Here is a 56,959-nt window from a genome sequence, read left to right as displayed (position 1 = left end):
TGCTCTTTGAGCAGGACGGCTACATCGAGAAGGTCGCTGACATCCAGAAGATGGTCGATGCCGGCCTTAAGAAGGTCAAGCTTCGCGCACTGCTCACCTGCCGCTCCAAGTACGGCGTGTGCCAGAAGTGCTACGGCTGGGATCTTTCCACCCGTCGTCCGGTCGCCATCGGTACTGCCGTCGGCATTATTGCCGCCCAGTCCATCGGCGAGCCCGGTACGCAGCTTACGATGCGTACCATTCACTCCGGCGGCGTCGCTGGCGTCGACGATATTACGCAGGGTCTGCCTACGGTCAGCCGTATGTTCGATATCGTCGGCAACGTCAACGAGAAGATTCTGGGTCGCGAGGCCGAGCTGGCTCCGTACTCCGGCCACCTCTCGATTAAGCCCGAGAAGTCCGAGTACGTGCTGACGCTCACCGACTCCGAGGACCACACCCGTGTCCTCGACGAGCGTCGCGTCCCCGCTTCGGTGCGCTTTATGCCCGAGATCGAGGACGGCTGCGAGGTTCGCGCCGGTGACCAGATCACCAAGGGCTTCGTCAACTTCCGCAACCTGCGCAAGCTGACCGACATCGAGTCGACGATGCACACCTTCGTCGAGAGCGTTAAGGACGTCTACACCAGCCAGGGCGTCGACCTGAACGACAAGCACATCGAGGTGCTCGCACGTCAGATGCTGCGTCGCGTTCAGATCACCAACCCCGGCGACTCCAAGTACCTGCTTGGTCAGTACGTTGACCGCTACGAGTTCGCCGACGAGGTTGAGCGCGTTGCCCGTCTGGGCGGTCAGGCTCCCGTGGCCGAGCCCGTCATCCTGGGTACGCTCAAGGTCGCGTCCAACATCGACTCCTGGCTGTCGAGCGCTTCGTTCATCCGTACCGCTGGCGTCCTTACCGAGGCTGCCATTGAGGGCAAGGTCGACCACCTGCTCGACCTTAAGTCCAACGTCATCGTCGGTAAGAAGATCCCGGCTGGTACCGGCCTCAAGCCGTACGCCAACGCCAAGCTGACGTATCGTACGGCCGACGGCTACGTGGACATCGACGGCCCGGCTTCGCCCAACGCCAAGTCGCTGCCCGAGTGGGCTCCGGTTGAGCTCAAGGACCTGGACGAGCAGCTCCCGCAGCAGCTCGACTGGGCCGGCTACGACGAGTTCGGCGGTGCTGACGGTTCGTTCACCCGCAACGGCCACACCATCTCCGCCGAGAAGGCTCGCCTGTACCTGTTCGACGACCTGGGCGTGTCACAGCGCTGGACCAACAAGTTCAGCGAGGTCGGCATCGAGACGGTCGGCGACCTGGTCGGCAAGTCCGAGGAGGATCTGCTGCGCATCGATGGTATCGGTGCCAAGGCGATCGAGGAGCTCCGTGACGGCCTGGAGGCCCACGACCTGCTCTACATCCTCGAGAACAACGACGACGTTGCCGACGAGGAAGACCTCTCGCAGCTGCTGCAGATGGTCTTTAGCCCCGACGGTCCGGACGACATCCTGCTGGGCACCTCCGCCACGCCGACGCATCACGCCGACGCCGACGAGGAGCTCCTGGGCGCCCCGATCGACGACAAGAAGGCTCCCGCCAACGGTGCCATCAACGAGGACATGGCTTCCCTCGACGAGCTACTCAACCAGCTCGTAGACACCGACGACGCCGAAGAGGCCAAGGACAACGACGAGGAGTAACTTCCAAGTACGTTAACCGCCCTTCCAAAGACCCGTTTCCCAACAGGGAAGCGGGTCTTTTTTGCTGAAGAAAACCTGCCAAAAAGGGACAGGTTTATTTTGGTAGGTTTTTCCTGCTTGAATTTGAAACATTCCGTTCGGTCAAAGCGTATCTATGGTGAGGGCCTCATCGAGAACCATTAACGTCACCGGGAGGTGATTATGGAAGAACAAGCTTTTAGACAGGCAGTCGAAGATCACCGGGATGTCGTGTTTCGAATCGCATTGACGTATCTGCGCGATCGTGCTGACGCCGATGATGTCGCTCAAGATGTCTTTCTTAAGTTGCTCAAAAGCGATGCGCAATTTGAAAGCTGGGAACATCTTCGTCGATGGCTTATCCGGGTCACGATCAATGAATGCAAATCGCTCTTTCGAAAGCCATGGAGGCGTGTGGAGGATATTGAGAATCTGGCCGATTCGCTTTCGACGGCGCAGGAGGAGACCAAGGCGGTCCTGTCAGACGTTATGCGACTTCCTGAGCGATTCCGTATTCCTATCGTGCTCTATTACTATCTGGGCTTCTCGACTTCAGAAATTGCCGAGTTACTGCATGTGCCAGCCGCGACCGTTCGAACGCGTTTAGCTCGCGGCAGATCGAAGCTCAAGTTCATCCTAGAGGAGGGCGACCGTGAAATCCAACCAGATCAAGCAGGCCTTCGAGTCCGTCCAAGCCGATAGCGATCTTGCTGACCGTGTTCTTTATGCCGCTGCTGGCGAGCCGCTTCGCCGAAAGGGTCACGCGAAGCCTCTGTATGTTGCCGTAATCGGATGTCTTGCCGGAGTGCTGGCGACCGGAGGGGTCGCCTACGCTGTTGTCAATTCCAGTTATTTTGCCTCTGCCTGGGGAAACCATGGCAACGGAGAGTCCGTTACCTGGACTCAAGGTGGCTCGTCGGGGACTAAATATACCTACACCAGAGAGTTTGGTGATGGTATCGCGCCCCAAAGCTTGGAGGGTTCAGTACAGAAGGTCAATCTGTCCGTCGAGGGCAACGGCTATACACTCGACATTCATGATATGGCTATCGACCAAAACGGCTGCGGTGCTGTGACGTTTACGCTGTCCAATCCAAATGGTGTTAACTACTACAAGCCGGCAGCAGAGACAGGCGAACTTGTTCTCTATGGTGAAGAAGAACAAGGCATCGGTACACCCAGCATGAACTTCGGCGAGGAATGGGCTGATACACGCTGCACCATTGATAAGGACACATCAAGCGATACTGTCATTAATGGCACGATGTACTTTGCTTCTATGGATCGCGAGCGAGGTTTTCAACATGCGGTCACCTGGAATATCTCGTGGACCGAGGGCGAAGGAGAGGATGCGAAGCCGTTCGAGGCATCGACACCCGAGTTTAGCGTTGGAGCGTACGTCGATACTAAGGAACTCCGCTCCGATGACACGCCTCTCGAGATCAGCCCGTTTTCCATCCAGACGCACATCGATGATCTGGGCATTGACGCAGTCACGAAGAAGTTGACGGTTACCTACAAGGATGGATCGGAGCAGATTATCGAAGATGACGACGCAGGGGCGTTCAACTTATATTTTTCTTATACGCGCAATAGCGGAGAGAACATCTGGGTGCCAACGAAGTTGATTGATGTCGACCAAGTGGTCTCAGTAACGCTTGAGGGCACACGCTGCACTTCAACAGGGGGCGCCGAAACGTCGGAACCCTTTACCATCGTCTATTCGTAAGATTTGGGGCCGCTTCCTATTAGGGGAGGCGGCCCATTTTGCATTAAATGGACGGTTAGACCGAGCGATATACTTCCGAAAACGCCGATTACCCCATGACAGATGAGAGCAGATCACCGCTCGAGCGCGATGTTTCCCCAGATGAAACCTGCCAAAATAAACCTGTCCCTTTTTGGCAGGTAACGTTGCCCCGACGAGCGCGTCGGATTCCCGGTCCGGGCGGCCCGCTGTTTAAGTTTGTCGCGAGTTCCGCACGCAAAGGAAAGCACTTAATGTGCTTTCCGTCTTGCGCAGGACTGTAGAGCAGCAAACTTAAACAGCGGGCCGCCCGGACCGGGAATCCGCCCTCACGCACAGGAGGGAATTCCTTTTGTGTAGGGTTTGCGGAAATATGGCTATTTAAGGATACGCCCGGCGGCGTGGTCTGTTGACGGCACAGCTAACGCCACGTATCCTATCGAACTGCGTGTTTCGTAGGGGGATGCTGACCCCTCGATTCAAGCCGTTGCACTTTACAGAAAGCTGGAATCATTCGAGAAGGAGTACGCTTTGCCTACTATTAACCAGCTGGTTCGCCAGGGCCGTCGTTCCGTGCCCAAGAAGTCCAAGAACGCTGCTCTGCAGCACAACTCCCAGAAGCGCGGCGTGTGCACCCGCGTCTTCACCACGAGCCCCAAGAAGCCGAACTCGGCTCTTCGTAAGGTTGCCCGTGTTCGCCTTGTCAACGGCATCGAAGTTACTGCTTACATCCCGGGTGAGGGCCACAACCTGCAGGAGCACTCCATCGTGCTCGTCCGCGGCGGTCGTGTCCGTGACCTCCCTGGTGTCCGTTATCACGTCATCCGTGGCGCCTACGACGCTGCTCCGGTCCAGAACCGTATGCAGGCCCGTTCCAAGTACGGTGCTAAGCGCCCCAAGGCCAAATAAGCCAGATAACGTTTTGATACTTTCGCCGTGTGCCGCTTAAGCGCCGCACGGTAGACACTTAAGGAGATTTCACATGCCGCGTCGTGCAGCAGCTAATCGTCGTGAGGTTCAGCCTGACGCCGTTTACAACAACCGCCTGGTGACTCAGCTCATCAACAAGGTCCTTCTTGACGGCAAGAAGGCCACCGCTGAGCGCATCGTTTACACCGCTTTCGAGATCGTTGCCGAGAAGTCCGAGGGTGGCGACGCTCTCGCTACCTTCAAGAAGGCTATGGACAACGTCAAGCCCACGCTCGAGGTTAAGCCCAAGCGTGTCGGTGGCGCTACCTATCAGGTCCCGATGGAGGTCAACTCCCGTCGTTCCACCGCTCTGGGCATCCGCTGGATCGTCAACTTCTCCCGCGCTCGCAAGGAGAAGACCATGGCCGAGCGTCTCGCCAACGAGATCCTCGACGCCTCCAACGGCCTGGGCGCTTCCGTCAAGAAGCGTGAGGACGTCTTCAAGATGGCCGAGGCCAACCGCGCGTTCTCTCACTATCGTTGGTAAGTTAAGGTAAGGAACTAACATGGCTAAGCCTAAGTACAAGCTTTCCGATACCCGTAACATCGGCATCATGGCTCACATCGATGCCGGTAAGACCACCACGACCGAGCGTATTCTTTACTACACCGGTAAGACCCACAAGATCGGTGAGGTCCATGAGGGCGCTGCCACCATGGACTGGATGGTTCAGGAGCAGGAGCGCGGCGTAACCATTACCTCCGCTGCTACCACGTGCTTCTGGAACAAGGACGGTAAGGATTACCGCATCCAGATCATCGACACCCCGGGCCACGTTGACTTCACCGCCGAGGTCGAGCGCTGCCTGCGCGTCCTCGATGGCGCTGTCGCCGTCTTCGACGCCGTTGCCGGCGTTCAGCCCCAGTCTGAGACCGTTTGGCGTCAGGCTTCTACCTTCAACGTCCCCCGCATCGCCTTCATCAACAAGTATGACCGCGTGGGCGCTGACTTCTTCAATGCTATCGAGACCATGAAGGATCGTCTCGACGCCAACGCCGTGGCCGCTCAGGTCCCGATGGGCGCCGAGGACAACTTCTGGGGCGTCATCGACCTCGTCACCATGACTGCTTGGGACTTCAAGGCCGACGAGAAGGGCATGACCTACCCCGAGCCGATGGACGAGATCCCGGCTGAGTTCGCTGACATCGCTGCCACCAAGCGCGAGGAGCTCCTCGACGCTGCTGCCAGCTTTGATGACGAGCTCATGGAGAAGATCCTCATGGAGGGGGACTTCACCGTCGAGGAGCTCAAGGCTGCTCTGCGCAAGGGTGTTCTGGCCAACGAGCTTAACCTCGTCTTCGTGGGCTCCGCCTACAAGAACAAGGGCGTCCAGGAGCTGCTCGACGCTGTCGTCGACTACCTGCCCAGCCCGCTCGACGTTGAGGCCGTCACCGGTACCGATCCGGACACCGGCGAGGAGATCCAGCGTCATCCTTCCTTCGACGAGCCCTTCTCCGGCCTGGTCTTCAAGATCATGACCGACCCGTTCGTCGGTAAGCTCACCTACGTCCGCGTTTACTCCGGCCGCGCTGAGTCCGGCTCCTACGTGGTCAACGCTTCCAACGGTCAGCGCGAGCGCCTCGGCCGCATTCTCGAGATGAACGCCGCCGAGCGTATCGACCGTGACGACGCTGCCGCCGGCGACATCGTCGCTTGCGTCGGCTTCAAGAACTCCACCACCGGTGACACCCTGTGCGCCGAGGGCAAGGAGATCGTCCTCGAGAAGATCGAGTTCGCTAAGCCCGTTATCGACGTTGCCATTGAGCCCAAGACCAAGGCCGAGCAGGACAAGATGTCCCTGGCTCTGACCAAGCTCGCCGAGGAGGACCCGACCTTCCAGGTGTCCACCAACCACGAGACCGGCCAGACCATCATCGCCGGCATGGGCGAGCTGCACCTCGAGATCATCGTCGACCGTCTGCTCCGTGAGTTCAAGGTTGACGCTAACGTTGGTAAGCCCCAGGTTGCCTACCGCGAGACCGCTGGTCACGACGTCGAGAAGGCTGAGGGCAAGTTCGTCCGTCAGTCCGGTGGTCGCGGTCAGTACGGCCACGCCGTCATCAAGCTCGAGAAGATGGAGGAGGGCTTCGGCTACGAGTTCGTCAACGCTATCGTCGGCGGCGTCGTGCCCAAGGAGTACATCCCGTCCATCGACAAGGGCATCCAGGAGGCCCTGAACACCGGTGTTATCGCCGGCTTCCCGGTCCTCGACGTCAAGGTCACCCTGTTCGACGGTTCTTACCACGAGGTCGACTCCTCCGAGGCCGCCTTCAAGATCGCCGGTTCCATGGCTATCAAGGACGCCCTCAAGAAGTCCGACCCGCAGCTGCTCGAGCCGATCATGGCTGTCGAGGTCGAGACCCCCGAGCAGTACATGGGCGACGTTATGGGCAACCTCTCCGGTCGCCGCGGCAAGATCGAGGGCATGGAGGATCGCAAGAACAGCAAGCTCATCCGTGCCAAGGTGCCGCTGGGCGAGATGTTCGGTTACGCTACCGACCTTCGCTCCCAGACCCAGGGCCGTGCATCCTACACGATGCAGTTCGACTCTTATGAGCCCGCGCCCAAGTCCATCGTGGACGAGGTCATGAGCAAGAACGCCTAAGTTCGAGCTCCCTGTTACGTAATCCGCGAGAACATCTCTCGCACTCTTTGGAGGTTTAAGTTGGCTACCCAGAAGATCCGCATTCGCCTCAAGGGCTATGATCACGAGGTCGTCGATCAGTCCGCGAAGCTCATCGTCGAGACCGCTCAGAAGACCGGTGCTCGCGTTTCCGGTCCTGTCCCCCTGCCCACCGAGCGCAACCTGTACACGGTTATCCGCTCGCCGCACGTGAACAAGGACTCCCGTGAGCAGTTCGAGATGCGCACCCACAAGCGCCTCATCGACATCCTCGACCCCACCTCGGGCACCGTTGATTCGCTTATGCGTCTCGACCTCCCCGCTGGCGTCGACATCGACATCAAGCTCTAAGCGATATCGCTCATAGCTTAAAGGGCCCCGCTGCCGTTACGGTAGCGGGGCCCTTTTGTTTTGCATGATGGGTTTGGATCGCCGGGTAAGGCTGCCGAGCGGCTGGCTGTGGCGACCTACTCACTCAAGGGGCGCAATGACGCTTCCTCAAAATGGAAGGATCGCAAGCCGTCTTCTGTTTCGATGCACGCACGACCAAAGCCATCGACCGTTTTAAAGATGCCTCGCGCCAGCTCGTCACCGGCAGGGGAGCGGGCGATAACGTGCTTTCCAATCCAATTGAGGTGAGCGACATATTCGCCGTGGACGGGCGCGAGCGGTCCGGTGTTTTCTTCCATGGCGTTGAGGCGTTCTGCCCAGGCATCTATAGCGTCTATAACTGCGTGATAGACCTCATCGAGGAGCATGTCGACAGCTGGAACGTTCTCGTTAAGGTCCGAGAGACCGATTGCCGGCAGGCCGCCATCGGGCACCTCTTGGGGCGCATAGTTCACATTGACACCAATGCCACAGACGGCGAAAGGTTTGCCTTCGTTATCGCGTGCGGCCTCGACCAGAATGCCGCCGAGTTTGCGTCCACGCGCGACCAGGTCGTTGGGCCATTTGAGGCCAATCTCGTTTGCAAGACCCTGTTTTTCGAGCGCCTCGAGCACCGCTAGGCCGCTGACGGCAGCAAGACCAGAGTACTTCGCAGGATTAACGCATGGACGCAGGACAATCGAAAGCAATAGGTTGCCGGCGGTTGAATCCCACTTGTGGCCGCGCCGGCCGCGTCCTGCTGTCTGAGCCCGGGCGGCAAGTCCTGTTCCGTGCGGCGCTCCCTGTTTTCCTGCTTCGAGCAGGTCATCGTTGGTCGATCCGGTTACGTCGACTATCGTTAATTTGGCATCCATAACGGCTGCTACCTCCTTAATGAATAAGTGAATAACGCAATGGTGTCGAGAGAGACACAATGTGAAGCCTTTGTCGCATTTGGACAATTTAATGTTAACACGTTAACAACGACTGAAATGCGCTATCCTCTCTTGGTCGATGTAAACGCATCAACAACTCAAAGGAGGTTAGTGATGGGTTTCACGATTCTTGGAACAGGCTCGGCGCTTCCCAAGCGCAGTGTTTCCAATGACGAGCTGTCCGAGTTCCTCGATACCTCGGATGAGTGGATTTTTACCCGCACAGGTATTAAGAGTCGCCACGTCTGCACCACCGAGTCACTTGACGACCTTGCCGTAGCGGCGAGCGAGCGGGCACTTCAGGTGTCCGGAATCGACGCGAGCCAGTTGGATCTGATCGTCTGCTCGACGACGACGGGTGACCACCTTGTTCCCGCCGAGGCGTGTGCCGTTGCTGAGCGACTGGGCGCGACGTGCCCTGCCTTCGATGTCTCGGCTGCCTGCGCCGGCTTCGTATTTGCGCTCGATGTTGCCGAGGGCTATATCGCCCGAGGACGAGCCAAGCATGTGCTTGTCGTTGCCGCCGAGCAGATGACGCGCGCGCTCGACTGGACCGACCGCGCCACCTGTGTGCTCTTTGGCGATGGGGCAGGCGCCGCGGTGATTGAGGCTGGGGGAGACAGCCCCCTTGCCGTTGAGCTTTCGACGGCGCCCGACGTCGAGACGTTGTGCGTTCCCGGTCTGGTCGGCACCTCGCCGTTTAAGGCCTCCGCAGATAGCGAGAGCGTGCTGTCCATGAATGGCCGCCGCGTGTTCAAGTTCGGCGTCAACGCGATTTGCGACACGGTCCATAAGCTTGCGAGCGATGCGGGCATTTCGGTCGAGGACATCGACCATTTTGTATTCCATCAGGCTAACGAACGAATCCTGAGTCAGGCGGTCAAGCGCCTCGGTGTGCCAGACAAGCGCGTGGTTCGAACGCTGCGCGAGACCGGCAACATTTCGAGCGCATGCATTCCGCTTGCCCTCGACCGGCTGGCAAACGCCGGTGCACTTCACACGGGCGACACCATCGCCCTCGTTGGATTTGGCGCCGGTCTGGATATAGGTGGCTATCTACTTCGTTGGAAGTAGTCGCACATAGGAAATAAAAACGCCCCTAGGGCACAAACAAAGGAGAACTACCATGGCAGATCAGAAGACCTTCGAGCGCGTTTGCGATGTTATCCGCGAGACCGCCGGTCTTGACGACGTCGAGATGAAGCCCGAGTCCACGCTCGAGGAGATTGGTCTCGACAGTCTGGGCACCGTCGAGATCCTCGTCGCCGTTGAGGACGAGTTTGGCATCCAGCTCGATACCGAGGAGAACCCCAAGACGGTCGGCGAGTTCGCCGATACGGTCGAGGCGGCATTGGAGAAGTAGAGATGCTCAAGACTCCTCTCTGCGATCTGCTCGGCATCGAAAAGCCCGTGTTCCAGGGCGGTATGGCCTGGATCGCCGACGCCTCGCTGGCGTCCGCAGTGTCCGAGGCGGGCGGCTTAGGGATTATCGCGGCCATGAACGCCGACGCCAACTGGCTGCGCGACCAGATTCATGAGCTGCGCGCCAGGACGGATAAGCCCTTTGGCGTCAACGTCATGCTCATGAGCCCGTTTGCCGACGAGGTCGCGCGGGTCGTGATTGACGAGCGGGTGCCGGTCGTCGTGACGGGTGCCGGCAATCCCACCAAGTACATGAAGGCGTGGAACGAGGCGGGCATCAAGGTCATCCCGGTCGTTGCCTCGGTGGCGCTGGCGCGCCTCGTGGCGCGTCGTGGAGCCACTGCCGTGGTTGCCGAGGGTACCGAATCAGGCGGCCATATTGGCGAGACCTCGACGATGGCACTGGTGCCGCAGGTTGTCGATGCGGTCGATATTCCCGTGGTTGCGGCTGGCGGTATCGCCGATGGCCGCGGCGTGGCGGCCGCCTTTATGCTGGGCGCCGCCGGCGTGCAGGTGGGTACGCGCTTTCTGATCGCAGATGAGTGCACCGTATCGGAGCAGTACAAGGAGATGGTCCTGAAGGCCAACGACACCTCGACGCGTGCGACCGGCCGCTCGACGGGACACCCGGTGCGTGCCCTCAAGAGCCCCTTCACCAACGCCTACGCCAAGAGCGAGGCGGCGGGCGTAAGCGTCGAGGAGCTCGGGGCCATGGGCACGGGCGCCCTTCGCAAGGCCGCCAAGGACGGCAATTACGAAGAGGGCTCGTTTTTGTGTGGACAGATTGCCGGCATGGTCAACGAGCGCCAAAGTGCACGTGAAATCGTTGACGACCTGGTCGATGGCGCCGAGCACGTCCTGAAGGGTGCGTGCGCATGGGTGGCGTAGCGTTTCTGTTTGCCGGCCAGGGCGCCCAGCACCCCGCGATGGGCGTCGACCTGATCGAGGCATCGCCGGCCGCCGCCGAGGTGTTCGCCATTGCCGACGAGGTGCGCCCGGGGACCAGTGAGCAGTGCCGAAGCGCCTACAAGGAGGAACTCTCGCAGACCGAGAACACGCAGCCGTGCGTGTTCGTTCACGATCTGGCAGCGGCTGTCGCCCTGCGTGAGCGCGGCGTGGTACCTGCCGCCTGTGCGGGTTTTTCGCTTGGCGAGGTCGCCGCGCTCACCTTTGCGGGGGCGTTCGATACGCGAGCGGGCTTTGAGCTCGTGTGCGAGCGCGCGGCGCTGATGGCCGCGGCTGCCGAGCGCCATCCGGGCGGCATGCGCGCCGTCATCAAGCTCGATGCGGCGCAAGTCGAGAACCTGGCAAAACAGGCCGGCGAGGACTGCTGGCCGGTCAACTACAACAGTCCGCAGCAGACGGTTGTTGCCGGAGCGCCCGAGGCGCTGCAGGAGCTCGACGTCCTAGTAAAAGAGGCTGGCGGCCGCGCTATGAAAGTCGCGGTGTCGGGCGCATTTCATAGCCCCTATATGGCCGAGGCGACCTGTGGCCTTGCTGCATATATCGAGGCCGGTCACGCGCCGTCCCCGCTGCTGATTCCTGTTATGGCAAATATGACAGCGGCGCCCTATCCGGCCGACCCGCAGGCGGCAGCGGAGATGCTGGCCAACCAGGTGAGTCATGCCGTGCGCTGGGTCGACACGCTGCATGCTCTGCAGGATCAAGGCATCGATACGTTTATTGAGGTCGGCCCTGGCAAAACGCTGTCCGGCTTGGTCAAGCGTACGTTGAGCGACGTTCGCGTGTATTCGTGCGAAACGGCAGAACAGGTCGCAGCTATTGCCAACGAGCTCGCATAGCCCATAGGGCTGTAACCCGAAAGGAATGACATGGGCAACTTGAACAACGGCGCGCTCGAGCGCATCGACTCGCGTCGCGTGGCGCTGGTCACGGGCGCCTCGCGCGGTATCGGTCGCGCTTGTGCCGTGGGCCTGGCGGAGGACGGCTTTGATATCGCCGTCATCTATGCCGGCGGCGTCGATGCGGCGCGTGAGACGTGCGAAGCCTGCGAGGCGGCTGGCGCCACGGCGCGCGCATATCAATGTGACGTGGCCGAGCCCGATGCCGTCAACGCGTGCGTGGAGACGGTCCTCAACGACTTTGGCTCCATTTGGGCGCTTGTCAACAACGCCGGCATCACCCGCGATGGCCTGCTCATGCGTATGGGCGACGATGCCTTCGACCGCGTGCTCGATGTCAATCTCAAGGGCACGTTCAACACGACGCGCGCGCTCACCAAGACCTTTATGCGTCAGCGCGGCGGTTGCGTCATCAACATGAGCTCGGTCGTGGGCCTAATGGGCAATGCCGGGCAAGCCAACTACGCTGCCTCCAAGGCGGGCGTGATAGGGCTTACCAAGGCGGTGGCACGCGAGCTTGCGCCCCGCGGCGTGAGGGTTAATGCGGTCGCTCCCGGGTTTGTCGAGACAGATATGACGGCAAAGCTCTCGGAGAAGGTGCGTGCGGCAACCGAGGAACAGATTCCCCTTAAGCGCATGGCACGCCCCGAGGAAGTGGCCGGCGTGGTGCGCTTTTTGGCGAGTGATGCGGCTGCCTACATTACGGGTGAGGTCGTGCGCGTCGACGGCGGAATGGCGATGTAGAAACCAGGGCCGAAGAACGGCTTGGATGAGGAGAGCATGATGGAACAGAGAGTTGTAATCACCGGCATCGGTGCCGTGTCGCCGCTTGGCAACACCGCGCTTGCCACCTGGGCGGCCATGTGTGCCGGGACCTGTGGCATCGGCCCGATTACGCACTTCGATACGGATGCGTTTGCCGTCAAGGTGGCGGCCGAGGTCAAGGGCTTTGACGGCAACGACTACTTTGGCAAGCACGATGCCAAGCACTTAGACCCCTGCGTTCAGTTTGCACTGGCGGCGTCGGACGAGGCCATGCACGATGCGGGCTTTGATGTCGAAGGCGCCATCGATCGCGAGCGCCTGGGCGTCTACGTGGGTTCAGGCGTGGGCGGCATGCAGACGCTTGTCGACAACGTCCATACGATTGCCGACCGTGGGCCCCGCCGCGCATCGCCTTACATGATTGCGATGATGATCCCCAATATGGCTTCGGGCAATATCGCGATCCGCCACAAGGCAAAAGGCCCGACCCTGCCCGTGGTGACCGCGTGCGCGACCTCGGCCCATGCCGTGGGCGAGGCGTTCCGCGCCATCAAGCATGGCTATGCCGATGCGATTCTCGCCGGCGGTGCCGAGGCGGCCATCATCCCCGATGCCGTTGCGGGCTTTACGTCCTGCCGTGCACTCACTACCAATCCCGATCCTGCGACGGCTTGTCGTCCGTTCGATGCGAATCGCGACGGCTTTGTGATGGGCGAGGGCGCCTGCGTGCTCGTGCTCGAGAGCATGGAACATGCGCAGGCGCGCGGTGCGCACATTTATGCCGAGGTCGTGGGCTACGGCAACACCGATGATGCCTATCACATCACGAGCCCCGATCCCGAGGCTGCCGGCATTGCCCGTGCGATATCGCTGGCGGTGGCCGAGGGCGACGTTAAGCCTTCCGAGGGCCTCTACATCAACGCTCACGGCACCTCGACTAAACTCAACGATTCGTCCGAGACGGCGGGCATTAAGCGTGCACTCGGCGAGGACGCGGCACGCGCCGCGCACGTCTCGTCGACCAAGTCGATGACGGGGCACATGATCGGTGCCACGGGGGCCATCGAGGTCATGGCCTGTGCCATGGCGCTCGAGCAGGGCGTGGTGCCCCCGACCATTAACTACCACACGCCCGATCCCGCCTGCGATCTTGATTACACGCCTAATCGTGCGGTTCGCGCCGACCTTACCTGGGCGCTTTCGACCAACCTGGGCTTTGGCGGGCACAACGCCGCCATCGCGCTGCGTAGATATGCAAGGAGCTAGAGCATGGATTCCAAAAGACTTGCCGAGATAGCCGATGTTATGGAGGACCGCGGCCTCACGCGCGTGCGTGTTGAGGAGCCCGATGGCACCGCGGTCGAGCTCGAGCGCGCGAGTGCGGCGCAGCCGGTTGCCGTGCCCATGCCCGTGCCGAGTGCCATGGCCGCTCAAGTTACAGCTCCCACAGTCGCGCCTGCCGCACCGGAACCCGCCGCGCAGACACCTGCCGCCGCGCCGGAGCCTAAGGGCACCGAGGTGACTGCTCCCATGGTCGGCGTTTTCTATGCTGCCCCAGCGCCGGGCGACGAGCCGTTTGTGCACGTGGGCTCCAAGGTCAAGGCCGGCGAGACCCTCTGCATCATCGAGGCCATGAAGGTTCTCAACGAGGTGACGGCCGAGGCGGATGGCGAGGTGCTTGAGATCTGCGTGGCCGACGGCGACCTCGTGGAGTTCGGCAGCTGTCTTATGAGCATCGGATAGGTGATATCCATGAACAAAGAAGAGCTCAAGAAGCTGTTGCCGCATCGCGAGCCGATGCTTTTGCTCGACGAAGCCGAGCTGGTGGGCGACGAGGCCCACGGCAAGATCACGATTACGGGCGACGAGTACTTTTTGCAGGGGCATTTTCCGGGAAACCCGGTCGTCCCCGGCGTGATTCAGTGCGAGATGCTCGCCCAGAACTGCTGCGTGCTGCTGATGGGCGATGAGGAGGCGAGCGGCGCGACGCCGTTCTACACGAGTCTGGACAAGGTGCGCTTTAAGCGTCCGGTGCGCCCGGGCGACACGGTGGATCTGGTGTGCTCCATCACGCGTGCGCGCGGGCCGTTCCGCTTTGCGACGGGTACCGCGAGCGTCAACGGTGAGGTTTGCTGCCGCGCCGATATGTCTTTTGCACTCATGCACGAAAGTTAAGGAAGGCTTCATGTTCGACAAAGTGCTCATCGCCAACCGCGGCGAAGTCGCGGTCCGTGTTATCCGCGCGTGCCGCGATATGGGCATCAAGACCGTCGCCGTTTATTCCACGGCCGATGCGGACGCGCTACACGTGCAGCTTGCCGACGAGGCGTATTGCATCGGCGGCCCGCGTCTTGCCGAGAGCTACCTCAACGACGATGCCGTGCTCACCTGTGCCGTAAAGTCGGGAGCAAAGGCGATCCATCCTGGCTACGGTTTCTTTTCCGAGAAGGCGAGCTTCGTGCGCGACTGCGACAAGTACGGTCTGGCGTTTGTTGGTCCCTCGGCCGAGGTCATCGACAGTATGGGCGACAAGGACGCCGCGCGTCGAACGGCTGCCGCGGCGGGCGTGCCCATCGTGCCGGGCTGCGATTTGCTCAAAAGCCCCGAGGAGGCGACGGCCGAGGCCGAGCGCATCGGCTGCCCCGTGCTCATCAAGGCGCGCGCGGGCGGCGGCGGTCGCGGTATTCGCAAGGTCGAGCGCGTGGAAGATGCGGCAAAGGCCTTTATTGAAGCACGTGCCGAGGGCGAGGCCGTTTTTGGCGACGGCGAGTGCTACATGGAGAAGTTCGTCGCGCCGGCGCATCACGTCGAGGTGCAGATTATGGCCGATAAGCAGGGCCATGTGTTTTCGCTCGGCGAGCGCGAGTGCTCGGTGCAGCGCCGCAACCAAAAGCTGATCGAGGAGAGCCCCGCGCCGTGCCTCGACGGACGCGATGATATTCGCGCGCGCATGCACAAGGCGGCGCGCGACTTGGCTCGTGCCGTCGGTTATGAGGGCGCTGGCACCATCGAGTTTCTGTACTCGGACGACGGCAATTTCTACTTTATGGAAATGAACACGCGCCTGCAGGTTGAGCATCCGGTTACGGAGTTTGTGACCGATACCGACTTGGTCAAGTGGCAGCTGCGCGTGGCAGCCGGCCAGCCTCTGCCCTTTGAGCAGGAGGACATGCCGGTGCGCAACCACGCCATGGAGTGCCGCATCAATGCCGAAACGCCGGACTTTCTGCCGTCATGCGGAACGGTCACCGCGTTGCGTGTGCCGGGTGGTCCGCGCGTGCGCTGGGATTCCGCCATGTTTACCGGAGCGAACGTTCCGCCGTACTACGACTCCATGCTCGGCAAGCTCATCGTGTGCGCGCCCACGCGTGACGGTGCCATTCGCAAGATGCGCTCGGCCCTGGGCGAGCTCGTGATTGAGGGCGTGAGCGAAAATAGCGAGCTTCAGCTCGACGTGCTGGCAAACGACGAGTTTTTGTCGGGCATGTACCACACCGATCTGATGGGGCATCTCTATGCTGATGAATAGAAAAGCGAAGACGGTCAACGTCCTCGAGGGGCCGATAACCGAGTCGTGCGCCGAGTTCCCCGCGCGCCACGTGTTTATCAAGTGTCCGGAGTGCCGCCGCGTGATCGATGAGGCGCGCCTGCACGACAACCTGGAGGTCTGCCCTCGTTGCGGCAAACACTTTCGCGTGAGCGGTCGCGCGCGCATGCGCATGACGGTCGACGCGGGTACCTTTGAGGAATGGGATGCCAATCTGGCGTCGAAGGACTTCCTCTCGTTTCCCGGTTATGCCGACAAGCTTAAGAGCGTGAGCGAGCGTTCGGGCGAGCGCGATGCCGTTGTGTGCGGCAGGGGCAAAATCTGCGGCTGCGATACCGCGCTCTTCTTTATGGATGCCAACTTTATGATGGGCTCAATGGGCTCCGTGGTGGGCGAGAAGATCTGTCGTGTCTTTGAGCGCGCGGCCGAGTTGGGGCTGCCGGTCGTTGGCTTTACCGTATCGGGCGGCGCCCGCATGCAGGAGGGCGTGACCTCGCTCATGCAGATGGCCAAGATTTCTGCGGCGGTTAGGCGCCACAGCGAGGCGGGCGGCCTGTATATCACGGTGCTCACCGATCCCACGACCGGAGGTGTAACCGCGAGCTTTGCCATGGAGGGCGACATTATCCTGGCCGAGCCCGATGCCCTGACGGCATTTGCCGGCCCGCGCGTGATCGAGCAGAACATGCACAAGCGCCTGCCCAAGGGATTCCAGCGCTCAGAGTTTTTGCTGGAGCACGGCTTTTGCGATGCCGTTGTTCCGCGTGGCGAGATTGCGCTCACGGTAGGCGAGCTGCTGGCGCTGCACGAAGGGCACGCGCCCGGCATGGGGGCACCGCATGAGATCGTGCATACGGGTCGCCGCGGCAAAAAGCTTGGGCACTTGTTTAAGCGCACGGCCGCGCCAAAAACCGCGCTCGAGATTGTCAAGCAGACCCGCTCGGCAGATCGTGCCACGGCGGGCGAGATGATCTCGCTGGGCTTGGACGGATTTGTGGAGCTGCATGGCGACCGTTACTTTGGTGACGACGCCGCCGTGGTGGGTGGCATTGGCTGGAAAGACGGACGTCCCGTGACGGTTATCGCCATCGAGCGCGGCACCACGACCAAAGAGCGTATGCGCCGCAACTTTGGCATGGCGCATCCCGAGGGCTACCGCAAAGCGCGTCGCCTTATGCGCCAGGCCGAAAAGTTTGGTCGACCGGTTCTGTGCCTGGTTGATACTTCGGGCGCGTTTTGCGGCATCGGTGCCGAGGAGCGCGGCCAGGGCGAGGCGATTGCCCAGAATCTTATGGAGATGAGCGGCCTTAAGACGCCGATCGTCTCGGTGGTGACAGGCGAGGGCGGCTCTGGTGGCGCGCTGGCGCTGTCCGTGGCCGACCGCATCCTGATGCTCTCGAGCTCGGCCTATTCGGTCGTGAGCCCCGAGGCCTGTGCATCGATCCTGTGGAAGGATACCGAGCGCGCGAATGAGGCCGCCGAGGCGCTTAAGCTCACGGCCCCCGATCTGTTGGCGCTCGGCATCATCGACGGCATTGTTGACGATAGGGGCCTGTCGCATGAGGAGATCGCCGGTGCCGTCATATCCTCGGCATTTGATGCCTTCGATACGCTTGGGCAGCTCGACGACGCGACCCTCACAAACCTCCGCTACGAAAAGTACCGCGCAATCGGTCAGTACCGCACGATGTGACAAAGGGACAGTCCGCATGTCACATTGGGAAAGGCGTTCCATGCCACAAGTTTCTAACACCTCGTTTACAACGACGGTTTCATCAAACGCCATGGCCGTGGTGGACTATCTGTCCAAAAGCATGATGTCGGCTCTGCCGTTTATTGTCTGCGCGGCATTGTTCCGCACCGTCGCCGTCATTATGGGCGAAGGCATGCTGGGCCTGTGGTCTGCCGATTCCGAAATCTATCGCCTGTTCTACAGTTGGCTCTACAACGCCGGCTACTACTTTTTGCCCATTTATCTTGGTTGGGCGGCCGCCCGCCAGCTCGGTTGCTCGGAGCAGCTGGGTATGATGCTGGGCGGCGTATTGATTGCACCCGATCTGCTTAAGCTTGTCGATGCCGCATCGACGGCGGGGGCATCGATGACTTATGTGTATGGTCTGGTTCCCGCGCCGGTCAACGATTACACGACGACTGTTATTCCGGTTCTCATCTCGGTGCCCGTGCTGTGGCGAGTGGAGTGTTTCTTTCAGCGCATTATCCCCAAGGCCATGGCGTTTTCGTTCGTTCCGTTTGCGACCATGCTTGTCATGGTTCCGGTTTCGCTGTGTATCACGGCGCCGGCGGGCAGCTATCTGGGCATGCTGCTGGGCCAGCTTATGTTTATGCTTGGCAATTCCGGTGGCGTCGTGTCGCTGCTCACGCTCATGGGGCTTGCCGCGGGTTGGGAGTTCCTAAAGATCGCGGGCGTCAGCAACGTTGTCCTATCGCTCGCCTATGCGCAGTTTATGAGTGTGGGAACGGATTCGTGCATCCTGATCGCCGCGACGATGGCAACGTTCGCCGTTTGGGGCATGCCCTTTGGCGCGTCGCTCCGCGTTGCGGATAAGGACGAGAAGGCGCTCATGCTGGGCTATTCAATCTCGGGTGTTCTTGGCGGTGTAAGCGAGCCGGCGCTGTACGGTTGCGGCTTTAAATATGGCAGGTGCCTGACGTGCATGGCCATTGGCGGCGCCGTCGGAGGCCTTGTTGCAGCCGTGGGCCACGTTACGGCCTATACCATCGGCATGACGAATGTCCTCATGGTCATTGGCTTTGCCACGGGCGGCATCTCGAACCTGCTGTGGTGCTGTGTTGCCGGCGGTGTGGCATTTGCGGTGTCTGCGGCGCTGAGCTACTGCTTTGGCGTGGTGCCGGCGAAGGGGTGGGCGGCAGAAGACGAAGCCGATTCGTCCGAAACAGTGGCGAGCGCTGCTGAAGTAAGCGCATAAACCTGTGCGACAAAGGACGATTCCTTTGTCATGTTCCAAGGCCGTGGCTCGTGTGGGTTGCGGCCTTTTTGTATCTGGAGGACAAAGTGGCTACACTACAATCCGTTTGAGCAATAGATATTAGGTAGTACCGTGGGGGCTGATGAGGATGGTCGAGTGGATTGTTCGTCGTGCGCAGGGCGACCGTGCGCTCGTGGGCACGTTGACGGGCGTGGTGTGTATTCTCGCCAATGTGGCACTATGTGCTGCGAAGGGTGCAATTGGCGTGCTGTCGGGATCGGTTTCGATCGTGGCGGATGCCATGAACAACCTGTCCGATGCCAGCTCGAATATCGTGAGCGTGCTGGGCTTCAGGCTGGCGAGCAAGCCGGCCGACCCCGAGCATCCTTACGGTCACGGTCGCTACGAGTATCTCTCGGGACTGGTCGTGGCGGCGCTCGTGCTGCTTATTGGCGTTGAGCTGGTGAAGTCGTCGGTGGAGCGAATTGTCAACCCCGAACCTGTCGAGTTCTCGCTTGCCCTGGTGGCAGTCCTTGCGCTTTCGATGGTCGTTAAGCTGTGGATGGCGGCCCTCAACCAAAAGCTCGGCGATCGCATTGAGTCCGAGACGCTGCATGCGACCGCTCAGGATTCCAAGAACGATGTCCTTGCCACGGGCGCCGTGTTAGCGTGCGCAATTGTTTCGCAGGTGACGCACATCAATCTTGACGCATGGGTTGGCCTTGCCGTTGGCGCCTATATTGGCTGGAGCGGCTTTGAACTCATCCAGGATACGGTGAGCCCGCTTTTGGGCCAGGCGCCCGATCCTAAGCTGGTCAAGCACATTCGAGACAAGATCATGAGCTACCCCGGCGTTTTGGGCGTTCACGACCTGATGGTTCACGACTACGGCCCGGGCAGGAAGTTCGCAAGCGCTCATGCCGAGATGGCAGCCGAGGCCAGCCCGCTGGAAAGTCACGACACGCTCGATAACATCGAGCGGTCGTTTAGGAACGAAGACGGTATGATCGTCACGCTCCATTACGACCCCATCGTGACCGACGACCCCAAAGTGGCGAGCATGCATCTGCGCATCAACGCTATGGCTCAAGAGATCGATAGCCGCCTCTCGATCCACGACCTGCGCTGTGTTCCGGGCCCCACGCACACCAATGTGATTTTTGACTGCGTGCGACCCTCGGATTTGGCGATGAACGCCGAGGACCTAAAGCGCGCGTTGGCGAAACGTGTCGAATCCGAATATCCTAAGTCGATTGCCAAGATCACGATCGACGAAGACTATGTCGGCCATGCCCACGAGTAGGGCTGCGCCGGTAAAGCAAGTTATACAGAAGGGGAGAGCATGAAGCGTCTATATCTACTCCGCCACGGCCAGACAGAATTCAACGTTAAAAAGCTGGTCCAGGGCCGCTGCGATTCTCCGTTGACCGACCTGGGCCGCAAACAAGCGGGAATGGCAGCCGCATGGCTCAAAGCCCACGGCGTCGTCCCCGACAAAGTGGTCTCATCACCCTTAGGCCGAGCCATGGACACGGCGAGTCTCGTCGCATGCGAACTCCTCGGTCCGGACGCCGCTGCCGAGCCCTGCGAAGGCATCATCGAACGCTGCTACGGCTCCTTCGAAGAGGGCCCGCACGACGCGCTACCTACCGACGTCTGGGATCCCGGCGAGGATCTGATCCCCTTCGGAGGAGAAGGAAGCCAGGCACTGCAAGGGCGCATGGTAGACACCCTCACCAATATCATGGACGCCGATGGTATCGAAACCCTCCTAGCAGTAAGCCACGGCAGCGCCAGCCGCCAATTCATCAAGGCTGCAGCCCCAGAAGGCTTCGAACTCCCAGCAAAACTCCCCAACTGCGCCATCATGATCTTTGATTTCGAGGAGTCCAAGCCGCAAGCAGAAGGCGAACCGCCCCAATGCAAGTTCACCCTCCAGCAAATAGTTGATCCCCAACAAAGTAATTAGCCTGAGCGAGCAGAGTTAAGCAGACATCAACGTGTCGTCTCCCGAGTCTGGCAGGGTGGCGGCGAAATAAATTAAGGTTGTCGCGAGTTCCGCACGCAAAGAAGGCCACTTAATGTGGCCTTCGTCTTGCGCAGGACTGTAGAGCAGCAACCTTAATTTATTTCGCCGCCACCCTGCCAGACTCGGGAGCCATCCACGCACTTTACCTGCGTAAACAATGTGAGTGAAATATGAATCTCGATGGATACGCCCGCAGCCGTGTATACTAAACAGCTGTGTGTAACCAGGGGAGTATTCTGGCTGGACAAAATGCCTGCTTAATAGGGTTGTCAGGTAGTCCGGACGCAATACAAGACTGGGGAGCACGTCGTGTAAGTAGTGGTCCTCTAGGGGCGTACGCTCGGTGGCGTACGCATTGTCCCAAGACCACGCGAGAGTTGGGATCATATCTTGATCAGCATGATTCTCGGCCGCAAGATTGGCATGACCCAGGTTTGGGACGAGGACGATAACGTCGTTCCCGTCACGGTCATCCAGGCTGGCCCCTGCGCTGTCTCGCAGGTTAAAACTCAGGCAACCGACGGCTATGACGCCGTCCAGATCGGTTTCGGCGACATCAAGGCCAAGAACGTGAACAAGCCCATGGCTGGTCACTTCGCCAAGGCTGGCGTCGAGCCTGTCCGCTTCCTTCGTGAGGTCCGCGTCGAGAACGGCGAGGAGCACAAGGTCGGCGAGGTCGTCACCGTCGCTGATTTCGCTGATGTCGAGAAGGTCGACGTCATCGGTACCTCCAAGGGTAAGGGCTTCCAGGGTCGCATCAAGCGCTGGGGTCAGCGCCGCGGTCCTATGACGCATGGTTCTCACTTCCAGCGTCACCCCGGTTCTATCGGTCAGTGCGCCTATCCTGCGCGCGTCCTCAAGGGCGTAAAGATGGCCGGTCACATGGGTAACGAGCGCGTTACCGTCAAGAACCTTTCCGTTGTCCGCATCGATGCCGAGCAGAACCTCATCTTGGTCAAGGGCGCTGTCCCGGGTGCCAAGAATGGTCTCGTCGCCATCCGTATGGCCTAAGGGCCCAGCCCATTTAGCCCAGCGTCATACCAAGGAGAACACTTAAATGGCAAAGTTTGAAGTAAAGAACAGCGAGGGCAAGAAGGTCGCCGAGGCCGAGCTCGCCGCTGAGGTGTACGGCATCGAGCCGAACATCCACGTTATGCACCACATCGTCAAGTGCCAGATGGCCTCTTGGCGTCAGGGCACCCAGTCTGCTAAGGGTCGCTCTGAGGTTTCCGGTGGCGGCAAGAAGCCTTGGCGTCAGAAGGGCACCGGCCGTGCCCGCCAGGGTTCCATCCGTGCTGCCCAGTGGCGTCACGGTGGCGTTGTCTTCGCCCCCAAGCCCCGTTCCTACGCTAAGCGTATGAACAACAAGGAGGTCAAGCTGGCTATGCGCTCCGCGCTGTCCGCCAAGCTGGCCGATGGCGAGCTCGTGCTCGTCGACGACTACGGCTTCGAGAAGCCTTCCACCAAGGCTGCCGTCGCCATGCTCAAGGCTCTCGGCCTTGAGGGCAAGCGTCTGACCATCATCGTTCGCGATGAGGACGTCAACGCCTACCTGTCGTTCCGCAACATTCCCAAGACGTTCATCATCACCGCTGACGAGGCCAACACCTACGATCTCGTCAACAACAACGCTGTGCTGATGCCCGCCGACATCGCCGCTCACTTCGGGGAGGTGCTTGCATAAATGACCGCCCACGAGATCATCATCCGTCCGATCGTGTCCGAGCGTTCCTTCTCCGGCATGGAGCAGAACAAGTACACGTTCGAGGTCGCCAAGGATGCTAACAAGTATCAGATCAAGGACGCTGTCGAGGAGATCTTCGGCGTCAAGGTCGTTCGCGTGAACACCCTGACGGTCAAGCCCAAGACCAAGCGCGTGCGCTATGTCGCCGGCAAGACCCGTTCTTGGAAGAAGGCCATCGTCACGCTGGCCGAGGGCGACACCATCGAGGTCTTTGGCAACCAGGCCTAAGACTCGCTGCTGTTGAGTGAGCTCATGCCTCCCAAAAAGGGGAGGCGAGAGCTCAAGGTTTTGGGCGTATAAAATGGACACGCCCGGAACCGTGTATACGTCCGGTGTCATCGCACCCGAGGCAGAACCTCGAATCCCTGTCTGCGATGGCTAACGGATTCCTATTGAAAGGGATTGTAATGGCTGTAAAGCACCTTAAGCCGACCTCCGCTGGTAGGCGTTGGCAGACGATCTCCGATTTCTCCGAGATCACCTGCACCAAGCCCGAGAAGTCTCTTCTCGAGCCCCTGCCCAAGAAGGCCGGTCGTAACAACAACGGCCGCATCACCACCCGCCACCAGGGCGGCGGCGTGAAGCGTCGTTACCGCGTGATCGACTTCAAGCGCAACAAGGACGGTGTGCCCGCCAAGGTTGCCACGATCGAGTACGATCCGAACCGTTCCGCTCGCATCGCTCTGCTGCACTACGCTGACGGTGAGAAGCGCTACATCCTGGCCCCCAAGGGCCTCGAGGTCGGTCAGACCATCATGTCCGGTTCTGACGCCGACATCAAGCCGGGCAACGCTCTGCCCCTCGCCGACATCCCCGTGGGTACGCTTATCCACGCCGTCGAGTTCCAGCCGGGCAAGGGCGCTGCTATCGCCCGTTCCGCCGGTAACTCCTGCCAGCTGATGGGTAAGGAGGGCAAGTACGCTATCGTCCGTATGCCTTCCTCCGAGATGCGCCGCATCCTCGTTACCTGCCGCGCCACCGTCGGTGAGGTCGGCAACGCCGATCACGCCAACATCGTCATCGGCAAGGCCGGCCGTAAGCGTCACATGAACGTGCGCCCGACCGTCCGCGGTACCGTCATGAACCCTGTCGACCACCCGCACGGCGGTGGCGAGGGCAAGAACCACACCTCTGGTCGTCCCTCTGTTACCCCCTGGGGTAAGCCGACGAAGGGCCTTCGTACGCGCAAGAAGAAGAAGGTCTCGAACCAGCACATCATTCGTCGCCGTAAGAAGTAATTTCGGATACCGAGTTTTAGGAGAAAGCACTTATGAGCAGAAGTCTCAAAAAGGGCCCGTTCGTGGAGACTCGCCTTCTCTCGCGTATCACCGCGATGAACGAGGCTGGCAAGAAGGACGTCGTGAAGACCTGGTCCCGCGCGTCCACCATCTTCCCCGAGATGGTTGGTCACACCATCGCCGTCCACGACGGCCGCAAGCATGTGCCCGTGTATGTTACCGAGTCCATGGTTGGTCACAAGCTCGGCGAGTTCGCGCCGACTCGTACGTTCCGTGGCCACAAGGCCAAATAGGGGGTTAACCGTAAATGGCAACTAAGTCTATTGAAACTGAGGCCACCGAGGTTCGCGCCGTCGCTAAGTACGTGCGTGTTTCCCCCAGCAAGGCCCGCCTGGTGGTCGATCTGATCCGCCGCAAGCCTGTCGCTCAGGCCTTCGACATCCTCCACTTCTGCGACCGCGCCGTCGCCGTGGATGTCGAGAAGGTTCTCCGTTCCGCCGTTGCGAACGCCGAGAACAACAACGGTCTGCGTGCCGACAACCTGGTTGTCGCCGCTGCCTATGTTGACGAGGGTCCGACGCTTAAGCGCATCCGTCCCCGCGCCAAGGGTTCCGCTTCTCGCATTCTGAAGCGTACTTCCCACATCACCGTCGTCGTTGCTCCTCGAAAGGAGGCGTAAAGCTGTATGGGTCAGAAAGTCTACCCCACCGGCTTCCGTCTTGGCATCACCGAGAACTGGCGCTCCCGCTGGTTCGCAGAGAAGGATTACGCTAAGACCCTCGGTAACGATCTCGAGATCCGCAAGTACCTCGAGAAGCGTCTTTCCCGCGCAGCTGTCTCCCGCGTCGAGATCGAGCGCGCTGGCGACAAGGTGAAGGTCATCATCCTCACCGCTCGCCCCGGCGTTGTCATCGGTAAGAAGGGTGCCGAGATCGATACCCTCCGCACCGAGCTCGAGAAGGTCGCTGGCGTCTCCAAGGGCCAGCTCTCCGTCGACGTTGTCGAGATCAAGCGCCCCGAGCTCGACGCCAACCTCGTTGCTCAGTCTATCGCCGAGCAGCTCGAGGGCCGCGTTGCCTTCCGTCGCGCTATGCGCAAGGCTGTCCAGTCCGCCCGCAAGGCCGGCGCTAAGGGTATCCGTATCCAGTGCTCCGGTCGTCTCGGCGGTGCCGAGATGGGCCGTCGTGAGTGGTACCGCGAGGGTCGCGTGCCTCTGCACACCCTCCGTGCCAAGATCGACTACGGCACGGCTGTCGCCAGCACCACCATGGGCGCTTGCGGCGTGAAGGTCTGGATCTACCTGGGCGAGAAGCTCCCGGGCCAGCCTGTTCCCAACCCTGCACTCGAGGGCTCTTCCCGTCCTCGTCGTCGTAACTCCGAGAGGAGGGGTCAGTAGTGCTTGCCCCTAAGCGTATTCTTCACCGCAAGGTGCAGCGTGGCTCCATGAAGGGCCAGGCCAAGGGTAATACCGAGCTGCATTTCGGCGAGTTTGGTATCCAGGCTCTCGAGGCCCATTGGATCACCAACCGTCAGATCGAGGCCGCTCGTATTGCCATGACCCGCTACATGAAGCGTGGCGGTCGTGTCTACATCACGATCTTCCCCGATAAGCCCATCACCAAGAAGCCTGCCGAGACTCGCATGGGTTCTGGTAAGGGTAACCCCGAGGAGTGGGTGGCCGTCGTCAAGCCCGGCCGCATCATGTTCGAGGTCAAGGGCGTGCCCGAGGAGGTCGCTCGCGAGGCTCTGCGTCTTGCACAGCACAAGCTTCCCATCAAGACCAAGATTGTTGCTGCTAAGAACGCTGAGCAGCGCATCGAGAAGGAGATGGCTGAGGAGGCCGCTCTCGAGGCCAAGTGGGCTGCTGAGGACGCCGCCGCCGCCAAGGAGGAGAACTAATGAAGCCCGCAGAGATTCGTGAGCTCTCGGACGCTCAGCTCGTTGAGAAGCTGAAGGAAATGCGCGCCGAGCTCTTTAACCTTCGTTTCCAGATGGCCACCAGCCAGCTGGACAACACCGCTCGCGTAAACACCGTGAAGAAGGACATCGCTCGCGTCCTCACGGAGCAGCGCGCCCGCGAGATCGCAGCGGAGAAGTCCGCTGTCGCCGAGTAGGACCTAAGGAGAGAACATGACTGATTCGCGTAACTCGCGTAAGGTCCGTACGGGTGTCGTTACCTCCGTCTCCGGTGCCAAGACCATTGTTGTCACCATCACCGAGCGCAAGCGTCACCCCAAGTACGGCAAGATGATGACCAGCTCCAAGAAGCTGCACGCTCACGACGAGGAGTGCACGGCTGGCGTGGGCGATACCGTCCGCGTTATGGAGACCCGTCCTATGTCCAAGATGAAGCGTTGGCGCCTCATCGAGGTCGTCGAGCGCGCTAAATAAGCAGTCGCTCTTACGACTTGTACGTTTCCGAAGATGTGCGTATGTCTGGCTTGCATACCACGGGCCGTATAAAGGCTGCGCACCTCTCTTCGGTTCTTAGTTCGGAGGAACATCTACCATGATTCAGATGCAAACCATGCTGAACGTCGCCGACAACTCCGGCGCTCGCAAGATTCGCTGCATCAAGGTGCTTGGCGGTTCCAAGCGTCGTTATGCAGGCATCGGCGATGTGTTCATCGGTGCTGTCCAGGAGGCTACCCCTGGCGCCAACGTCAAGAAGAAGGACGTTGTCCGTTGCGTCGTCGTTCGCACCGTTAAGGAGATCCGCCGCAAGGATGGCTCCTACATTCGCTTTGATGAGAACGCCTGCGTTGTCATCAACAACGATGGTTCGCCCGTCGGCACCCGTATCTTCGGGCCCGTCGCTCGCGAGCTTCGTGACAAGAAGTACATGAAGATCGTCTCGCTCGCTCCCGAGACCCTGTAGTTAGGGGAGATATATGTATATCAAGAAGGGCGATAAGGTCCAGGTTCTCTCTGGTAAGGATCGCGGCAAGCAGGGCGTTGTCCTGCGTGCTCTCCCCGCCGAGAACAAGGTCGTTGTCGAGGGCGTTTCGGTCGTCAAGAAGGCCGTCAAGCCCAACGCTGCCAACCAGCAGGGCGGCATCGTTTCGCAGGAGGCTCCCATCGATGCCTCCAACGTCAATCTCGTTTGCCCCGAGTGCGGTAAGGTTACCCGCGTCGGTCACGAGAAGGACGGCAAGAACAAGCTGCGCGTCTGCAAGAAGTGCGGTCACAAGTTCTAAGCTGCCCGCAACATCAAGTTGCTAGCAAAGGCCCGGATGCTACGGCACCCGGGCCTTTTTCTATACCTACTCATTGCACTCATTGGGGACAGACTTAAATTGAACTGCGTCCCGAAACTTGGCCTTCTTTATTAGAAGCGAACACTAGGACGCTTTCAATAGCCGTTTCCGAAACTCCACCGGGGTGAGGCCGCCGAGCGCCACCTGGCGACGCCTCGTGTTCCAATGCACGACGTAGGCGTCGAGGTCCCTCTTGAAGGACTCGAAGTCGGCCCACTCGACGCCCCTGAAGAACTCGTCCTTGAGATGCCCGAACACCTGCCCCGTCGCCCCGTTGTCTAGGCAGTTGCCCTTTCTCGACATGCTCTGCCTGGCGCCGTGCCTCCTGAGCTCGCCGGTCCACCTGGGGTGCTGGTACTGCCAGCCCATGTCGCTGTGGACGATCGGCGAGGCCCCGGCCGGCATCCTCGCGAACAGGCGCCTGAGCACCTCCTCCTGCTGGGCCATGTCCGGGCTCGTCGACACCGACCAGGAGACGATCTCCTTCGTGCAGAAGTCGTAGACCGGGGCGAAGTACGCCTTGCCCCAGGGCTGCCTGAATTCCGTGACGTCGGTCCCGAGCTTCTCCCACGGGGCGCCCGCGCGAAAGTCACGCGCTATCAGGTTGTCGAATCTCTCGCCGACCGGGCCGCGGTAGGAGTTGTAGCGATGGTAGTCGGTCTCCCGGCGGATGCCGCAGCGGATGCCGAGCTCCCGCATCATCTTGAGGACCGTCTTGTCCGCTATCCTCGCGCCCAGCTCGGCCCTCAGGCACATCGCTATCTGGCGGTGGCCGCACCCGTTCGCCGTCCTCGAGAAGATCTCGCGCACGGCCCCCCGGAGCTCTGGCCGGGTCGCTCTCGGCGGGTGCGCCACGGCATAGTGGTAGCTCGACGGCGCGAGCCGCGCGGCCGCGAGCAGGTCGCATAGGCGGTGGTGCCCTGAAAGGGAGGCTACGACCTGGGCTTTCTCCCAGTTTGAGAGCTCTTCTCCGCTTTCAGGGCTATCGATTTTTTTAGATACGCCACCTGGGCCTCGAGTTTGCGCACGCGCTCCTCGAGCTCCCGCTCGCGCGTCCGCCCCCCGGGGCCCTCCGGCCTGCCGCGGCGTCCCGGCTCGAGCGCCTCCGGCCCGCCCTCGCGGTACAGCCTGCACCAGCGGTCGAGCGATGTGGCGGCGGCGATGCCGAAGCGGGCCATCGCCTCCGACCGCGGAATCCCCTCGTCCACGACGGCCCTCGCGACGGCGAGCTTGGTCTCCATGTCGTAGGTCCTGCGGCTCTCGCCCATCCCGATCAGCCCCTTCCTCCCGGTTGCCCGGTACGCGCAGAGCCATTTTCTCACCGCCGGGGCGGGAACGTCGAGCCTCTTGGCCGCGAGTTCAAAGCCGAGGCCGGCCTCGAACAGGTCGGCGGCGCGTGCCCTCATCTCGCGACCGTATCTTGCCTTCTTCCTGCGGGGCATTTCCGATGCCTCCCTTTTCTCGAACCTTAATTTCAAAGTCCAAGAAATGGGATGCAGTTCAAATGAGTGCCCTTAATGGGCAAGCATAGATGAGCGGGTGCGCTGTACAAATTGCTTGTGTGCGCGTTTATGCGCGTTAGATTGCGTTAATTGCACACCCATGCGTATAGATGCGCCGTTTTCGGGACAACAATGACCGTTTAGCGGTGAGATATGCAAAAACGCGCACAGAAGCGCGTGTTTGTGCGAATATAGAGCTGTCAGAAAGCAAGGCGTTCTATGACACAGGAGGCACATAATGGCAGATTCCAAGCAGGCTCCGCTCGACGCCGCGGCAGCCGCCAAAGCAGCGTTCGCTTCGGTCCAGGACAAGCCGTTCCCCGACGATATTTTTACGGCTCCCGAGCTCCATTGGGCCGTCATCGGTTGCGGCGTTATCGCCAACCAGATGGCTCAGTCCCTTGCTCTTGCCGGTCGCAAGCTTGCGGGCGTCGCCAACCGTACGCTGTCCAAGGCTCAGGCTTTTGCCGAGCAGTATGGCATCGAGAAGGTCTACGACACGGTTGAGGACCTCTACGCCGATCCTGGCATCGACGCCGTCTACATCACTACCCCGCACAACACTCATATCACCTATCTGCGCGCTGCCCTGGCAGCCGGCAAGCACGTGCTCTGCGAAAAAGCCATTACCCTCAATTCCGCTGAGCTCGACGAGGCGCGTGCCATCGCCGACGAGCACAACGTCGTCCTCATGGACGCCACCACGGTGCTTCATATGCCCTTGTATCAAGAGCTGCGCCGTCGCATGGATGCCGGCGAGTTTGGTCGCATGAACCTCGCCCAGCTCAACTTTGGTAGCTACAAGGAGTACGGCGACCTGACCAACCGTTTCTACAATCGCAACCTTGCCGGCGGTGCCATGCTCGATATTGGTGTGTATGCCCTGTCCGTCATGCGCCTGTTTATGGCGAGCCAGCCCGCCGAGGTTGTGTCTCTAGGCAACACCTGCGAGACTGGCGTCGATGTTGCGGACGGCATCGTCTGCCGCAATGCCGAGCAGCAGCTGGGCGTCGTGAGCCTTACGCTTCACTCCAAGCAGCCCAAGCGCTCGGTCATCAGCTTTGACAAGTGCTACATCGAGGTCAACGAATATCCGCGTGCCGATCACGCGACCATCGTGTGGACTGCGGACGGCCACCGCGAGGAGGTCCACGCAGGCACCGAGGCTTACGCCCTGTGTTATGAGATGGCCGATCTTGAGAAGGCCGTTGCCGGCGGCGACTCCAAGCGCGAGCTTCTGGATTATGCTTCTGATGTTATGGAGCTTATGACCAAGCTTCGCGCCGATTGGGGAGTCGTGTACCCCGAGGAGGAGTAAGCGATGCTTGCGGAAGATAGGCTCAACGCGATCGTGTCGATAGTTCAGCAGGCCGGCTCGGTTACCGTGCCGGAGCTTGCCGAAGCCCTGGGCGTGACGGCGTCTACCATTCGGCGCGACCTGCAGACGCTCGACCGAGTACACCGTGTCGCCAAGGTGCACGGTGGGGCGACGAGCCTTGAGCGCGCGCACGTGACGCGCGACCTAACGCTTAATGAGCGCAGCGATCTCCATAACGACGACAAGGAACGTATCTGCGCCCGTGCGGCGGCGCTGGTAGAGCCCGAGAGCTTTGTGTACATCGATTCGGGTTCGACGACGCTCAGGCTCATCGAGCATCTTCCGCATCTCGAAGGGGTCACCTATGTGACTGATTCCGTGCTCCATGCTCAGCATCTCGCTTTGCGCGGCATGCGTACCGTGGTGCTGGGCGGCGAGCTCAAACCCGAGACCGAGGCGCTCGTTGGCCCCGATGCCTTGGCAACTCTAGACCGCTATAACTTCAACTGCGGCTTTTGGGGTTCCAACGGCATTGCCGCCGAGCAGGGCTTTACGACGCCCGATATCGAGGAGGCACAGGTCAAGCGTATCTCGATGCGCCATACGGCCAAGCGCTTCGTAATCTCGGACGCCAGTAAATTTGGCATGGTGGCGCCCGTCAAGTTCGCGGACTTCCGCGATGCAACGATTATTACCGCAGGCGAGGTCCCCGCCAAGTACCGGGCAATGGACAACGTCGTCACGGTCTAGCGGCGGGGCAAGGTCAAAACCATTTAGTTTTCTCAATAGAAAAGCGGCAACGTCCATTACGGGCGTTGCCGCTTTCGTTGTCTGCCGGTTTGTCTAAGTCTGTAACAACTGGACCGTTAAAAGTGGGCTAGGTGTTACAGATCGAGATACTTACGAACCGCGCCGTCCCTTTGTCTCAATCTGTAACATTTGGGATCGATTTTGCCGAGTTATTGTTACAGATTGAGATTTTCCCTTGAGGGGGATTCGAATGTCTCGATCTGTAACAGATAGACCGGAAAATGGGCTCTAACTGTTACAGATCGAGACGTTTTGGGACCGCGGCTGAGTCATCGTGGCGGCATGACGTTTGACCAGATAAAACCTGTCAAAATAAACCTGTCCCTTTTTGGCAGGATTTAGGGCTCCCAGGGGCAGGGGGCTTCGATGTGGATGTGCTCGCCGGTTACGGGATGCGTGAAGGATACGCTGTGGGCGTGGAGCATCAGGCCGCAGGGACGCGGCGTTCCGTACAGGTCGTCGCCAATCAAGGGATGATGCTCGCTTGCCAGGTGCACGCGGATCTGGTGCTTGCGGCCGGTGAGCAGCTCGACATCAATATACGAGCGCGTAGGCAGGCCACGGCGGCTCTTAAGGCGCTTGAGTACCTTGACGCGCGTCTGAGACGGCTTGCCGCTGGCGCCAACGCGCATCTTGCGGCTATCGTGGCGGTCGCGGGCGATAGGCTTGTCGATGAGCTTCTCGTTCCAGTCGATTTTGCCCTCGGCGAGCGCTAGGTAGTGCTTTTCGAACGCGTGGTCGATAATCATCTGGTCAAAGGCGGGCTGCGTCTGCTTGTCGAGTGAGAACAGCACCACGCCGGTGGTGTCGCGGTCCAAGCGGTTGAGCGGCTGCATGTCGGTCGCGGCAAAGCCGTCGCCCATCGCCAGCAGCAGGTCGCTGGCGTAGTCGGTGAGCGTGCGCTCGCCGGTGCCGTCGCCGTGGACGATCATGCCGGCGGGCTTGTCGATGGCCATGAGCCAGGCGTCGCAGTAGAGGACTTGAGGTTCTTCGTTCACGTGTAAGCCTTTCGGTTAGCTGATTCCCACAAACATGCAGCCCGAGGTGGCACCGCGCAGGCGGGCGGCGGGCTTGCGGCCGGCTTGCGCTGCCTCGACGGCGCGGCGGACGCGAGCGGTGGCGCGGCCCACCTCATCCGTCTCGAGCAGTGTGCCGTCCACCATAAGACGACGGACGCCGGCGTCGAGCAGCTGTGGTACCTGCGGCGTGAGGTCGATGGGGTAGGCGTCGTACAAGCGTGAGCGGCCGTGGATGTCGGTACGCACCGGCATGACCTTTCCGTCGATATTCTTGAGCGAGAGCTTACGGGCACGCAGGCGGCAGCTGGCACAATCGTGGATGCAACCGTTGGCAACCTGCAGAATGCAATGCTCGCTTGTCATAACGCGCGGGCGGCCAAAGACGGTGATGCCTAGAGCCGCGGGCGCGGCGGCGCCGAGCGAGACAATCTCGTCGAGCGTGATCTCGGGCGAGAGCCAAAACGCACCGGCTCCGCGCTCGGCAAGCGCCTCCATGCAGGGCGTGTTGTGCACCGGCAGGCAAGAGCGAATCTCGGCCGTGGCGCCAACCTGGGCGGCCAGGGCAAGCTCAGAGATGTTGCCAATAGCGACCGTGGCGCCGGCAACAACCCATGGGTCAACGCGGACGTGGTCAACGGCGCGGCAGACCTCGTCGAGTGCGGGCACAATACCCTGCTCAAATGCATCGGCAGGGGAGAGTCCGACAGCCTCGAGCGCGTCGGTGGTCATGTAGATGCGCGTTGCACCCTCCGCGCGAGCGGCCTCGGCGGCCTCGAGCGAGGTGACGGTAGCGCAGATCTGCGGCTCATCGCGGTAGTGCTCGGGCGCGGGGCGGGAATCATTGGTGACAATCGCCGGTAGCTCGAGCGTGCGGGCGCGCTCCTCGTACGGTGCCAGAATGGCCTCTTCCAGCGCCTTACAAGCGGCGGCGCGCACCTTGTGCACGGCGGAAAAGCCCATGCCGCAACTCTCGTCGAGGGCCACGTCAAAGCTCGCGGCCTCAAAGGGAGAGGAGCCCATGCGCCCGACGTGCTCAACCAGATCGGATGCCTCGACGGCGCGGGTCTTGGCGGCCTCGACGGTGAAGCCCGTGGCGGTGGCGGTGAGCGCGGGGTCGTCACAGCAGGTGAGCGTGACAGTAAACGGCTTGCCCAGGCGCGCCACGACGGATACATCAACAGCTCGGCGGCGCAGCACATCGCGCTTGAGCGCGGCGCTGGCAGCGTCAATAGCGCGCTGGCTTCGAATCACGCGCACGCGGCAGCCCTCGGGCATGCTACGGGGCACGCGACACTCGATAACATCGCCGGCAGCGGCATCATCGGCGGCGATGGTGGTCAGGAACTGGTCGAACTCATCGTCGTGGCGAAGCTCCAGCAGGTCGCCCTTGCCCACGGGCTCAAACAACTCAATGCGGGCGATGGCGGCGCGGCGACGGCGGTCGTCGGGCTTGAGCCCGCGCACATCGCGGTTGGCCAGGTGGCTGCCGAGCACCGTGCCCACGATCTGGCCGCGGTTGTTGGAGCGCTCGTAACTCATCATCTCGTCACCCGAGGTACCGTCCTGATAGGCGTGCGTAAAGTCGCGGTTAAAGCAGCGCTTGAGCTGGCGCTGGCGGGCGGCTTCCTCGTCCTTGGCAACGGTGGCTCCGGATAGCATGTCGTCAATTTCGTGACGATACACATCAACGATGGAGTACACGTAATCGGGCGCCTTCATGCGGCCCTCGAGCTTGAGCGACGCGGCGCCGGCGTCATACAGACGGCGAACAAGCTGCGAGGTGTTGGTGTCACGCGGGCACAGCGCGCGCTCGCGACCGGCAGGGGAGAGCGAGCGACCGTTCTCGTCGATCAGCTCGTAGGGCAAGCGGCAGGGCTGGGCGCACATGCCACGGTTGGCCGATCGTCCCGCCATGGCAAAGCTCGAAAGCAGACACAGGCCCGAATAGCAAAAGCAGATGGCGCCATGGCTAAAGACCTCAAGGTCCACATCGGGCGCGGCATCGTGAATGGCGGCAATCTCGTCGATGGAAAGCTCGCGCGAGAGGGTCACGCGGTCGGCGCCCTGCTCGCGGCACCAAAGGGTTCCGCGGTCGTCGTGGATGTTCGTCTGGGTCGAGATATGCGTCTCGATGCTGGGCATCGTGCGTTTGACCTCAAAGAACAGGCCCCAGTCCTGGATGATGAAGGCGTCGGCGCCCAGCGTGGAGCAGCGATGGATGAGCTGCAGCGCATCGCTCATCTCGGATTCCTTGATGACGATGTTGACCGTGACGTAGACGCGCGAGCCGGCCAGATGCGCGGCGCGGCAGGCCTGCTCAAAGGCCTCGTCGGTAAAGTTGGTGGCCTTGCGGCGGGCGTTGAAGCTGCCCATGCCGCAGTAGATGGCGTCTGCCCCGGCGGCGAGTGCGGCGGCAAAGGGCTCGGGCCCTCCGGCGGGCGCCAAAAGCTCGGGTCTGCGGTTGTTGGTTCGACTGGCGGTTGCGGTCATATCCTGCCTTTCAAAATGCTCAGATAATCAAAAGTATAGTGGTGCCGTCGCGGCAGGCGATGCCCGTGCTCTAAGCGGGATAAAGTCTTCAGCAGCTTGGACTGGCTGCTTCACATGAGAACCGTTCAGCGGTCCGGGGAAACCGTTGGGCGATAAAATATTCTCGCAACGTGATAATAATCTTGCATCGCGCGGACACCTTGAGTACTATCCCAATCAAGCGCGGTGTTCAGACCGAACTGTGCCTCCCGGTGTGAACGCCGCGCTCCCGTTCCCTTTTACTTGTAAGGAGAAAAACATGAGCAAGACCGTCGTGTCTTCCGATAACGCACCCGCAGCCATCGGCCCGTATTCCCCCGGTATCCAGACTGGCAACATGGTGTTCCTGTCCGGCCAGCTGGGCATCGATCCCGCGACCGGCAAGCTGCCCGAGGGTGTCGAGGCCCAGGCCAAGCAGTCCCTCGCCAACGTCGAGGCTCTGCTGACCGCTGCCGGCGCCACGTTTGCCGATGTCGTCAAGACCACGGTCTACCTGGCCGACATCGCCGACTTTGCCGCCGTGAACGAGATCTACGCCTCCAAGTTCGAGGCCCCGTTCCCCGCGCGCAGCGCTTTCCAGGTTGCCGCTCTTCCGGCTGGCGGTCTGGTCGAGATCGAGGTCGTCGCCGCTCTCTAAGGCGTTGACCACAACTAAACATGACATGCAAAAAGACCCTGCAGCGCGTGCGAGCTGCAGGGTCTTTTGTCAGGTGACGAATCGCTTGTGGAGCCGCGCTCCATTTTGCTCGTTAGCCCTCCTTGCGGACTTTTTGCAGGTAGCGGTAGACGCTGGGCTCCGAGATGCCCAGCGAGGTGGCGGCGCAGGCCACGGCGCCCTTGAGCATGAACACCCCGTTGCCGTTGAGGTGGCGAATGACGTCCACGCGGTCGCTCTGACCAAGCGACGCTACATCCAGCCCGCGCGCGCTCAGCAACTCGGCAATGCTGCGGTCGATGAGCTCCTGTGTGGACTCCGAAAGGCTTTCGACCTCGATAGGGGCGGGCTCCGTGCGCGTCGGCGCCGCGTCGAAGCACGCCATGAGCTGCTGCGCCATGGCGTTGATGGAGCGCACGGTCGAGAGATCGGTGTTGACGCAGAGCATACCGACGATCTCGTCATTCTCGCGGATAAAGTACGTCGCTGACTCCAACGTCTTGCCGCCGGCACCGCGCCCCTCGTAGCCCGTAATAAACGGCAGGTCGCGATACTTGGCGTCGTGCATGATCTTGAGTGCCAGATCGGTGGCGGGACCGCCGACCTTGCGGCCGCTCACGATGCCGTTGCGAATATCGACGATGGCGTGGTCGGGATCCGAGAAATCGTGCAGCACGATTTCGCTGTTTTTGCCGAGTATCTGCTCCAGAAAATCGACCATCGGCAAAAAGCGACGTACGGTCTCGTTCACGGGCAACTCCTTTGGGTGAAATCGGAAATGATCATAACAATTTTTTCTCATGGTAACACGGTGTCTATTGACTCACATATTCGCAGGTACATTGCGTAATACAGATGAGCGGTAGGTATTTGGCGGTAAACGGTCGACCAAAAGAAAAGTTAGATGTTATTTTGAACAGACACTTTCCTGACCTGCGGAAATGCATTATCTCAGCTGAAGAATAGTCTGATAACAAAAAATTATTATTGAGAATGAGAATCATCTTTAATACGATATGCAACGAAGGCACAACCTCAACCCCGCACTGCGTCACAATAGAGCGTTAGATGCGAAAACAACTATTTCGAGGATTGGTGGTCAAATGACCCAGGAGACGGTTAAGAACGGCACTGAAGCCCTGTTCACTCGTGAAGGCATGCCTCCCGTTAAGGAAATGATCCCGTGTGCCCTTCAGCACGTACTGGCATCGTTTGCCGGCATCATCACCCCGGCTGTCATCATGGCCGGCGTCTACGGCTTTAATAGCCAGCAGAGCACCGACATCATCCAGGTCGCGCTCATTCTTTCGGCAATCGACACGGCCCTTCAGGCCTTCGCTCCCTTCCGTCGCATCGGCGGCGGCCTGCCCATCGTCATGGGCGTTTCGTTCGCGTTCCTGCCGGCTCTGCAGGCCATGGGTGCCTCGGGCTTTAGCTTTGGTGCGCTGCTGGGCGGCGAGATCGTCGGCGGCGCCGTCGCGGTCCTCTTTGGTCTGGCCTACAGCAAGATCAAGTGGCTGTTCCCGCCCGTCGTGACCGGTACGGTCATCTTCTCCATTGGCGTCTCTCTCTATCCCACGGCCGTCAAGTATATGGCCGGCGGTATGGGTACGCCGCTATGGGGCACCCCGCAGGCCTGGTGCGTCGCTCTTATCACCTTCGCCGTGGTCTTTGCGCTCGCCAACTTTGGCAAGGGCACGCTCAAGCTGGGATCCGTGTTCTTTGGCATGATCGTTGGCATGATCGTCTCCATCCCCTTTGGCATGATCGACTTCTCCAGCGTCGCCACCGCTCAGGTCTTCGCCCTTCCCAAGCTCATGCCCTACGCGCTCGAGTTTGATCCCGAGGTCTGCATTACCCTCGCTGTCGTGTTCCCCATGGTTGCCATCCAGGTTATCGGCGACGTTTCCGCCGCCTGCCTGGGCTCCATCGACCGTATGCCCACCGAGCGCGAGCTCTCCGGCGCTATCGTGTCCCAGGGCCTCACCTCTATGGTCGGCGGCCTGCTGGGCGGTCTTCCCACCAGCGCCCTTGGCCAGAACGTGGGCATCATCTGCTCCAACAAGGTCGTCAACAAGTGGGTCTTTGTGATCATCGCGGCCGTCTTTGCCATCGCCGGTCTGTTCCCGCAGCTCTCTGCCGTCCTTTCCGCTATCCCGCAGCCCGTCATCGGCGGCGCGACCGTCGGCGTCTTCGGCACCATCACCATGAACGGCGTGCGCATGTTCACCCGCGAGGGCCTCACGCAGCGCACTACCACCATCGTCGGTACCTCCGTCGTCTTTGGCCTGGGTATCTGGATGGCCAGCGGTTGCCTTGCCGGCGAGGGTATGCCCGCCTGGGTATCCACCGTCATCGGCTCCAATGCCGTAACCCCCACCGCCATTATGGCCATTGTCCTTAACCTGATCCTTCCGCAGACGCCGGTCGTGGCTCAGCACATCGATGCTGCCAAGGACGCTGCCGTGGATCTGGTCTTGCCCGAGAGCAAGAAGTAACCAATTCGGTGCTATTCGTCGGCGGGCGCATCGCCTCGTCCGCCGACGTCATGCGGCGCCAAGCCGCACTTCAAAGGGTTTGTCCCTTTGGTGAAGCGTTGACGGGAGAGGGCCCGTTTCCGGTGTAGGCCGGCGCTTCGCACTCCGCCATGTCAGAGGTGTCAAACCCCGCCCCTGATGTTGAAGGGAGCATTCATGCTTCTGGTCGCTAACGGTTCCGTTTTTACCCGCAACGCTCAGACCCCGTTCATTCCCAACGGCGCGGTCGCCATTGACGGAGATACGATCGTCGAAGTAGGTCCCGAGTGCGAGCTCAAGGCCAAGTACCCGGATGCCGAGTACGTCGACGCCCAGGGCAACCTCATCATGCCCGGACTCATCAATTGCCACACCCACATCTACTCGGGTCTGGCCCGCGGCCTTGCCATTAAGGGCTGCAACCCCACCAACTTCCTGGAGAATCTTGAGCAGCAGTGGTGGAAGATCGATGACAACCTGACGCTCGACGGCACCAAGGCCAGCGCCTATGCCACGATTCTTGACTCCATCCGCGATGGCGTCACCACGATCTTCGATCACCATGCGAGCTTCTGCGAAATCCCGGGAAGCCTCTTTACCATTAAGGATGCAGCTCAGGAGCTGGGCATGCGTTCGTGCCTGTGCTACGAGGTCTCCGACCGCCGCGGCCAGGAAAAATGCGACCAGGCCATTGCCGAGAACGCCGAATTTGCCCAGTGGGCCGCCAAGGAGCGTCGCGATAACGACAACCACATGATCGCCGCCATGTTTGGCGGTCACGCCACCTTTACGCTGTCGGACGAGACCATGGACAAGATGGCCGAGGCCAACAACGGCCTGACCGGCTTCCACATCCATGTGTGCGAGGGCATGAATGACGTGTGGGACTCCCGCCTCAACCGCGGTGGCATCAGCCCCGTCGAGCGCCTGCTGCAGCACAACCTGCTGGGTCCCGACACCATGCTCGGCCACTGCATCCACGTGACGCCCGCCGAGATGGATATCGTCAAGGAGTCCGGTACCTGGCTCGTCAACAACCCCGAATCCAATATGGGCAACGCCGTGGGCTGCGCCCCCGTGCTCGAATTCTTCCGCCGCGGCATCCCCGTGTGCATGGGCACCGACGCCTACACCCACGATATGCTCGAGAGCCTTAAGGTTTTCCTGATCATTCAGCGCCACAACGCCGCCATGCCCAACGTGGGCTGGTGCGAGGCCATGACCATGCTGTTCGAGAACAACGCCAAGATGGCGAGCAAGTACTTCGATCGCAAGCTCGGTGTGCTCGAGGCCGGCGCTGCCGCCGACGTCATCGTCATGGACTACAAGCCCTTTACGCCGCTGAGTGAGGAGAACATCGACGGCCATATGCTCTTTGGCATGATGGGCAAAAACTGCCGCACCACCATCATCAACGGCCGCGTCCTGTACAAGGATCGCGAGTTCGTTGGCATTGATGAGGACAAGATCAACGCGTGGACCATGGCTGAGTCCAAGAAGCTCTGGAGCACGCTCAACGATCGCGCCTACTAATTCACAAGTAGATTCGCGCGCATAGGCGGCCTCCGCGGGGTCGCCGGCGCTGTGCTAGCGCTACACCGTATTTGCGCCCGCCGCGCGGTCTCGCCGGGCGTTACAGAGAGGAGCTCACTATGAGCGACATCATGAGGCCGATCCCGTTTTCGCAGCTGATGAACTGGATCATCGAGGAGCACAAGACCCAGGACGCCATCTTTGGCGTGCGCAAGATGGTCACGACCAACCAGGAGGGTGCGCTTCCCATTTTTGACGAGCGCATCGAGACTCCGTTTGGCCCGGCTGCCGGCCCCAATACGCAGCTTGCCCAGAACATCGTGGCCTCTTATGTGGCTGGTTCCCGCTTCTTTGAGCTCAAGACCGTCCAGGTTATGGACGGCGAGGAGCTCTCCAAGTGTGTGAACAAACCCTGCATCGTGGCGCAGGATGAGTGCTACAACTGCGAGTGGTCGACCGAGCTCGAGGTTCCGCAGGCCTTTGCCGAGTACGTGAAGGCATGGTTTGCCTGCCACCTGATCGCTCGCGAGTACGGCCTGGGCAGCCCGGACGGCTTTGTCTTCAACATGTCCGTGGGCTATGACCTGGAGGGCATCAAGAGCCCCAAGGTCGATGCCTACATCGAGGGCATGAAGGACGCCAGCGGCTCCGACGTCTGGAACGAGTGCCGTGCCTGGGCTCTCGCTAACCTGGACAAGTTTGAGCATGTCGATGCCGCGTTTGTCGAGTCCATCCCGGCGCGCGTGTCCAACTCCATCACCGAGTCCACGCTGCATGGCTGCCCGCCGGCGGCGATCGAGCGCATCGCGACCTATCTGATCACCGAGAAGGGCCTCAACACCTACATCAAGTGCAACCCCACGCTGCTGGGCTATGAGTTTGCCCGTCAGCGCCTCAACGAGCTGGGCTTTGACTACATCGTCTTCGACGATACGCACTTCCGCGAGGACCTGCAGTGGGCCGATGCCGTGCCCATGTTCGAGCGCCTGATTGCCCTGTGCGCCGAGCGCGGCCTGGAGTTTGGCGTCAAGCTGACCAACACGTTCCCCGTCGACGTGACGAGGAACGAGCTGCCCTCCACCGAGATGTACATGTCGGGCCGTCCGCTGTTCTCGCTGACCATCGAGGCCGCCCGCCGCATTACCGAGCAGTTTGACGGCAAGCTGCGCATCAGCTACTCCGGCGGTGCCACGGTCTACAACATCCGCGCCCTGTACGATGCCGGCATTTGGCCCGTCACCCTGGCGACCGACGTGCTCAAGCCCGGTGGCTACGAGCGCTTTAGCCAGATGGCCGGCGAGTTTACCGATCTGGACGGCAAGCCGTTTGAGGGCGTCTCGCTCGAGGCCGTGACCGCGATCCAGACCGACTCGCTCACCAACCCGCTCTACAAGAAGCCGCTGCGTCCGCTGCCCGACCGCAAGGTCGCTGGCAAGAGCCCGCTTTCCGATTGCTTTACCACGCCGTGCCGCACGAGCTGCCCCATCCAGCAGGATATTCCCGCCTACCTGGCGGCTGTTGACGAGGGTCGCTACGAGGACGCACTCAACATCATCATCGAGCGCAACGCCCTGCCGTTCATCACCGGTACCATCTGCCCGCATCCCTGCGGCCGTGCCTGCGAGCGTGCATTCTACGAGCCCGAGGGCGCCCAGATCCGCGCCAGCAAGCTCAAGGCCGCTCGCGAGGCCATGACCGCCGTGCTGCCCAAGCTGCGCGCCCAGGCCATCGCCAACGACGCCGAGCGCAACGTTGCCGTTATCGGCGGCGGCCCTGCCGGCCTGGCGACGGCGTTCTTCCTGACGCGTGCCGGCGTGCCCGTCACTATCTTCGAGGCCCGCGACTCTCTCGGCGGCGTGGTCCGTCACGTGATCCCCGAGTTCCGTATCGCGAGCGACGATATCTCCCACGATGCCGAGCTCTGTCTGGCCTTTGGCGCCAAGGTGCAGCTCAACGCCCGCGTGGAGTCCATTGACGAGCTCAAGGCCCAGGGCTTTACCGACGTGGTCGTGGCCACCGGTGCCTGGATGCCCGGCTCTGCGGGCCTGGGCGAGGGTGCCGAGCTCGACGTGCTGGAGTTCCTCGAGGCCGCCAAGAAGGGCGAGAAGCTCGAGCTGGGCGAGGACGTCGTGGTCATCGGCGCCGGCAACACCGCCATGGACGCGGCCCGCGTGGCCAAGCGCCTTGCTGGCGTGAAGAACGTGCGCCTGGTGTATCGCCGCACCAAGAAGCAGATGCCCGCCGACGAGGAAGAGCTCGATCTTGCTCTTGCCGACGGCGTTGAGTTCTGCGAGCTGCTGGCGCCCAAGGCGCTCAACGGCGCCGCGCTGACCTGCGACGTCATGGAACTTGGCGAGCCGGATGCAAGCGGCCGTCGCAGCCCCGTCGCCACGGGCGAGACCGTCGAGCTTTCCGCCACCACGGTGATCTGCGCCGTGGGCGAGGGCATCGATGCCAGCCTGTACGACGCCGCGGGCGTCGAGCACGACCGTCGCGGCCGCCTTGCCGCCACCTCCACCGGCGTCGAGGGCGTCTGGGCTGCCGGTGACTGCCGCCGCGGTCCCGCTACCGTGGTCGAGGCTATCGCCGACGCCGCCGAGGTCGCCCGCGCCATCGCCGGCGTGGACTTTAACAAGTACGTCGACTGCAACGAGCAGGCCGGCCGCGAGGACACCTGCTACGAGCGCAAGGGGTCGCTATGCCGTGACAAGCGCAACTGCACCAAGACCCGCTGCCTGGGCTGCGGCTCGGTGTGCGAGGTCTGCTGCGATGTGTGCCCCAACCGCGCCAACGTGGCAATTAAGGTGCCGGGCCTGGCCAAGCATCAGGTCGTCCACATCGACGGCATGTGCAACGAGTGCGGCAACTGCGCCGTGTTCTGCCCCTACCAGGAGGGTCGTCCCTACAAGGACAAGCTCACCCTGTTCTGGAGCGATCAGGACATGGAGAACTCCGAGAACGAGGGCTTCCTGGCCGTGGACGAGGACCACTTTAAGGTCCGCGTCGCCGGCACGGTCCGCACCGTCTCGGTCGATGCCGTCAACACCGGTCTGCCCGAGGCCGTCCGCCTGACCATCAGGGCTGTGCGCGACAACTATCCGTACCTCCTTAAGAAATAGGCGAGTCTCTTATGGCCAAATCCATTCAACATAACGTGGCCTACGTTGCCTGCGGAAGCGGTTGCGCCTCCGCAGGCGGCGACGCCCGCTGCAGCGAAGGCTGCATTGGCTGTGGCGCCTGCGTCACGGCCTGCCCCCACGGTGCCATTGCGCTGGTCGATGGCATCGCCCGCGTGGACCGCTCAAAGTGCACGGGCTGTGGCCTGTGCGGCATGGCGTGCCCGCAGCGCGTGATTGCCTTTGTTCCCGGCTACCAGAACATTCTGGTGCGCTGCAACAACACCGACAAGGGCGCCATCGCCCGCAAGATCTGCGACACGAGCTGCATCGGTTGCGGCATGTGCGCCAAAAAATGCCCTGCCGGCGCTATCCGCATCGAGGACAACTGTGCCCACATCGACGGTGCGGACTGCCTGTCGTGCGGCATGTGCGCCGTCGTTTGCCCGCATGGCGCCATCCACGACCGCACCGGCATCGCCGCCGGCGTGTAGAAGGGAATCACCATGGCACAGGAATTCACTTTTACCGTTAACGGCGTCGAGCACACGACGACCCAAAACAAACCGCTGCTGCGCTACCTGCGCGACGACCTGCACATCCATTCCGCCAAGGACGGCTGCTCCGAGGGTGCTTGCGGCACCTGCACCATTCATGTGGACGGTGCGGCCGTCAAGGCCTGCGTGCTGACCACCGCCCTTGCCGCCGGCCGCAACATCGTGACTGTCGAGGGCCTGCCCGAGGACGTGCGCGAGGCCTTTGTGTACGCCTTTGGCGCCGTGGGCGCCGTGCAGTGCGGTTTTTGCATCCCCGGTATGGTCATGGCAGGCGCGGCGCTGATCGCCGAGGACCCCGAGCCCACCGAGGAGCAGATCAAGTACGCCATCCGCGGCAACGTCTGCCGCTGCACCGGCTACAAGAAGATTATTGAGGGCATTTCGCTGGCCGCTGCGGTGCTCCGCGGCGAAAAGCAGATCGACGAGGACCTGGAGCGCGGCGACGACTACGGCGTGGGCAAGCGCGCCTTCCGTATCGACGTGCGCAAGAAGGTGCTCGGCGAGGGCAAGTACCCCGATGACATCGACGAGCTCGATCAGCCGGGCCTGACCTATGCCAGCGCCGTGCGCTCCAAGTATCCGCGCGCCCGTGTGCTTTCCATCGACACCTCCAAGGCCGAGGCCCTGCCCGGTGTGGTGGGCATCCTGCGCGCCGAGGATGTGCCGGTCAACCAGGTCGGCCACCTTATCCAGGATTGGGACGTCATGATCGCCCAGGGCGATATCACCCGCTGCGTGGGCGATGCCATTGTGCTGGTGGTTGCCGAGGACGAGGCGACGCTCGAGAAGGCCAAGAAGCTCGTAAAGATCGATTACGAGCCGCTGGAGCCCGTGCGTAACATTGTCGAGGCCAGGGCTGCCGACGCCCCGCGCCTGCACGACAGTTTCTTTGCCTTTGGCAACACGGTGGAGCTCAAGGACAACGTGTGCCAGAGCCGTCACGTGACGCGCGGCGACGCCGCCAAGGCGCTGGCAGAGAGCGCGTTCACCGTGACGCAGCGCTTTACCACGCCCTTTACCGAGCATGCCTTCTTGGAGCCCGAGTGCGCCGTCGCCTTCCCGTACAAGAACGGCGTCAAGGTGCAGTCGACCGACCAGGGTGCCTACGATACGCGCAAAGAGTGCGCCCACATGTTTGGCTGGGATAGCGAACCCGAGCGTGTGGTCGTCGAGACCATGCTCGTGGGTGGCGGCTTTGGCGGTAAGGAGGACGTTTCGGTCCAGCACCTGGCCGCGCTCGCCGCATATAAGTTCCAGCGTCCTGTGAAGTGCAAGCTCACGCGTGCCGAGTCGCTCGCTTTCCATCCCAAGCGCCATGCCATGGACGGTACCTTTACGCTGGGTTGCGACGCCGAGGGCAACTTTACCGGTCTGGACTGCGAGATCAACTTTGACACCGGCGCCTACGCTTCGCTGTGCGGCCCGGTGCTCGAGCGCGCCTGCACGCATGCCGTGGGCCCCTACAAGTACCAGAACACCGACATTCGCGGCTTTGGCTACTACACCAACAACCCGCCCGCCGGCGCGTACCGCGGCTTTGGCGTGTGCCAGTCCGAGTTTGCACTCGAGAGCCTGATCGACCTGCTGGCCGAGAAGGTCGGCCTGGATCCGTGGGAGATCCGCTACCGTAACGCCATCGAGCCGGGCGAGGTTTTGCCCAACGGTCAGATTGCCGACTGCTCCACGGCGCTTAAGGAGACGCTGCTCGAGGTCAAAGATGCCTACTATGCGCATCCCGGACATGCCGGCATTGCCTGCGCCATGAAGAACGCCGGCGTGGGCGTGGGCCTGCCCGATGCCGGCCGCTGCAAGATTCGCATCGAGGACGGCGTGGCTGTGGTCTATGCCGCCACGTCCGACATCGGCCAGGGCTGCAACACCGTCTTTTTGCAGGACGTTGCCGAGGCGTGCGGTCTGCCGCTGAGCTGCATCGCCAACGGCGAGTGCTCTACCGAGAACGCTCCCGACTCCGGCACCACGTCTGGCTCGCGTCAAACGGTCGTGACCGGCGAGGCCGTGCGCGGCGCCGCCTTCCTGCTGCGCGATGCTATGGTTGGCATCGAGGCCGGCAAGCCTGCACCCGATGCTCCCGTGAGTGCGCATGGCGACGGCGTCAAGATCGAGTACGACGACGGTCGCGCCTATCAGCTGCGCACGCAGGAGCTCGTCGCCGGCCAGGGCATGCATCCTCAGGATCCCGCGGCCGCCATCAAGGCGCTCGAGGGCTGCGAGTTTGGCTACGTGTACCTGGAGCCGACCGACAAACTGGGTGCCGACGTTCCCAACCCCAAGAGCCACATCTGCTACGGCTTTGCCACGCATGTGGTCATTTTGGACGACGACGGCCGCGTGAGCGAGGTCTATGCCGCGCACGATTCCGGCAAGGTGGTCAACCCCATCTCCATCCAGGGTCAGATCGAAGGCGGCGTGCTCATGGGTATGGGCTATGCGCTTACCGAGGACTGGCCGCTCAAGGACTGCGTACCCCAGGCAAGGTACGGCACGCTCGGGCTGTTCCGTGCACCCGAGATTCCGGATATCCACGCCATCTACGTGGAGAAGGACGAGCTGTTGCCCGTGGCATACGGCGGTAAGGGCATCGGCGAGATCGCCACGATTCCCACGGCGCCCGCCGTACAGAACGCCTACCGCGCGTTTGACGGCAAGCTGCGTCCGGATCTGCCCATGGTGGATACGCCCTACAGCCGTGTCCGCAACCGCGGGTAGGGTAGGGCGCGGACAGCCATTGCTGACGGGCTGTTCGTGCTCAACATCAACTGCATACGCTGCGCCTTTGGCCCCGACTCCATCGCGAGCCGGGGCCTTTTGTTTGGAGCGGAAACTGCGTCCCGAAATGAGCGCTCAGAATGGGATTCGTTTTCCGAATCGGCCCTCCAGCGGAAAGCGTGTCCCGGAATTCGGCTCCAGAGTGGGATGCGTTTTCCGGCTGAAGCCTCAGGCGGAAACGGCGTCCCGGAATTCGGTCTCAGAACGGGATGAACTTTCCCAACGGGGCCGCATGCGGAAGCTGTGTCCCGGAATCATGCCTCAGAATGGGATGCGTTTTCCGCTGGCCGGTCGTTTGGAAAGCGCATCCCAGTTTGAGTGTTTATTCCGGGATGCGGTTTCCGCTGAAGGACTCAACCGGAAAGCCTGTCCAGCTCTGAGACGGGATTCCGGGACACGCTTTCCGCCAGGCCCGCCATCCGGAAAGTGCATCCCGTTTTGAGCGTCCAGGCTAGGACGCACTTTCCGTTGGCGTGGTCGTTGGGAAAACGCGGCCCAGATAGGGGGATGCGATCTGGCGATGCGTGGCCTAGCAGCTCCTACAGGTCTACCTCGTTGAGCCATGTCGGCAGCGCGGTCTGCCGGATGCCTGCCGTCTGCAGCTTTTTGGCGAGCATTCCTGCCGGGCGGACCTCGTTCATGGTAAAGCGCAGCAGAGGGTGGCCGTAGAGCGATAGGTGCGCCTCGCGCTGTCGTTCGGCAACGAGCGCCTCGGCGGTGGTGCGTCCGGCCAGCATGGTCTGGTCGGTATATTTGATGAGCCCGTCGAGCTCGCCCAGCGTGAGTTCCTGCGCCTGGCGCTCCCAGGCAAAGTCCGTTCGTATGGGTTTGGCCGAATCGAAGGGGTCCGTCAGCTCGTATTGAAGCCAGTCGGGTGCAAAGCCCGTCTCGATCATGACGGCTCGGGCGACCGATTCTCCACCACTCTCGGCGCGGGCGTCGGCATATCGAAGTGTTGTGAGGGCGGTGCGAATCGCGCGACCATTGCAGGCGGTCGCTCGTTGCTCGACGGCCTCCATCAGCTGTTCCCGCGCAAGGCCGAGCTTTGAGATCGTCGAATCGGCAATGGGCATGCCGTCGGCAAAACCGGTCTGCAACAGGCAATCTGTGACCGTTTGGATGGGCGGCGTTACCGATATGCCGGCTCTGCGTATTGCTCCGGCCGGCTCAATCTGGTGCCGCTGAATATGTGCGCCCGGGCGAGCCGACGGCTTTGTCGAGCTGCAAACATGCACGACATTCAGGTGTCGCCACGAGACCTCGAGCCCCAGCAGGCAAGCTGCCGAAAACGAGCAGAACGTCCAATCGGGGTGGATGATCGCAAGGGCGCGGAGGATTTCGCAATGGCGTTGCGCTCGGTTGAGTTCATCCCAGCGCGTTTTTCGCGCAAACAACCCCGGCATGGGCGAGACAACCGTGCCGCCGGTGCGCCGAAGGAGCGCTTTTCGGATTGCCGTGCTCGGGGGAATCAGACAGCGCCCCTCTTGTTCGGCTTGAGTGAGCAGTTGGTCGATGAGTTGGTCATTGCAATGGGTCATGAGCTACCGCCTCCTTTTGGGTAGCAAAAAACGTATCAGCCGCAACTTGCCGCCCAACTGACCAAAAGCTGACCAAAATCTAACCATGCAGGTAGATGGCCTGTTTTCGGCGACATTTTTACATTCGAATCGGTGGGCGGTGATTGGCTCCCGTGAACGGCAACAAGTTATGAAGACCTGGTAAGTTTAGGGACGTGTACTTTTTCGAAAAACGGTAGTCTCTCCGCGGAAAGTGCATCCCAGAATTAAGCCTCGGAACGGGATGCATTTTCCAGTAGATGCTTCAGTGGAAAGTTCATCCCAGAATTCAGGCTCAGAACGGGACACGCTTTCCGGATGGCATGCTTGGCGGAAACTACGACCCAGTATTTGGCTCCAGAACGGGACAACCTTTCCGAATCGGTCTTCAAGCGGAAACTACGCCCCGGATTTGACCTTCAGACCGGGATGTCGTTTCCGGTTGAGGCCTCGAGCGGAAAGCGCATCCCATAATCCCCAATGGCACCGCAGCGCATTTCGTGTCCGCGTGGGCGTTTGCGCCGGTCGTCGAATGACGTTATAGCTGGCTATATTATGGGTAGCTATAATGTTCGACTTTTCGACAACCCTCGGCCTGTGGCAGAGCATGGGTCGCCAATCAAGGCGGCGGTTGCCGAGGCCTCGTTACCGAAAATCCATTTGTTAAACCTGGCACCCGTGGGTAGAATAAAGTCGACGGCAGCCCAAGTAGTGAAGAGCTGGGCAGCGCCGTTACTCAGTTTAAGGGGTCAATGCCTTAACGGCGTCGACCCCTCTTTTTATGCTTCGAATGCTGCTTGAGTGCCTCGGAAAGTTCGATAAGCGCCGTGAAGAGCGAGACCAAAGCAACCAAGAGCTCTACGAGCTCTGATGGGCCCGGGATGACCTCTGATTCAAGTCACCGGGCCTAAATCTTTTTCAGGCATTTGAATAGAGCGGGCGATTCTCTTGGGGCCGTCTGCATGGCGTATGCCTGGCGCGCGTGGCATTGCGTCCCGCTTTTGTGTCCGCACGGGCGCCTATCCTTACGGCAATGTAGCCGCCTATGTAACGAGCGGCAGTTGACGGAGAAAGGCCCAACCGTGTCAGCTGAAAAGACGCCGTGTATCTCGGCTATCGATACGACGAACTTTGCGCGCCAGATTGTGCTGGACTTTGAGTTTGCGCCGGTGCCAAAGCAGCGTCAGCGCCGTGGACTGTGCAATGAGATTATCGAGGCCGGCACCGTCAAGCTCGATTACCACGGCAACGTTATGGGCGAGTTCTCGCAGTTTGTACAGACGGAATTTACCGAAGGCGTTGCGTTCCCCGTCCGCGAGCTCACAGGGATATCGGCCGTGGGCACCGCGATGGCCGATCCGCTCTACATGGTGATCAAAAGGCTCAGCGATTGGATCGGGCGCTACTCCGCCCAGGTGGTCTGTTGGAGCGGGGCGGATCGTCGACAGCTTTTGATCGAGTGTCAAGCAAAGCACATCGATCTTTCCGCATTTCCTACGGACTGGGCCGACCTGCAGGCGTTTTACACCTCGATCATGGACATGAGCAGCCACGGGTGCGTCTCTTTGAGTGACGCAGCGACGTGGTTTGGCATCGAGTTCGACGAGTCGACGGGTCACGCCCACAGCGCCCTAGCCGATGCGCGCGTGACCGCCAAGCTGCTCAAGCAGATGATGGACGGGGACTACCGCGTGAGCCCGCGCGCCCAGGAGGTCCGTCAACGGTGGGGGATGGGCGAGCGAGCTCAGACGCGCCTTTCCAGCAAGTGCTCCGAGCTGGGCGACCTGCTGCTAAAGCTGAAGGCGGAGGGGGTAGGCCTTTTGAGAACGCCATTCGGTTTGGCATGGCGGGGCTGTAAGCGCGAGCCCGCCCTGCTGTTTGAATCGAAGCGTCAACCAGTATGACGAGCTGTCTGGTCTGTCTGCCTACGCCCCCGCGATCCCGCGCGCCACGCTCAGCAGCTCGTACTCCCTCTGACTCCACTGGCGTAGCTCGGCTGCGTCGACGGCATCGCGACACAGATCCAGGAACACCTCGGCGCTCTCGCAGAAATACTTGCGGGCAAAGTCGACCGAGCCGTCCGCGATGCACGCGCCGTCGGCAAAGAGCTTCCGGCTAGATGGCTCACGCGAGTCGTCTCCGAGTGGCTTGATCTGCAACACATGCGGATTGCCAGCAGCACAGAGCTTTTCCTCGAGCTTCTGTACCGTAAAGCGCATCTGGTGGGAGAGGCTGCTCTTGATCATGGCCGAGGCGTAGCCATTTGGCTTATCCAGAAGATGCATGTGATTCGGTTTGACGATCAGGTTGTGGAAGTTACGCTCGCTGCGCACAGAGAAATTGTCCATACGGACTCCTTTCATCGATGTTGGCAGGGCCACCGTGCCTCTTGGCCGGTTGGCGTCGGAATCGTGGAGCCAACTCTCTACCCCGACTCTGGATAAAACACGCCCGCTCCTTGCGGGCACGATGGAGTCTATCAACGTGTACGGACAGAAATCAGGCACCGCTTGCGAAATGACGCGCGGGCGGCGCTTGATTTCGCCGGCTGTCGCTAGGCTTAAATCAGAAAAAGTGTCGAAATCAGCCGTGTAAAAGTACGGAAAAGTGTCGAAATAGGCACCTTAAAACTTCGGAAAAGTGTAGCTGGATGACAAAACAGCACTTAGAAGCCGGTGCTGGATGCGGGATCCTGCGGCCGCCTTCAGCTCTCGCTACTCATCGTCCCCGTCGTTGGGGTCGCCCTTGAGGGTGTTGATGTCCAGATACTCGTCATCGTCCTCTTTTTGCTGGGTCTCCGACTCCGCTTGGGTGGGGCCGGAGAACAGCCGGAATCCCTCAAACGCAATGACGCCGAGCAGGGCAATGACAATGGCGATAAAGGCAACCTTGACTGCCTGCGGAAATTCCGAGAAACGCAGCGCCTTTTCCTCGGCGTAATAATCGGCAAAGCGCTCTTCGCCCGTGCTTTTGGTATACGCCGGCGCGGACGCGGCCTCCGGGTCATATTCCGGTGCAGGCGTGGCAGCGTACGGATCGTTGAGATAATCGCTCGATGCGGTGCCATAATCCTCGGTCTCGATGCGACCGGTGCCAGCGTAGCCATCGGAATAATCGGAATATGCCGCACCGCCCTCATAGTCCGCGGCGCTCGTGTTGGCGGCAAAAAGCGGGTTAACTGGAACGTCGAGCGCCGGCATGCCGGTAGAGGTCTCATCCAGATCGGCTGCAGCCCAGGAATCGTAGGCAACCTGATGGGCAACGGGCTCATCGAGCCTTGTGACCGGAGGCTTGCGTGCCGCAGGAACAGGCAACTGCTGGGCGCTGTACATAACGGTGCTGTCGGCCGATTTGCTCCGCGTCGCTGCAGCGAGAAATGCCGCCGTCTCGGACGGGTCGCTTGCGGGGCGGGGAGCAGGCGTGGGCGCCGAAATGGGTGCGGGCGTAGGCGCGGGCGTCGAAACAGGCGGCTGCGCAGGAGTCGGCGCAGATGCGGGCTTAGGCGCAAGTGCGGGATTGGGGCTTGACGGGCGAGCCCCGCCACCCATGAGTTCGTCGGCGGTCCACGGGCGATCATCCATCACGTCGTCAAGGCTCAGCGAAAACAGGTCGTCTTCACCCTCATCGAACATGCGGTGCACATGTCCACCAATTGCCGGAATCAATCCGCGACCGGTGCATGATGCCTTGCTCAACGCCATTCTGTTCCACCCTTTCGAAATACTAATGACATCGATTATATGGAACTTCCCAAGCGGTTCGGTCTTGGATTCGAGCTTTCCAGAACTCGCGCCCAAAAGGGGAGGGGCAATCTAGGCGAGTGCCTACTTGTCGTCGGCCGCCGCCTTGGCCTCATTGAGGTAGCTATAGAAGCTGTACTTGGAGATGCCAAAGAACTCGCAGGCGCGTTCGCTCGACTTGGAAATGAGGAAGGCGCCGCGACGGTCGAGGTAGCCAATGGCACGAATGCGCTCGTCTTTGGTCATGAGCGCCGCGGGCTTGCCCACAAACTGCTCGCACTCGTGCAGCAGGTCCTCGAGCAGATCGCCGATGTTCTTGGTAATGGGCTCGGGCTCGGTGTAGCCCGTGCCGCCGGTGCCGGTAAAGGCGTCGAGCGAACGCTCAAAAGCTTTCATGAGCGTAATGTCAAAGTTAATGCCCAAAATGCCGACGGGCTTGCCCTCGTCGTTGCGGATAAAGATGGTCGAGGACTTGAGCAGCTTGCCATCGGCGGTTTTGGTGAGGTACGGCTCGCGGTCGTGCACGTCGGCGGTGCCCTCGTGCATGGATTCAAGCACAATATGGCTGGGGCCGTCACCCAGTTTGCGCCCGCTGACGTGGCCGTTTTCGATCACTACGATGGAGTGGTCCACGTCATCGGTCTCCAGATCGTGGACGACGATTTCGCAGTTGGGGCCAAATTGGAGCGCCAGGCCGTGTGCAAGGCGCTTGTAGAACTCAATCTGTGCGGGGGTCATGGGTGCCTTCCTAAAAATTAGTTTGGGCTCACTGTGCCATAAACCCCACTTGTTCGCAAATAACGAAAGCGTCGCTGTGTTATGTGACCGTTCGGCGGCGAAAAGGTACCGATTACGGCAACAAACAATTTGTTAGGTTTTCCAATCAAAAAGTGTGATAGAACAGTGCTAACAAACTTTTTGTTTGGCATCCACATAAAAGTTCAGCCGTGTGAATGGGATCGGGCTGAAACGCGTATGCGGGGGCCGGCAAGAGAGGACTTAAGGAGTTCACCGTATGGCCGATAAGATCCAGTGGGCGGGCAACACGATGCCCAAGAGCGATGATAAGCACTTGGGAATCATGAGCCTCGACCACGTGAAGAAGGCCCGCGCCTTCCACCAGTCGTTCCCCCAGTACACCGTTACTCCGCTTGCCCGCCTGGACGGCCAGGCCGCGCGCCTGGGCCTGTCCAACCTGTGCGTTAAGGACGAGAGCTATCGCTTTGGCCTCAACGCCTTTAAGGTCCTGGGCGGCTCGTTTGCCATGGCCAACTACATTGCCGACGAGACCGGCAAGGACGTTGCCGAGTGCACCTTCGATTACCTGACCTCCGATCAGCTTGCCAAGGACTTTGGCCAGGCCACCTTCTTTACCGCTACCGATGGCAACCATGGCCGTGGCGTGGCATGGGCTGCCAACAAGCTGGGCCAGAAGGCCGTCGTGCACATGCCCAAGGGTTCCACCAAGCCCCGCTTCGATAACATCGCCGCCGAGGGCGCCACGGTGACCATCGAAGAGGTCAACTACGACGAGTGCGTGCGCATGGCCGCCGCCGAGGCCGACGCCTGCGAGCGCGGCGTCATCGTTCAGGATACCGCCTGGGAGGGCTACGAGAAGATCCCGTCCTGGATCATGGAGGGCTACGGCACCATGGCTTCCGAGGCTGCCGAGCAGCTGCGCGAGATGGCCATCAACCGCCCGACGCACGTCTTTGTCCAGGCTGGCGTGGGCTCGCTCGCCGGCGCCGTGGTGGGCTACTTCACCAACCTGTATCCCGATAACCCGCCCACCTTCGTCGTGGTCGAGTGCGCACCGGCCGCCTGCCTGTACAAGGGCGCTGCCGCCGGCGACGGCGACCCGCGCATCGTGGACGGCGACATGCCCTCCATCATGGCCGGTCTGTGCTGCGGCGAGCCCAACATTCTGGGTTGGGATATCCTGCGCAACCACACCACCGCCTTCGTGTCCTGCCCCGACTGGGTCACCGCTCGCGGCATGCGCACCCTGGGCGCTCCCGAGAAGGGCGACCCGCGCGTTATCTCCGGCGAGTCCGGCGCCGTGACCACCGGTCTGGTCGAGACCCTTATGCTCGATCCCGAGTACGCCGAGCTCAAGGAGCTCATCGGCCTGGACAAGACGAGCTCCGTGCTCTGCTTCTCCACGGAAGGTGACACGGACCCCGACCAGTATCGTCGAATTGTTTGGGAAGGCGAATATCCCACTTGCTAATCGTTGGGGCGGAGTAAATAGGTATCGCTCCGCCACCTCACAGGTAGATTCCTTCGTTTGAAAGGTTATGAACAATGGCTAAAGAACTCGATTACGACGCTATCAAGGCTGCTGCGGAGTCCCATCGTGCTGATATGACTCGCTTCCTGCGCGCTATGATCTCCCATCCCTCTGAGTCCTGCGAGGAGGGTGAGGTTGTTGCCTGCATCAAGGCCGAGATGGAGAACCTTGGCTATGACGAGGTCAAGGTCGACGGCCTTGGCAACGTTATGGGCTTTATGGGCGAGGGCGACAAGATCATCGCCATCGACTCCCACATCGACACCGTCGGCATCGGCAACATCGAGAACTGGGATGCCGATCCCTATGAGGGCTACGAGACCGACGAGATCATCTACGGCCGCGGTGGCTCCGACCAGGAGGGTGGCATGGCTTCTGCTACCTACGCTGCCAAGATGATGAAGGACATGGGCCTCATCCCCGAGGGCTACAAGATCATGGTCGTCGGCACCGTCCAGGAAGAGGACTGCGACGGCATGTGCTGGCAGTACATCTACAACAAGGACGGCATTAAGCCCGAGTTCGTCATTTCCACCGAGCCCACCGATGGCGGCATCTATCGCGGTCACCGCGGCCGCATGGAAATCCGCGTCGACGTTCACGGCACCTCCTGCCACGGTTCCGCTCCCGACCGCGGCGATAACGCCATCTACAAGATGGCCGACATCATCGCCGACGTCCGCGCCCTCAACAACAACGGCTGCGACGAGTCGACCGACATCAAGGGCCTCGTCAAGATGCTCGACCCCAAGTACAACCCCGAGCACTTCGAGGATGCCCGCTTCCTGGGCCGCGGCACCTGCACCGTCAGCCAGATCTTCTACACCAGCCCCAGCCGTTGCGCCGTGGCTGACTCCTGCGCCATCTCCATCGACCGTCGCATGACCGCCGGTGAGACCTGGGAGTCCTGCCTAGACGAGATCCGCAACCTGCCGGCTGCCAAGAAGTACGGCGACGACGTGAAGGTCTCCATGTACATGTACGACCGTCCGTCCTGGACCGGCGAGGTCTACGAGACCGAGGCTTACTTCCCCACGTGGATCAACAAGGAGACCGCTCCGCACGTCAAGGCCCTCGTCGACGCCCACAAGGCCATGTTCGGTGACGAGCGCATCGGCTGCGAGCCCAGCATGGACAAGCGCACCGGTCGTCCGCTGTGCGACAAGTGGACCTTCTCCACGAACTGCGTTTCCATCCAGGGCCGCTATGGCATCCCCTGCGTCGGCTTCGGCCCGGGTGCCGAGTCTCAGGCTCACGCTCCCAACGAGGTCACCTACAAGGACGACCTGGTCACCGCTGCCGCCATGTATGTGGCTGCCCTGAACCTCTACGATCCGAGCCAGGCCGATGGCGACGCCACCGTGTTCCGCGCCGGTCTGACCAACAACAAGATCGATTAGTCCCATTCCTCGATCTTGTTGAGCCGGGGACAGCTCGTGTCCCCGGCACCCCCTGTTGACTTGGGGCCCGCGGTCGTTATCTCCCATGCTTCCTCAACGGTAGCGGGTCCTCGTCATAGTGCTCTGCATGTTCTAGCCACACGCGCATGCCGGAGCACATCTACTCATTGCAATCGTTTCATCTTTGGAAAGGATATTTACATGGACGCCAAGTTTACCGAGCTCGTCGAGCAGCTGAACGGCCTCGATTTTAAGGGCATGTACGGCAGCGACTTCCTGCACACCTGGGATAAGACCACCGATGAGCTCAAGGCGCTCTACATCGTCGCCGACGCCCTGCGCGAGCTGCGCGAGAACAACGTTTCGTCCAAGATCTTCGATTCGGGTCTGGCCGTCTCCCTGTTCCGTGACAACTCCACCCGTACGCGCTTCTCCTTCTCTAAGGCAGCCAACCTGCTCGGCCTTGAGCTGCAGGACCTGGACGAGAAGAAGTCCCAGATCGCTCACGGCGAGACCGTCCGCGAGACCGCTACCATGATCTCCTTCATGGCCGACGTCATCGGCATCCGCGACGACATGTACATCGGCAAGGGCGACGCCTACATGGCCGAGGTCTCCGAGTCTGTCCAGCAGGCCTACGAGGACGGCGTTCTGGATCACCGTCCCACGCTCATCTCCCTGCAGTCCGACTCCGATCACCCCACGCAGTCCTCTGCCGACATGCTCTACCTCATCAACGAGTTTGGCGGCCTTGAGAACCTCAAGGGCAAGAAGGTTGCCGTCACCTGGGCCTATTCGCCTTCTTACGGCAAGCCGCTGTCCTGCCCGCAGTCGCTGATCAGCCTGCTGCCCCGTTTTGGCATGGACGTCACCCTGGCCCACCCCGAGGGCTACGACCTCATGCCCGAGGTCGTCGAGCGCGCCAAGGGCTATGCCGCCGAGTCCGGCACCACCTTTAAGCAGGTCAACACCATGGCCGAGGCCTTCGAGGGCGCCGACATCGTGATCCCCAAGAGCTGGGCTCCGTTTGCCGCCATGGAGAAGCGTACCAACCTGTACGCCGAGGGCGACGACGCCGGCATCGCAGCACTCGAGAAGGAGCTGCTCGCCCAGAACGCCACCCATCAGGACTGGTGCTCCACGACCGAGCTCATGGAGAAGACCGCCAACGGCCAGGACACCATCTTTATGCATCCGCTGCCCGCCGACATCTCCGGTGTCTCCTGCGAGCACGGCGAGGTCAACGCCGACGTCTTCGACATGCACCGCGTGGGTATGTACAAGGAGGCCAGCTACAAGCCGTACGCCATCGCAGCCATGATGTTCCTGCAGAAGGTTGCCGATCCCGCTGCTACCCTTAAGGCCCTCGACGAGCGCAACACCGCCCGTTGGTTCCAGGCCTAAAGCCGGGTTGAGGTAAGCCATATAAGGGGGCGCTCTGCCAACCGGCGGGGTGCCCCCTTTTTTGCATCGCGGGCGTGCAGGATAAGCGCTTTCGATGCAGGTGTCCCGCGGCGCGAGTTATGGGTACGATGGTTTCAGGGGAGGTATCGCCATGAAACTTGGTTGCGTCATTATGGCTTCGGGCGAGGGCAAGCGGTTTGGCTCTAACAAGATGCTCGCCGATATCTATGGCGAGCCGCTGATTGCCCGGACCATTGATTCGGTTCCCCGGGGCTTTGACGTTGTGGTTTCGACGCGTTGGCCCGAGGTCGCTCAGATTTGTGATGACAAGCATTGCCCGTGCGTGCTGCACGATGGCGAGCTGCGCAGCGAAAGCGTCCGTGCGGGCCTTTCGTGGGGAGTCGAACGCAACTGGAAAGGTTGCCTCTTTTTGCCGGGCGACCAACCGCTCGTGAGTTCGGATTCTTTTGAGGCTATGGTTCGTGCATTTGACGAGCGTGGCCGCAAGCATCCGGTGCGTCTTGCGTGCAACGGTGAGCCTTCGAGCCCGGTGCTCTTTCCGGCGGAACTGTTCGATGCACTTATGTGTCTTGAGGGTAAGGACGGCGGCGGTTCGATCCTCAAAGGTCGCGTCGACGTTGCGCTGGTCGAGGCGCGTGCGTACGAGTTGTGGGATGTCGATACCGCCAAGGGACAGCGGCGCATAACGGAGCATATCGCCGCCTGCTCGTATTTTGATCACGTGGCAAACTGCATCAATCAATAAGGAGCAATTATGATCATCATCAAAAACGGCGCGCTCGTGACGCCCCAGGGGCTTCGCCGCGCCGATCTTGCCATGGATGGCGATAAGATCGTGCGGATCGCCGCGGCGATTGAGCCGGCCGAGGGCGATACCGTCCAGGATGCCGCGGGCTGCTGGGTGTTCCCCGGCTTTATCGATGCCCACACGCACATGCAGTGCTGGACCGGCATGGATTGGACGGCCGATAGCTTCGAGACCGGTACGCGTGCGGCTGCCTGCGGCGGTACGACGACCATTGTGGACTACGCCACGGCCGATCGCGG

Annotated in this window: 55 protein-coding genes and 1 pseudogene (2 of these 56 only partly in view); 46 read left to right on the top strand and 10 right to left on the bottom strand. The window is 61.0% G+C overall.

The window, feature by feature from the left end; all coding sequences use genetic code 11:
* The 7 genes from DW112_RS01515 to rpsJ all read left to right on the top strand — a co-directional run.
* On the top strand, positions 1–1,685 hold the final stretch of the coding sequence (locus DW112_RS01515; RefSeq protein ID WP_199585293.1) for a DNA-directed RNA polymerase subunit beta'. 2,794 nt of this gene lie to the left of the window's left edge; 1,685 of the gene's 4,479 nt are visible here — the last part of the coding sequence; its start codon lies off the left edge, out of view; it ends in the stop codon at positions 1,683–1,685.
* A 201-nt stretch (positions 1,686–1,886) separates the two neighbouring features.
* The gene (locus DW112_RS01510) at positions 1,887–2,405 is read left to right on the top strand and encodes an RNA polymerase sigma factor (RefSeq protein WP_233541074.1); all 519 of its coding nucleotides are present in this window, start codon (positions 1,887–1,889) and stop codon (positions 2,403–2,405) included.
* A complete protein-coding gene (locus DW112_RS01505; RefSeq protein WP_118328201.1) occupies positions 2,356–3,432 on the top strand; it encodes a DUF4179 domain-containing protein in 1,077 nt (358 codons plus the stop codon). The genes DW112_RS01510 and DW112_RS01505 overlap by 50 nt, the downstream gene beginning before the upstream one ends.
* Before the next feature lie 549 nt (positions 3,433–3,981).
* Complete coding sequence (gene rpsL / locus DW112_RS01500; RefSeq protein WP_006235012.1) at positions 3,982–4,359, top strand: 30S ribosomal protein S12; 378 nt, start codon at positions 3,982–3,984, stop codon at positions 4,357–4,359.
* Between the two features lie 73 nt (positions 4,360–4,432).
* Positions 4,433–4,906, top strand: coding sequence for a 30S ribosomal protein S7 (gene rpsG / locus DW112_RS01495; RefSeq protein WP_006235013.1), 474 nt, complete (start codon positions 4,433–4,435; stop codon positions 4,904–4,906).
* 19 nt (positions 4,907–4,925) lie between these two features.
* Complete coding sequence (fusA, locus tag DW112_RS01490; RefSeq protein ID WP_118328200.1) at positions 4,926–7,025, top strand: elongation factor G; 2,100 nt, start codon at positions 4,926–4,928, stop codon at positions 7,023–7,025.
* A gap of 60 nt (positions 7,026–7,085) precedes the next feature.
* Positions 7,086–7,394 (top strand): 30S ribosomal protein S10, encoded by a 309-nt coding sequence (rpsJ, locus tag DW112_RS01485; protein WP_022094184.1) that lies wholly within the window; start codon positions 7,086–7,088, stop codon positions 7,392–7,394.
* A 116-nt stretch (positions 7,395–7,510) separates the two neighbouring features.
* On the opposite strand, the gene DW112_RS01480 is transcribed toward rpsJ, so the two are convergent.
* Positions 7,511–8,287: a biotin--[acetyl-CoA-carboxylase] ligase gene (locus DW112_RS01480; protein WP_117635351.1), complete on the bottom strand. Its 777-nt coding sequence runs from the start codon at positions 8,285–8,287 to the stop codon at positions 7,511–7,513.
* Positions 8,288–8,461: 174 nt separating this feature from the next.
* Between DW112_RS01480 and DW112_RS01475 the strand changes: the two genes are divergently transcribed.
* From DW112_RS01475 to rplX, 25 genes and pseudogenes are all read left to right on the top strand, one after another.
* On the top strand, positions 8,462–9,421 hold the full coding sequence (locus DW112_RS01475; protein ID WP_117646091.1) for a 3-oxoacyl-ACP synthase III family protein: 960 nt from the start codon (positions 8,462–8,464) through the stop codon (positions 9,419–9,421).
* Between the two features lie 52 nt (positions 9,422–9,473).
* A complete protein-coding gene (locus DW112_RS01470) occupies positions 9,474–9,710 on the top strand; it encodes an acyl carrier protein (RefSeq protein ID WP_006235019.1) in 237 nt (78 codons plus the stop codon).
* Between the two features lie 2 nt (positions 9,711–9,712).
* Positions 9,713–10,657 carry an enoyl-[acyl-carrier-protein] reductase FabK gene (fabK, locus tag DW112_RS01465; protein WP_117563768.1) on the top strand — a complete coding sequence of 315 codons (945 nt, stop codon included), beginning with the start codon at positions 9,713–9,715 and terminating at the stop codon, positions 10,655–10,657.
* Positions 10,645–11,571: an ACP S-malonyltransferase gene (locus tag DW112_RS01460; protein WP_118328199.1), complete on the top strand. Its 927-nt coding sequence runs from the start codon at positions 10,645–10,647 to the stop codon at positions 11,569–11,571. Before fabK ends, DW112_RS01460 begins: the two co-directional genes overlap by 13 nt.
* A gap of 30 nt (positions 11,572–11,601) precedes the next feature.
* Positions 11,602–12,375: a 3-oxoacyl-[acyl-carrier-protein] reductase gene (gene fabG, locus DW112_RS01455; protein WP_117862224.1), complete on the top strand. Its 774-nt coding sequence runs from the start codon at positions 11,602–11,604 to the stop codon at positions 12,373–12,375.
* A gap of 39 nt (positions 12,376–12,414) precedes the next feature.
* Positions 12,415–13,662 carry a beta-ketoacyl-ACP synthase II gene (gene fabF / locus DW112_RS01450; RefSeq protein WP_117862223.1) on the top strand — a complete coding sequence of 416 codons (1,248 nt, stop codon included), beginning with the start codon at positions 12,415–12,417 and terminating at the stop codon, positions 13,660–13,662.
* A gap of 3 nt (positions 13,663–13,665) precedes the next feature.
* Complete coding sequence (accB, locus tag DW112_RS01445) at positions 13,666–14,139, top strand: acetyl-CoA carboxylase biotin carboxyl carrier protein (protein ID WP_118328198.1); 474 nt, start codon at positions 13,666–13,668, stop codon at positions 14,137–14,139.
* Between the two features lie 9 nt (positions 14,140–14,148).
* Positions 14,149–14,571 carry a 3-hydroxyacyl-ACP dehydratase FabZ gene (gene fabZ, locus DW112_RS01440; protein ID WP_118328197.1) on the top strand — a complete coding sequence of 141 codons (423 nt, stop codon included), beginning with the start codon at positions 14,149–14,151 and terminating at the stop codon, positions 14,569–14,571.
* A gap of 10 nt (positions 14,572–14,581) precedes the next feature.
* A complete protein-coding gene (locus DW112_RS01435; protein WP_055250229.1) occupies positions 14,582–15,925 on the top strand; it encodes an acetyl/propionyl/methylcrotonyl-CoA carboxylase subunit alpha in 1,344 nt (447 codons plus the stop codon).
* Positions 15,918–17,636, top strand: a complete 1,719-nt coding sequence (gene accD / locus DW112_RS01430) for an acetyl-CoA carboxylase, carboxyltransferase subunit beta (RefSeq protein WP_233545834.1) — start codon at positions 15,918–15,920, stop codon at positions 17,634–17,636. The genes DW112_RS01435 and accD overlap by 8 nt, the downstream gene beginning before the upstream one ends.
* Before the next feature lie 40 nt (positions 17,637–17,676).
* Complete coding sequence (locus DW112_RS01425) at positions 17,677–18,891, top strand: PTS fructose transporter subunit IIB (RefSeq protein ID WP_147351825.1); 1,215 nt, start codon at positions 17,677–17,679, stop codon at positions 18,889–18,891.
* Between the two features lie 148 nt (positions 18,892–19,039).
* Complete coding sequence (locus tag DW112_RS01420) at positions 19,040–20,194, top strand: cation diffusion facilitator family transporter (protein WP_233545833.1); 1,155 nt, start codon at positions 19,040–19,042, stop codon at positions 20,192–20,194.
* Positions 20,195–20,233: 39 nt separating this feature from the next.
* On the top strand, positions 20,234–20,860 hold the full coding sequence (locus DW112_RS01415; protein ID WP_118328193.1) for a histidine phosphatase family protein: 627 nt from the start codon (positions 20,234–20,236) through the stop codon (positions 20,858–20,860).
* Between the two features lie 450 nt (positions 20,861–21,310).
* Positions 21,311–21,931, top strand: coding sequence for a 50S ribosomal protein L3 (rplC, locus tag DW112_RS01410; RefSeq protein ID WP_035137484.1), 621 nt, complete (start codon positions 21,311–21,313; stop codon positions 21,929–21,931).
* A 46-nt stretch (positions 21,932–21,977) separates the two neighbouring features.
* On the top strand, positions 21,978–22,604 hold the full coding sequence (rplD, locus tag DW112_RS01405; protein ID WP_006235032.1) for a 50S ribosomal protein L4: 627 nt from the start codon (positions 21,978–21,980) through the stop codon (positions 22,602–22,604).
* Positions 22,605–22,892 carry a 50S ribosomal protein L23 gene (rplW, locus tag DW112_RS01400; RefSeq protein WP_006235033.1) on the top strand — a complete coding sequence of 96 codons (288 nt, stop codon included), beginning with the start codon at positions 22,605–22,607 and terminating at the stop codon, positions 22,890–22,892.
* 179 nt (positions 22,893–23,071) lie between these two features.
* Positions 23,072–23,902, top strand: a complete 831-nt coding sequence (rplB, locus tag DW112_RS01395) for a 50S ribosomal protein L2 (protein ID WP_055250219.1) — start codon at positions 23,072–23,074, stop codon at positions 23,900–23,902.
* A gap of 32 nt (positions 23,903–23,934) precedes the next feature.
* Positions 23,935–24,195 (top strand): 30S ribosomal protein S19, encoded by a 261-nt coding sequence (gene rpsS / locus DW112_RS01390; RefSeq protein ID WP_006235035.1) that lies wholly within the window; start codon positions 23,935–23,937, stop codon positions 24,193–24,195.
* A 14-nt stretch (positions 24,196–24,209) separates the two neighbouring features.
* Entirely contained in the window at positions 24,210–24,581 is a 372-nt protein-coding gene (gene rplV, locus DW112_RS01385) for a 50S ribosomal protein L22 (RefSeq protein WP_006235036.1), read from the top strand.
* 6 nt (positions 24,582–24,587) lie between these two features.
* Positions 24,588–25,298 carry a 30S ribosomal protein S3 gene (gene rpsC, locus DW112_RS01380; protein WP_006235037.1) on the top strand — a complete coding sequence of 237 codons (711 nt, stop codon included), beginning with the start codon at positions 24,588–24,590 and terminating at the stop codon, positions 25,296–25,298.
* Positions 25,298–25,693, top strand: a pseudogene (rplP, locus tag DW112_RS01375) (50S ribosomal protein L16); the annotation flags it as partial. The gene rpsC and the pseudogene rplP, both read left to right, overlap by 1 nt.
* 107 nt (positions 25,694–25,800) lie before the next feature.
* Positions 25,801–26,016, top strand: a complete 216-nt coding sequence (gene rpmC / locus DW112_RS01370) for a 50S ribosomal protein L29 (RefSeq protein ID WP_006235039.1) — start codon at positions 25,801–25,803, stop codon at positions 26,014–26,016.
* Between the two features lie 16 nt (positions 26,017–26,032).
* Positions 26,033–26,293 (top strand): 30S ribosomal protein S17, encoded by a 261-nt coding sequence (rpsQ, locus tag DW112_RS01365; RefSeq protein WP_006235040.1) that lies wholly within the window; start codon positions 26,033–26,035, stop codon positions 26,291–26,293.
* 118 nt (positions 26,294–26,411) lie between these two features.
* Positions 26,412–26,780, top strand: a complete 369-nt coding sequence (gene rplN / locus DW112_RS01360) for a 50S ribosomal protein L14 (RefSeq protein WP_006235041.1) — start codon at positions 26,412–26,414, stop codon at positions 26,778–26,780.
* 13 nt (positions 26,781–26,793) lie between these two features.
* Entirely contained in the window at positions 26,794–27,099 is a 306-nt protein-coding gene (gene rplX / locus DW112_RS01355) for a 50S ribosomal protein L24 (protein WP_006235043.1), read from the top strand.
* A 144-nt stretch (positions 27,100–27,243) separates the two neighbouring features.
* On the opposite strand, the gene DW112_RS01350 is transcribed toward rplX, so the two are convergent.
* Positions 27,244–28,149 (bottom strand): IS3 family transposase, encoded by a 906-nt coding sequence (locus tag DW112_RS01350; protein WP_118328298.1) that lies wholly within the window; start codon positions 28,147–28,149, stop codon positions 27,244–27,246.
* Complete coding sequence (locus DW112_RS10040; RefSeq protein WP_118328192.1) at positions 28,092–28,601, bottom strand: helix-turn-helix domain-containing protein; 510 nt, start codon at positions 28,599–28,601, stop codon at positions 28,092–28,094. The genes DW112_RS01350 and DW112_RS10040 overlap by 58 nt, the downstream gene beginning before the upstream one ends.
* Positions 28,602–28,899: 298 nt before the next feature.
* Between DW112_RS10040 and DW112_RS01340 the strand changes: the two genes are divergently transcribed.
* Positions 28,900–29,979, top strand: a complete 1,080-nt coding sequence (locus tag DW112_RS01340) for a Gfo/Idh/MocA family protein (RefSeq protein WP_118328191.1) — start codon at positions 28,900–28,902, stop codon at positions 29,977–29,979.
* A 3-nt stretch (positions 29,980–29,982) separates the two neighbouring features.
* Positions 29,983–30,729, top strand: a complete 747-nt coding sequence (locus DW112_RS01335; RefSeq protein WP_118328190.1) for a DeoR/GlpR family DNA-binding transcription regulator — start codon at positions 29,983–29,985, stop codon at positions 30,727–30,729.
* 398 nt (positions 30,730–31,127) lie between these two features.
* Here DW112_RS01335 and DW112_RS01330 read toward each other — a convergent pair whose 3' ends face one another.
* Both DW112_RS01330 and DW112_RS01325 read right to left on the bottom strand, forming a co-directional pair.
* Positions 31,128–31,787, bottom strand: coding sequence for an RluA family pseudouridine synthase (locus DW112_RS01330; protein WP_233543350.1), 660 nt, complete (start codon positions 31,785–31,787; stop codon positions 31,128–31,130).
* Between the two features lie 15 nt (positions 31,788–31,802).
* Complete coding sequence (locus DW112_RS01325) at positions 31,803–34,298, bottom strand: U32 family peptidase (RefSeq protein ID WP_118328189.1); 2,496 nt, start codon at positions 34,296–34,298, stop codon at positions 31,803–31,805.
* A 298-nt stretch (positions 34,299–34,596) separates the two neighbouring features.
* Here DW112_RS01325 and DW112_RS01320 point away from each other — a divergent pair, with 298 nt between their 5' ends.
* Positions 34,597–34,974, top strand: a complete 378-nt coding sequence (locus DW112_RS01320; RefSeq protein ID WP_089572469.1) for a RidA family protein — start codon at positions 34,597–34,599, stop codon at positions 34,972–34,974.
* 112 nt (positions 34,975–35,086) lie between these two features.
* Here DW112_RS01320 and DW112_RS01315 read toward each other — a convergent pair whose 3' ends face one another.
* On the bottom strand, positions 35,087–35,743 hold the full coding sequence (locus tag DW112_RS01315; protein WP_233506701.1) for a transcriptional regulator: 657 nt from the start codon (positions 35,741–35,743) through the stop codon (positions 35,087–35,089).
* Between the two features lie 352 nt (positions 35,744–36,095).
* Here DW112_RS01315 and DW112_RS01310 point away from each other — a divergent pair, with 352 nt between their 5' ends.
* The 5 genes from DW112_RS01310 to xdh all read left to right on the top strand — a co-directional run bounded on the left by DW112_RS01310 (position 36,096) and on the right by xdh (position 45,441).
* Positions 36,096–37,490, top strand: coding sequence for a uracil-xanthine permease family protein (locus DW112_RS01310; protein WP_089572468.1), 1,395 nt, complete (start codon positions 36,096–36,098; stop codon positions 37,488–37,490).
* A gap of 195 nt (positions 37,491–37,685) precedes the next feature.
* A complete protein-coding gene (gene ssnA / locus DW112_RS01305; RefSeq protein WP_117802957.1) occupies positions 37,686–39,041 on the top strand; it encodes a putative aminohydrolase SsnA in 1,356 nt (451 codons plus the stop codon).
* A gap of 119 nt (positions 39,042–39,160) precedes the next feature.
* Positions 39,161–42,160: a putative selenate reductase subunit YgfK gene (gene ygfK, locus DW112_RS01300; RefSeq protein ID WP_118328188.1), complete on the top strand. Its 3,000-nt coding sequence runs from the start codon at positions 39,161–39,163 to the stop codon at positions 42,158–42,160.
* A gap of 11 nt (positions 42,161–42,171) precedes the next feature.
* Complete coding sequence (locus tag DW112_RS01295) at positions 42,172–42,651, top strand: 4Fe-4S binding protein (protein WP_055252516.1); 480 nt, start codon at positions 42,172–42,174, stop codon at positions 42,649–42,651.
* 12 nt (positions 42,652–42,663) lie between these two features.
* Entirely contained in the window at positions 42,664–45,441 is a 2,778-nt protein-coding gene (gene xdh / locus DW112_RS01290) for a selenium-dependent xanthine dehydrogenase (protein ID WP_118328187.1), read from the top strand.
* A gap of 599 nt (positions 45,442–46,040) precedes the next feature.
* Here xdh and DW112_RS09855 read toward each other — a convergent pair.
* Positions 46,041–47,039 (bottom strand): hypothetical protein, encoded by a 999-nt coding sequence (locus tag DW112_RS09855; protein ID WP_147351824.1) that lies wholly within the window; start codon positions 47,037–47,039, stop codon positions 46,041–46,043.
* Between the two features lie 1,100 nt (positions 47,040–48,139).
* Here DW112_RS09855 and DW112_RS01275 point away from each other — a divergent pair.
* Positions 48,140–48,961 (top strand): 3'-5' exonuclease, encoded by an 822-nt coding sequence (locus tag DW112_RS01275; RefSeq protein ID WP_158571718.1) that lies wholly within the window; start codon positions 48,140–48,142, stop codon positions 48,959–48,961.
* 21 nt (positions 48,962–48,982) lie between these two features.
* Here the strand turns inward: DW112_RS01275 and DW112_RS01270 are convergent, their stop codons facing one another.
* From DW112_RS01270 to DW112_RS01255, 3 genes are all read right to left on the bottom strand, one after another.
* On the bottom strand, positions 48,983–49,405 hold the full coding sequence (locus DW112_RS01270; RefSeq protein ID WP_118328183.1) for a hypothetical protein: 423 nt from the start codon (positions 49,403–49,405) through the stop codon (positions 48,983–48,985).
* A gap of 366 nt (positions 49,406–49,771) precedes the next feature.
* Positions 49,772–50,758 (bottom strand): hypothetical protein, encoded by a 987-nt coding sequence (locus tag DW112_RS09920; protein ID WP_158571717.1) that lies wholly within the window; start codon positions 50,756–50,758, stop codon positions 49,772–49,774.
* Between the two features lie 123 nt (positions 50,759–50,881).
* Positions 50,882–51,535: a transcriptional regulator gene (locus DW112_RS01255; protein ID WP_118328180.1), complete on the bottom strand. Its 654-nt coding sequence runs from the start codon at positions 51,533–51,535 to the stop codon at positions 50,882–50,884.
* Between the two features lie 277 nt (positions 51,536–51,812).
* On the opposite strand from DW112_RS01255, the gene dpaL reads away from it, so the two are divergent.
* From dpaL to hydA, 5 genes are all read left to right on the top strand, one after another.
* Positions 51,813–53,027 carry a diaminopropionate ammonia-lyase gene (gene dpaL / locus DW112_RS01250; protein WP_055252227.1) on the top strand — a complete coding sequence of 405 codons (1,215 nt, stop codon included), beginning with the start codon at positions 51,813–51,815 and terminating at the stop codon, positions 53,025–53,027.
* Positions 53,028–53,101: 74 nt separating this feature from the next.
* Positions 53,102–54,487, top strand: coding sequence for a YgeY family selenium metabolism-linked hydrolase (locus DW112_RS01245; RefSeq protein WP_118328179.1), 1,386 nt, complete (start codon positions 53,102–53,104; stop codon positions 54,485–54,487).
* 201 nt (positions 54,488–54,688) lie between these two features.
* Positions 54,689–55,891, top strand: a complete 1,203-nt coding sequence (gene ygeW / locus DW112_RS01240) for a knotted carbamoyltransferase YgeW (protein ID WP_055252229.1) — start codon at positions 54,689–54,691, stop codon at positions 55,889–55,891.
* A 151-nt stretch (positions 55,892–56,042) separates the two neighbouring features.
* Positions 56,043–56,657, top strand: coding sequence for a nucleotidyltransferase family protein (locus DW112_RS01235; RefSeq protein ID WP_158571716.1), 615 nt, complete (start codon positions 56,043–56,045; stop codon positions 56,655–56,657).
* Positions 56,658–56,666: 9 nt separating this feature from the next.
* Positions 56,667–56,959, top strand: the 5' end (the start) of a protein-coding gene (hydA, locus tag DW112_RS01230; RefSeq protein ID WP_118328177.1) for a dihydropyrimidinase. It continues 1,075 nt past the right edge of the window; the window shows 293 of its 1,368 coding nt (coding positions 1–293); it begins with the start codon at positions 56,667–56,669; the stop codon falls past the right edge of the window.

Origin of the sequence: Collinsella sp. AM09-41 (assembly GCF_003473245.1) — a bacterium.
Lineage (GTDB): Bacteria > Actinomycetota > Coriobacteriia > Coriobacteriales > Coriobacteriaceae > Collinsella.
Note: the sequence above shows the minus strand (reverse complement) of the source record. Positions and strands in the feature narration are given on the sequence as shown.

Bases quoted from the DNA above. Each gene is read 5' to 3' on its own strand.
- DW112_RS01510 (WP_233541074.1), top strand. From the start codon at position 1,887: ATGGAAGAACAAGCTTTTAGACAGGCAGTCGAAGATCACCGGGATGTC.
- rpsG (WP_006235013.1), top strand. From the start codon at position 4,433: ATGCCGCGTCGTGCAGCAGCTAATCGTCGTGAGGTTCAGCCTGACGCC.
- fusA (WP_118328200.1), top strand. From the start codon at position 4,926: ATGGCTAAGCCTAAGTACAAGCTTTCCGATACCCGTAACATCGGCATC.
- DW112_RS01480 (WP_117635351.1), bottom strand. From the start codon at position 8,287: ATGGATGCCAAATTAACGATAGTCGACGTAACCGGATCGACCAACGAT.
- DW112_RS01475 (WP_117646091.1), top strand. From the start codon at position 8,462: ATGGGTTTCACGATTCTTGGAACAGGCTCGGCGCTTCCCAAGCGCAGT.
- DW112_RS01470 (WP_006235019.1), top strand. From the start codon at position 9,474: ATGGCAGATCAGAAGACCTTCGAGCGCGTTTGCGATGTTATCCGCGAG.
- fabK (WP_117563768.1), top strand. From the start codon at position 9,713: ATGCTCAAGACTCCTCTCTGCGATCTGCTCGGCATCGAAAAGCCCGTG.
- DW112_RS01460 (WP_118328199.1), top strand. From the start codon at position 10,645: ATGGGTGGCGTAGCGTTTCTGTTTGCCGGCCAGGGCGCCCAGCACCCC.
- fabG (WP_117862224.1), top strand. From the start codon at position 11,602: ATGGGCAACTTGAACAACGGCGCGCTCGAGCGCATCGACTCGCGTCGC.
- fabF (WP_117862223.1), top strand. From the start codon at position 12,415: ATGGAACAGAGAGTTGTAATCACCGGCATCGGTGCCGTGTCGCCGCTT.
- accB (WP_118328198.1), top strand. From the start codon at position 13,666: ATGGATTCCAAAAGACTTGCCGAGATAGCCGATGTTATGGAGGACCGC.
- fabZ (WP_118328197.1), top strand. From the start codon at position 14,149: ATGAACAAAGAAGAGCTCAAGAAGCTGTTGCCGCATCGCGAGCCGATG.
- DW112_RS01435 (WP_055250229.1), top strand. From the start codon at position 14,582: ATGTTCGACAAAGTGCTCATCGCCAACCGCGGCGAAGTCGCGGTCCGT.
- accD (WP_233545834.1), top strand. From the start codon at position 15,918: ATGAATAGAAAAGCGAAGACGGTCAACGTCCTCGAGGGGCCGATAACC.
- DW112_RS01425 (WP_147351825.1), top strand. From the start codon at position 17,677: ATGCCACAAGTTTCTAACACCTCGTTTACAACGACGGTTTCATCAAAC.
- DW112_RS01420 (WP_233545833.1), top strand. From the start codon at position 19,040: ATGGTCGAGTGGATTGTTCGTCGTGCGCAGGGCGACCGTGCGCTCGTG.
- DW112_RS01415 (WP_118328193.1), top strand. From the start codon at position 20,234: ATGAAGCGTCTATATCTACTCCGCCACGGCCAGACAGAATTCAACGTT.
- rplD (WP_006235032.1), top strand. From the start codon at position 21,978: ATGGCAAAGTTTGAAGTAAAGAACAGCGAGGGCAAGAAGGTCGCCGAG.
- rplW (WP_006235033.1), top strand. From the start codon at position 22,605: ATGACCGCCCACGAGATCATCATCCGTCCGATCGTGTCCGAGCGTTCC.
- rplB (WP_055250219.1), top strand. From the start codon at position 23,072: ATGGCTGTAAAGCACCTTAAGCCGACCTCCGCTGGTAGGCGTTGGCAG.
- rpsS (WP_006235035.1), top strand. From the start codon at position 23,935: ATGAGCAGAAGTCTCAAAAAGGGCCCGTTCGTGGAGACTCGCCTTCTC.
- rplV (WP_006235036.1), top strand. From the start codon at position 24,210: ATGGCAACTAAGTCTATTGAAACTGAGGCCACCGAGGTTCGCGCCGTC.
- rpsC (WP_006235037.1), top strand. From the start codon at position 24,588: ATGGGTCAGAAAGTCTACCCCACCGGCTTCCGTCTTGGCATCACCGAG.
- rpmC (WP_006235039.1), top strand. From the start codon at position 25,801: ATGAAGCCCGCAGAGATTCGTGAGCTCTCGGACGCTCAGCTCGTTGAG.
- rpsQ (WP_006235040.1), top strand. From the start codon at position 26,033: ATGACTGATTCGCGTAACTCGCGTAAGGTCCGTACGGGTGTCGTTACC.
- rplN (WP_006235041.1), top strand. From the start codon at position 26,412: ATGATTCAGATGCAAACCATGCTGAACGTCGCCGACAACTCCGGCGCT.
- rplX (WP_006235043.1), top strand. From the start codon at position 26,794: ATGTATATCAAGAAGGGCGATAAGGTCCAGGTTCTCTCTGGTAAGGAT.
- DW112_RS10040 (WP_118328192.1), bottom strand. From the start codon at position 28,601: ATGCCCCGCAGGAAGAAGGCAAGATACGGTCGCGAGATGAGGGCACGC.
- DW112_RS01340 (WP_118328191.1), top strand. From the start codon at position 28,900: ATGGCAGATTCCAAGCAGGCTCCGCTCGACGCCGCGGCAGCCGCCAAA.
- DW112_RS01335 (WP_118328190.1), top strand. From the start codon at position 29,983: ATGCTTGCGGAAGATAGGCTCAACGCGATCGTGTCGATAGTTCAGCAG.
- DW112_RS01325 (WP_118328189.1), bottom strand. From the start codon at position 34,298: ATGACCGCAACCGCCAGTCGAACCAACAACCGCAGACCCGAGCTTTTG.
- DW112_RS01320 (WP_089572469.1), top strand. From the start codon at position 34,597: ATGAGCAAGACCGTCGTGTCTTCCGATAACGCACCCGCAGCCATCGGC.
- DW112_RS01310 (WP_089572468.1), top strand. From the start codon at position 36,096: ATGACCCAGGAGACGGTTAAGAACGGCACTGAAGCCCTGTTCACTCGT.
- ssnA (WP_117802957.1), top strand. From the start codon at position 37,686: ATGCTTCTGGTCGCTAACGGTTCCGTTTTTACCCGCAACGCTCAGACC.
- ygfK (WP_118328188.1), top strand. From the start codon at position 39,161: ATGAGCGACATCATGAGGCCGATCCCGTTTTCGCAGCTGATGAACTGG.
- DW112_RS01295 (WP_055252516.1), top strand. From the start codon at position 42,172: ATGGCCAAATCCATTCAACATAACGTGGCCTACGTTGCCTGCGGAAGC.
- xdh (WP_118328187.1), top strand. From the start codon at position 42,664: ATGGCACAGGAATTCACTTTTACCGTTAACGGCGTCGAGCACACGACG.
- DW112_RS09855 (WP_147351824.1), bottom strand. From the start codon at position 47,039: ATGACCCATTGCAATGACCAACTCATCGACCAACTGCTCACTCAAGCC.
- DW112_RS01270 (WP_118328183.1), bottom strand. From the start codon at position 49,405: ATGGACAATTTCTCTGTGCGCAGCGAGCGTAACTTCCACAACCTGATC.
- DW112_RS09920 (WP_158571717.1), bottom strand. From the start codon at position 50,758: ATGGCGTTGAGCAAGGCATCATGCACCGGTCGCGGATTGATTCCGGCA.
- DW112_RS01255 (WP_118328180.1), bottom strand. From the start codon at position 51,535: ATGACCCCCGCACAGATTGAGTTCTACAAGCGCCTTGCACACGGCCTG.
- dpaL (WP_055252227.1), top strand. From the start codon at position 51,813: ATGGCCGATAAGATCCAGTGGGCGGGCAACACGATGCCCAAGAGCGAT.
- DW112_RS01245 (WP_118328179.1), top strand. From the start codon at position 53,102: ATGGCTAAAGAACTCGATTACGACGCTATCAAGGCTGCTGCGGAGTCC.
- ygeW (WP_055252229.1), top strand. From the start codon at position 54,689: ATGGACGCCAAGTTTACCGAGCTCGTCGAGCAGCTGAACGGCCTCGAT.
- DW112_RS01235 (WP_158571716.1), top strand. From the start codon at position 56,043: ATGAAACTTGGTTGCGTCATTATGGCTTCGGGCGAGGGCAAGCGGTTT.